Origin of the sequence: Streptomyces sp. NPDC050738, assembly GCF_040654175.1 — a bacterium.
Taxonomy (GTDB): Bacteria; Actinomycetota; Actinomycetes; order Streptomycetales; family Streptomycetaceae; genus Streptomyces.
Genome location: NZ_JBFAHN010000003.1, coordinates 566,172 through 621,370 on the forward strand (window position 1 = coordinate 566,172; position 55,199 = coordinate 621,370).

A 55,199-nucleotide genomic window follows, 5' to 3' on the forward strand; every position below is an offset into this window, starting at 1 on the left:
ATCTCGCCCTGGACACAGGGGTGTTCATCGAGACGGGCCCGCACAAGCACGCCATCCAGCAGACGTTCTTCCTGTACGTCTACGAGCCCGGCGGCAACCGCGTCGAGCTCTGCAACCCGCTCACCCGCCTCGTCCTGGCGCCCGACTGGCCGCTGATCACCTGGACCGAGAACGAGCGGAAGAAGGGCCAGGCCTGGGGCCTGAAGACCATCGAGTCCTTCCATACGCACGGGACCCCTCCGCTCGAAACACCTCCGCTCGAAACCCCGCCGCTCGAAAACTGAGCCCGGCAGAAGGCATCAGCGCACCACAAAGGGGTTGGGACACGGCCGTTTCTAGGATTGTTGACAAAACCGTTGACGATTACTGGCCATGGTCCTTAACGTCATCCGCACACTCCCACCCCCTTCTCACGAAGCCCCCTCCAGGGACACCGCTGTCCCGAACGAGAGGAAGTCCCCGATGTCTTCCACGTCCACCGACGCGACCGGCTCCCCCGCCCCCGCCGCCACCACCGGCGACGGCTCCGCACGCGGCAACCGCCTCGCCCTGCTGGTCATCGGCCTGTGCTGGCTGCTCGTCCTCTTCGACGGCCTCGACATGTTCGTCTACGGCTCCGTGCTGCCGCACATGTTCGAGACCAAGGCGCTGGGCATCAACCCGGACAAGGCCGGGAACGTCGGCTCGTACGCCACCTTCGGCATGCTCATCGGCGCCCTGTCCTCCGGCACGATCAGCGACTGGATCGGCCGCAAGAAGACGATCCTCGCCTCCACGGCGGTCTTCTCGCTGGCCTCCGCGCTCACCGCGATGGCGGGCAGCCTCGGCACCTTCAGCGCCGCGCGCTTCCTGACCGGGCTCGGGCTCGGCGGGCTGCTGCCGAGCGCGATCACGATGGTCAGCGAGTACGCACCGCGCGGCAAGCGCGCCCTGATCGTCGGCTCCCTGATGACCGCCCACCAGGCGGGCGGCATCCTCGCCGGCTACGTGGCGCTGTGGACGGACAGCGACTGGCGCACCTGCTTCTGGATCTGCGTCGTCCCGCTCTTCATCGGTGTCCCGCTGGCCGCCAAGTACCTGCCGGAATCACTGAAGTTCCTGCAGGCCAAGGGGCGCGACGAGGAGGCCGGAGCCCTCGCGGCCCGATACGGCGTCGAGCTGACCGCCCCCGCCGGGAAGCCGCAGGCGGGCGACCGCTGGGGTGCGCTCGCCACCCTCTTCCGCGGCAACCTGTGGGTGCAGACGCTCTTCTACTGGCTCGCGTCCTTCGGCGGCCTGCTCCTGGTCTACGGCTTCTCCCAGTGGCTGCCGACGATGATGCGCAACGCCGGTTACGACCTCGGCTCGTCGATCGGCTTCACCATCGTGATCAACCTGGGCGGCATCTTCGGCATGCTGGTCGGCGGCCGGCTCACCGACCGGTTCGGCGGTGCGCGGATCTGCGCCGTGTGGTTCGCCTTCACCGCTGTCGGGATCTACGCGCTCAGCTTCCACATGGCGCTGGCTCTCACGTACACCGTGGTCTTCTTCACCGGCTTCTTCCTCTTCAGCGGCCAGGCGATGATCTACGCCACGGTGGCCGACCGCTCCACGGACGAGAGCCGCGGCACCGCGGTGGGCTGGGTCTCCGGAATGGGCCGCTTCGGCGCGGTCTTCGGCCCCTGGCTCGGCGGGCAGCTCCTGGACACGGGATCGAACACGGCGGGCTTCACGGCATTCGCACTCGCGGGCGTCTTCGCGCTGGTCTTCGTCAGCCTGACGGGTCTGCGGATGTTCGATCCGGCGGCCCGGGTCCCCTCGGGCGTCCCCTCCCCCCGCTGAGTATTTCCTTAGCATTCGCCAGATCGTCAACATAATTGTTGACGATCCAGAGCTGACCGCTTTACGTTCGCCAGCAGGCCCGAGATCGACCGGGGCGCAGCGCAGGGACCGCAGAGGAGACAACGGTGAAGCACAGGGCAACAGTGAACCGAAGGAGCGTCGTCATGGGGATAGGTGCGGCGGCGGGCACCGCGGCCGTCGGCGGTCTCGCGCTCAACGCGCAGGCGGCGGACACCACTTCGTCCTCGGCACCCGGGGCGGCGGCTTCGCTGGGGTCCCTGGCGTTCGACAAGGACGCGTACACCACCATCACGACGACGATCACCACGGACGACGGCGACGTGGAGGTGGAGTACCACTTCTACAAGGCCATCACCTACGTCACCGCTCCGGTCGACGAGCAGTACCAGTGCCTCAACGTCAGCGTCCCGGTCAAGATCGCGGGCAAGGCGGTCGACGCGAGCCACGCCCCGATCATCTTCGCCAACTCCGTTGGCGGTTACATGCCTTCGGACGTCTCGACGGCCGACGGCGTGGGCGGCGGCGGCATGACGGGCGGCGGTCCGCCCGGCGGGGGTACGGGCGGCGGAACGGGCGGTGGCGGCGCGGGAGGCGGAACGGGAGGCGGAACGGGCGGCGGCATGGTCAGCCTGGGCAAGCTCGGGATCGCGGCGGGTTACGTCGTCGTCGAGCCGGGCGCCCGCGGCCGTACGCTCACGAACTCGGCCGGGGAGTACTACGGCACGGCACCCGCCGCGATCGTCGACCTGAAGGCGGCGGTCCGCTACGTCCGCGCCAACAAGGGCCGCATCCCCGGCAACACGGACCGCATCGTCTCCACCGGTACGAGCGCGGGCGGCGCGCTCTCCTCCCTCCTCGGCGCGTCCGGCGACAGCAGGATCTACGCCAAGTACCTCAAGGAGCTCGGCGCCGCCGACGCCGGCGACGCGATCTTCGCGACGGGCGCCTGGTGCCCGATCACCGACCTCGAACACGCCGACGGCGCCTACGAGTTCAACTGGGGCAGCAACAAGCTCTCGTCCGGCTCCGAGGTCGACCGGACCGTCTCGGCCGCCTTCCAGTCGCAGTTCGCCGAGTACCAGGCGGGCCTCAAGCTGCGCGGCCTGCAGAACTTCGGCAGGCTCACGGCCCGCAACTACGACGACTACCTGGTGAAGGTCTACCTGGAGCCGTCGGCGACGAAGTACCTCGCCGCGCTCTCGGACGCCGACCGGACGACGTACCTGGCCGCCAACACCTTCATCACCTGGAAGAACGACAAGGCGACGTTCACCTGGGCGGACTTCCTCACCCACGTCGGCGCACGCAAGAAGGACACCCCGGCCTTCGACCCCTTCGACCTGTCGTCGGGCGAGAACAACGAGTTCGGCAAGGGCACGACGCAGGCGCGTCACTTCACGGCATACGGCCAGGAGCACGACACCACCGGCCTCGGCACCAAGCGCCTCGACAGCGACATCCCCGAGATGCTCGACCTGATGAACCCCATGTACCACCTCGGGAAGAAGAACCCCGCCCGCTCCAAGCAGTGGTGGATCCGCCTCGGCACGAAGGACTCCGACACCTCGCTGACGGTCTCCGCCAACCTCGCGGCCGCCGCGGAGAACCTGGGCGACCACGTCGACCACGCCTACTACTGGGACGAGGGCCACGGCGCGAACACGGATGCCGCGGACTTCATCAAGTGGGTGGCCAAGGTGGCGGGTTACAAGAGGTAGACCCCGCGCCCGCGCCCACGCCCTCGGTCGGCGTGGGTGCGGTGATGCGGGCGACGGGGGGTTCCCGTCTCTCCCTCAGTAATCTGCACACATGACGGAGCCCCTTGAGTTCGGCACGATGCTGGCATGGCTGCTCGACCACAGAGCGCTCGATGCGCGGGAGTTGGCCGAGCGCGCAGAGTCCACCGCGGACGACATCCGCGCCGTCTGCGCGGGGTCGATCCCCGGCCCGGAGCTGCTTCGGCAGCTTGCGCCCGCGCTCGGTTTCCACGCTGCCGATCTCTTCATTCTCGCGGGGCTCCAGGTCCCGGATGATCTGGCGCCGCTGGATGCCGCCGCAGGCCGGTGGGGGGCGCGCATCGTGATGGACGCCGTCCATCTCCCATCGGCAGGGCGGCAGGAGGTGCTCCGGCTCATCCGTTCATTGCCGCGGGAGAAGCGCAGTTCACCCTTCTCCCCGCACCAGTACGGGAATCTCTCCGACCGCCCGGGCGGCCGGCTCATCCGCATGGCCTCGTACCGGAACCTCGGCAGATCGGACCTGGCCCACGTCCTTGCCGTCCTGACGCCTTCGTATCTGTCGGCGTCCACCTACACCGTGATCGGCGCGGATCGGAAGGAGTTGACCCCTCGCCTGGTCGCCGACTTCGCCAGCCTGCTGGGGGTCGACGCCCGCGAACTGGCCGGGCTGACCGGCGTCGCTCTGTCCGAGTCGCCGGCGCCTGCGGCCCAGGAGGCCGTGGACGCCGCTGCGCTCCTCTGGGCGGCCCGAGGCTTGTCCACGACCCAGGCGGAGAGCGTCGCCGAGCTGGCACATTCCCTGCGCGACGAGCCCCGCAACGAGTACCGCCTCAACGTGACCGCATGGTGAACCCCGTGCCTCAGCCGAAGTAGCCCGACACCAGGAGAACAGCAGGCACCGACCAGGCCAGGCACCCCAGGAGGACCAGTCGCGCTTCCGGGGAGAGTCTGCGGACTCCGGGTGCGAACGCCACCGCCAGCAGCACTGCCGCGCCGCCCACGACGATCGTGACGAACTGGAGCGCCATGGCTCCGGCAGGGTCACCGGTCTCCGAGGCGGTGAGCAGGTTGAGGGCCACCACCAAGGCGAACCAGGCAACGGCCGTCATGGTCATCATCCACAGCACGGCTGCCAGCACCGTCAGGGCGGTTCGCCCGCTGCGCGGGGGCTGCGGGGGCTGCCACGGTGCGTGGTTCGGGGCCGGCGGGGTGGTTGGGTTCATGCGTCCATCGTTCCCGCAGGCCGCCCCGCGCGCTTGGGTACGCGGGCTCATCTCTGCCGCACGCGCTACTCACCCACCCCCTGGTGCCCTATGGCCGCGGCCCGCTGTCCTCGGCAACGGCCTCCGCCGCCCGCACCAGATCCGCCGTCGCCGTCGAGCGCGACTGCTGCGGCCAGGCGATCGCGAGGGATACGCGCGGTGCGTCCTTGAGGGGCCGGAAGACGACGCCCGGGCGCGGATAACGGGCGGCAACGGACGCGGGCAGCAGCGGTGTGGGGCCGCCCAGGCCCACCAGGGTGAGGAGTTGGGCCAGGTCGCGGCCCTCCTTGCGGGTCTCCTCGATGAAGCGCATCACCGTGTCGGACGTCAGGCCGAGGTCGGCGAGCGTCACGCGGTCCTGGGCGGCGAGCGGGTGGTCGGCGGCGAGGGCCACCACGCGCGCTTCGCTGATCAGCGGTTCGGCGTCGAGGCCGGTGTGGTCGAACGGCTCGTGGACCAGAGCCACATCGGCTTCGCCGCGCCGCAGGAGACGGGGCTGTTCCTGCCAGCTGCACAGGCGTACGGCGACCGGGACGGCGGCGGGCCCGGACGCGTACCGCGCCAGGATCGGTTCGAGGAGGCCCGCGTCCCCGTCGGCCTTGACCGCCAGCACCAGCTTCGGCTCCGTGGCCGCCGCACGCTGGGCACGGCGGCCGGCCGCCTGCAGCGCGTCCAGGGCGATGCGCGCCTCCGCGAGGAGTACCGCGCCGGCCGGGGTCAGTGTCACGCTGTGAGTGGTCCGCTCGAAGAGGACGGTGCCCAGCTCCGTCTCCAGCTGCTTGATCGCGCGGGACAGCGGCGGCGACGAGATGCCGAGGCGCTCGGCGGCGCGGGCGAAGTTGAGCTCTTCGGCGACGGCGACGAAGTAGCGCAGCGGACGGGATTCCATCCCTTGCCTCCTTCGGCTCCCACGATTCGGTATTGCCCTCAGGGTAACAAGCGCGAGCGGATCGGTCCTTCAGTTCGGAGGTACCAGGCAGCAGGCTCGGAGGTATCCACCCCCTTGCCTCTTCTCTGGAGTCCGTCATGATCGTCGTCACCACTCCGACCGGCCAGATCGGCCGCGAGGTCGTCGACCACCTGCTCGCCTCCGCGGCATCGATCCGGGTCATCGCCCGCGACCCCGACCGTCTGCCGCCCCACGTACGCGAGAACGCCGAGGTCGTACGGGGTTCGCACGCCGACCCCGCCCTCCTGGCCGAGGCCTGCGCAGGCGCCGACCGCGTGTTCTGGCTTGCGCCGCCCGACCCCCGTACCGACAGCGTCGAGGCCCACTTCCGCGCCTTCACCGACCCCCTGCGCAAGGTGATCGCGGACGGCGGTGTCGAGCGGGTCGTCAGCGTCTCCACCCTGGGCCGGGGCATCGCGAAGAACGCCGGGATGATCTCGGCATCCCTCGCCATGGACGAAGGGATCATGGCCACGGGCGTGCACTACCGCGCACTGTGCCCGCCCTTCCTGATGGAGAACCTGCTGGGCCAGGCCGAGTCCATCCGTACCGCAGGCGCCTTCAACCTGGCGGCGGACGGGGACCACGTCCTGCGCACCTGCACCACTCGCGACCTGGGCGCCGAAGCCGCCAGGCTGCTGCTCGACGACTCCTGGACCGGTCAGGCCGACGTCCCGATGGTGGGACCCGACGACCTGACCCCCGAAGGCATGGCGGAGACCGTCTCGGAGGTGCTCGGCCGTACGGTGCGCGTGCGGCGGTCCACCAGCGGGGAGTACCGGGCGACGATGCTGCGCTTCGGCGCGAGCGAGGCCTGGGCGCAGGGGCTGGCCGAGATGACGGACGCCCTGGAGGAGCAGGGCTTCTACGGAGCCATGTCACCGACGACCCCCGACCGTGCGCCCACCAGCTTCCGCCAGTGGTGCGAGGAGGTGCTGCGGCCGGCCGTCCTGGGCTAGGCGCCAGGGGTTAGTCTCGGGCCCCATGATCGTATGGCTGAACGGAACCCACGGCGCAGGCAAGACGACGACGAGTGCACTGGTGCAGGAACTGCTCCCGGATTCACGGGTGTTCGACGCCGAGAAGGTCGGCGAGACGCTCATGGACATCAAGCCGGGCCTGCCCTGGACGGGCAACTTCCAGCACTGGCCGCCGTGGCGCCCGCTGGTGGTCGAGACCGCCCGCCGCGTGCTCGACTACACCGGCGGCACCCTGGTGATGCCCATGACGGTCCTGGTCGAGGAGTACTGGCGCGAGATCAGCGCGGGTCTCGCCCAATACGACATCCCTGTAAGGCACTTCGTGCTGCACGCCGATCAAGACACCCTGCGCGGGCGCATCGACGGGGATCTTGACCTGGGTCCCTCCGACTTCCGTATGCAATACCTGGAGCCCTACGCCGAGGCGGCCCGCACCTGGCTGCACAAGGAGGCCGAGGTCGTCGACACCACGCACATCACGCCGGCCCAGGCGGCGCAGCAGATCGCGGAGGCTGTCAAGAATGGAGGGCCGCGCGCACCATTCTCTGACTAAAGTCAGAGAATGGATGCGATGAAGCCCCAACAGGTCGAGCAGGTACGGCAGTTCAACCGCACCGTCACCGAGCGCGTGGGCGTGCTCCACGACCACTACCTGGGCCTCTCGCGCCCCATCGGCGAGGCGCGGCTGATCTGGGAGATCGGTGCGGACGGGCAGGACGTGCGATGGCTGCGCGAGCGGCTCGGGCTCGATTCCGGGTACGTCAGCCGGCTGCTGCGCGCCCTGGAGGCCGACGGTCTGGTGACCGTGGAGCCGGGGGCCGCCGACCGGCGGGTACGTACCGTACGACTCACCCGGGCCGGACGCGCCGAGCGCGCCCTGCTCGACAACCGCAGCGACGCACTGGCCGGTGCGCTGCTGGCGCCGCTCAACGCGGCCCAGCGCGCCCGGCTCGTCGGCGCGATGGCGGAGGTCGACCGGCTGCTGACCGCCTCGACGGTCACGATGGACGTCGTCGACCCGGACCACCCCGATGCGCGGTACTGCCTCCGCGCCTACTTCACCGAGCTGCAGGAACGCTTCGACACCGGCTTCGACCCGGCCAGGAGCCTGCTGCCCGACGCCGGTCAACTCCGCCCGCCGCACGGGCTGTTCCTGGTGGCACGGCTGCACGGCGAGCCCGTCGGATGTGCGGGCCTGAAGCTGCCGGACGGGGCGCCGGCCGAGATCAAGCGCATGTGGGTGGACCCCGGCACCCGGGGCCTCGGGCTCGGCCGCCGCTTCCTGGCCGAGCTGGAGGAGCGCGCCGCCCGACGCGGCTTCGGCGTACTGCGCCTGGACACCAACAGGGCGCTCACCGCGGCGATCGGGCTCTACCACTCCTGCGGCTTCCAGGAGGTGCCCGCTTTCAACGACGAGCCGTACGCCCATCACTGGTTCGAGAAGCGGATCGGCCGCGCCACGACCGGCTGAGGCCGCCTAGGGATGCATCGGCATGGGCGCCAGGTGCTGTACGTCGCGCGCCGTCCCCGTGACCCCCGACAGGAAACCCTGCGCCCGCGGGGAGGCCGTCTCCGTCAGCCAGGAGGGGTCGATGGTGCAGACCGCGATCTTCACGGGGGTTCCCGCGAGGGCCAGCGGCAGCGTGTGCACCACCGTCGAGGGGAAGCTCAGGACCGTGTGACCGATCGGGCCGCGGCGGGCGATCAGCTCCAGGGGGAGGTCGGGGCGGACGATCTCCAGGCCGGTCTCGGCGTGCAGGCGGTGCAGTTTGTCGGTGGCCTCGCGGCGGTGTGCGAAGTAGCGCGTGGCGTTGTGGGTGCGGGCCAGGGTGCGGACCGCGGCGAGATAGCTGTCCGCGTCGACCACGCCCGTCTCGACCAGCGACGTGCCGACCAGGTCAGCCGTACGCGTGATGCGCGGCGGTCCGAAACGGGACCGGGTCCAGGCGAAGTCGTTGTGGGTGGTGCGGAGTTCGGGCGGTGCACCCTCCAGCGGCATCGAGCTGAAGACCTCGACGCTGCGGCGCGACGACGGGGTCAGGCGGCGGCGTGCCGCCGATGCCGTAGGGGCGAAGAGGAGGTCGCGGGGGCCTCTGCGGCCCTTGCGGTGCCAGCGTGTGAGGGGCTGGCCGGCGGCGAGTTGGGCGAGGAACTCCATGGTCGCCGTGCCGTCGTCGACCACGACCAGGTCGCGGGAGCTGGTGATGGACAGGAGCAGTTGTACGTAGCGCGAGAACGGGTCGCCGATGACGATACGGCGGGTCCTGCGCAGGAGCGGGGCGAGGGAGGCGATCGTCTTGAACGGTGCTGCCGCCCCACCACGCGCCTCCTCCCAGCGCACCGACAGGCCCTCGCCGCGCGCCAGTTCGGCCATACGGCGGAGCTGGCCACGTGACATGGGGTCGAGCGGGGAGAGGACGATCACGGTCAGGTCACCGGCCGTGGCCGCGGTGTTCGCGTGGGCCCACTCCAGAAGGTTGAGCAGCTGGACTGGGCTCTCTACGAAGGCGAGCGTGGTGGGGGCGGCAGCTCGGCTCACTGGGATACACCTCGCGGGAACGTTCCGGGCAACTCCCCCGGCCTGGACATTCGGCCGGGGGTCCGGGGGCTGCCCCCGGGAAAATGCGGCATGCGGTGGATCAGACCCCTGCGGGTTCGCGGTCGTTGCCCTCGGCGACGACGCCTGCGACACGGCGGAGCTTCTTCATGGGGGCGAGCTCCGAGTCGTACACCTTCTTGATGCCGTCGCCGAGCGCGTCCTCGATGGTGCGGATGTCGCGGACCAGGCGCTGCAGGCCCTGCGGCTCGACGGAGGCGGCCTGGTCGGAGCCCCACATGGCGCGGTCGAGGGTGATGTGGCGCTCGACGAAGGCGGCACCGAGGGCGACGGCGGCGAGGGTGGTCTGCAGGCCGGTCTCGTGGCCGCTGTAGCCGATCGGGACGTTCGGGTACTCCTGCTGGAGGGTGTTGATGACGCGCAGGTTGAGCTCTTCGGCCTTCGCCGGGTACGTCGAAGTGGCGTGGCAGAGAAGGATGTTGTCGCTGCCCAGGACCTCGACCGCGTGACGGATCTGGCGCGGGGTCGACATGCCGGTGGAGAGGATGATCGTGCGGCCGGTCTCGCGCAGCGAGCGCAGCAGCTCGTCGTCGGTGAGCGACGCGGAGGCGACCTTGTGGGCGGGGACGTCGAACTTCTCCAGGAACGCGACGGCCTCGGTGTCCCACGGGGACGCGAACCAGTCGATGCCGCGCTTGGCGCAGTGCTCGCTGATGGCGCGGTAGTCGGCCTCGTCGAACTCCACGCGGTGGCGGTAGTCGATGTACGTCATCCGGCCCCAGGGGGTGTCGCGCTCGATGTCCCACTGGTCGCGCGGGGTGCAGATCTCGGGCGTGCGCTTCTGGAACTTGACCGCGTCGCAGCCCGCGTCGGCGGCCACGTCGATGAGGGCGAGGGCGTTGTTCAGGTCACCGTTGTGGTTGATGCCGATCTCGCCGGTGATGTACACGGGCTGACCCGGGCCTGCGGTCTTGGTGCCGAGGGTGCGGAGGCGGGTGGAGCTCATGTCTCTGTTTCCTTACTGAGTGGGGGTGTTGAGGGTGTGTGACATGTGGGGCGTGTTGAGCGTCGGGCCGAGCAGCCAGGCGGCGATCTCGCGGATCGCCCCCTCGCCGCCCGGGGTGGTGGTCACCGCGCGGGCGGCGCCGCGTACGACGTCGTGCGCGTCGGCGACCGCGACCGGCCAGCCGGCAAGGGCGAAGCAGGGGAGATCGTTGACGTCGTTGCCGACGTAGAGCACGCGCTCGGGGCTGATCGACTGCTCGTCGCACCACTGCTTGAGCGCGATGTCCTTGCGGTCGATGCCGTGCAGGACGGGGATACGGAGCTTGCGGGCGCGGGCCGCCACCACCGGGTTCTGCTCGGTGGAGAGGATCAGCAGGCGCAGGTCGGTGCGGTCGCGGAGGGCGGCGACACCGAGCCCGTCGCCGCGGTGTACGGCGACCAGTTCGCGGCCCTCGGAGTCGATGAGGACGCGGTCGTCGGTCTGGGTGCCGTCGAAGTCGAGGACGACGGCGTCGATGTCGTCGAGGGTGGGGAGGGCGCCGGCGACGCTGTCGAGGAGCGGGGCGAGGGCGCGGGCGCGGGCCAGGTCGTGCGGGTCGTCGATCTCCAACACCCTTGCGGGATCGGTGCGTACGAGATCGGTGCGCCCGAAGAAGCGGTGTCCTGCGGCGCGGAAGCCTTCGACGTCCATGGCGTACGCGGCGCCGGTCTCCAGATAGTCCTGGGGCCGGTCCTGGCGGCGGGGGCGGAAGGCCTTGTCGTGATTGACGCCGCGGCTGTCCTCGCCTTCCCCCTCCGCCTTTTCTCCCACCGGCCCTTCGCGCCAGAGGAAGCCGTGGGATGCGGCGACGGTCAGCGCGCTGTCGGCGCCGTCCTCGGCGACCGCGGCCGCCACCCCGTCGATGTCGGCGGTGGTGATGAAGGGGCTGGTCGCCTGGACGAGGAGGACGACGTCGGTGCCGGCGTACGACTCCAGCGCGTGCAGTACGGCTGCCTCACTGGTGGCGGTGTCGCCCGACAACTCGGCGGGCCGGGCGACGACTTCGGCCCCTGCGGCCCGTGCGACCTCGGCGATCGCCGGGTCATCCGTGGAGACGACGACATCGGTGACCAGGCGCGCGTCCCGGCAGGCGCGCACCGCGCGGGCGACCAGCGGCACGCCGCCCACCGGGGCGAGGTTCTTGGCGGGTACGCCCTTGGAGCCTCCCCGGGCGGGGATCACGGCCAGGACTTTCTTCGCGGGCATCACAGTTCTCCCATGCGGCGGATGACGGGGGCCACGCGCTGGACGCCGTGGCGGTACGCACCGCGCGCCGCGTTCCGCATCGCCTCGCGCACGACGCGGCGCAGGCCGGTGGCCTCGGGGGCCGGGGCGGCGTCCAGGCGGTAGCGGGCGAGGATGCCGGGGAGGTATCCGGGCGCGGTGGTGGGGGTGTAGTAGGGGGCCAGCGGCGGGAGTTGAGGCTCGGCGAGGAGGTGCGCGACCCGTTTGCGTACGGCGTCGAAGGCCGTCTCGTACGACCCGTCCGCCGCGACACCCTGCGCCGCGAGCCACTGCTCGTCGGCCTGCGGCCGCTCGCCCGCATCCAGCTGCGCCCAGGAGGCGAGGCAGCCCGAGCCGAGGAAGTGGTGGTTGCCGAGGGGCTCGCGGACGCCGAGGTCGGTGAGCACGGCGGTGGGGATGCGGCGGTGCAGGGATTCGAGGGCGGCCGTCGACGACACGGTGACCAGGAGGTCGGTGCGATCGAGGACGTCGCCCATGTGTCCGTACACGAGGCGGAAGTTGGGCGGCAGATCCATCGCATCGGCGAGCTTCTGGTACGGCAGCTCTTCCAGGTGCGTGGTGTGCTCGCCCGGCTGGGAACGGAGCTTGAGGAGCACCTCGCGGTCCGGATGCAGCCTGGCGTGCTCGACGAGTCGGCGCAGGAGGTAGGTGCGGTCGGCGCGGGACTCGGGGACGGAGGGCTGGGCGGCGAAAACGACGGTTTTCGCGGACTCCCCCTCGTACGGCGTCCCGCCCAGGAAGGGCAGCGCGGCCTCGGTCACGGCGGACGCGTCGGCGCCCACCCCCTCGTACACCGCGCGGAAACGGTCCGCGTCGTGGCGGGAGTTGGCGAGGACGACGTCCGCTCCGTGGCGCAGGAGGAGTCCGTCGGCGAGCTTCTCGTAGACGACACCGACATAGCCGGTGACGACGACGGGCCGACGGGCGGGCTCGCCCATCCCCGCGAGCCCGTGCAGCATGGCCTGCACCGCGCCACCGACAAGCGCGAGGACGACGACGTCGTACGCCTTCCGCTCGACCTCGCGCAGGAACGCGGCCCCGGTCAACTCCTGGACGTCCACGGCTCCGATGCCGACCTCCGCCAGCTGGCGGGCGGTGGGCGTGGCGCGTCCGCGCAGCAGGAACCCGCTGAGTTCGACCGGGACGGCCGGATCCGCGGAGAGGCGGCGGGCGGTGAGCGCACCCCACTTCCAGCGGGTGTCGGAGTCAGCGATCACAGCTACCCGGAGGGGAGTTGCGCGGAGGGTGGAGAGGGGCTCGTTCTTGCTTACTGGCACGAGGAAGAAACTAGAAAGGCATTCCGTTTGGCGGCCCAACGCGACAGCAACAGCGGGTTAACAGCATGTCTACGAATGGCGAATCGACTCCGGGTGGAGGCGGATTAACCGTTCCGATGTGCGTCGTTCATCTGACATCTACCTGCAGGTCGAGATGCGGATCGTGCCAACTCATAGCGTCACGCGGGTGCCTAAGCTCTCCGTCATTGTGCCGTTCTACAACGTCCAGCAATTCGCACCAGACACCCTCAAGAGTCTGCACGCGAATGCGCGAGACGATTTCGAATTCATTCTCGTCGACGACCGTTCGACCGATGGGACATATGCCCTGTTGGAGCGGGCGGCGGACGAGCTGCCCGGAGCCCGGCTGCTCAGACACGAGAAGAACGGCGGCCTGGCGACGGCGCGCAACACCGGCATCGACGCGGCACACGGTGAGTATCTGACCTTCCTGGACGGCGACGACTGGCTCGCCCCCGGCTACTACCCGCAACTTCTTGCCCATATCGAGCGGTTGGGCTGCGACTTCCTGCGCACCGACCATGTCCAGTGCACCGAGCGCGCACGCACCGTCAGCCGCGTTCCGGTCGGCCGGCGCGACATCGTCCTCTCCCCACGCGAAGCGATCCTCCCCGCCACCCGCTCGACCTCGGTCGACTACGCCTACGCCTGGGCCGGGATCTACCACCGGCGCCTGGTCGACGCAGGGCTGCTGCACTTCACCGACGGACTGCGCACGGCGGAGGACCGGCCCTGGATCTGGCGACTGCACCGGGAGGCGGAGTCCTTCGCGGCGGTCTCCCTGCTCGGCGTCTTCTACCGACGCGGGGTCACGTCCTCGCTCACGCAGATCGGCGACGTACGGCAACTCGACTTCATCCGCGCATTCGACCAGGTGATCCGCGAGACAGCCCAGGACCGGGACGCGGAGACGATGCTGCCCAAGGCGGTCCGTACGTACTGCGCGATCATCGCCCACCACCTGAGCAACGCCGACCGCTTCGAACCGGCTGTACTGCGCAGGCTCAAGAGCATGGCGGCAGCCGCGCTGAAACAGATGCCGCAGCAAGTGCTCGACGAGGCGCTCGACTCGATGGACGTCCAGCGCTCCACCCGGCTGCGTCGGCTGCGCCGCCGCGCGCTCGCGACCTCGGCGGTGGCTGCCTGATGAGCACGACCCAGATCTTCTGCGCCTCCACCCTGTACGGAGCCGCGACGCTGGCCGCAGCCCTCGATGCGGGCGCCTTCCCCGAGGCCGGCCGGCGGATCCTGCTGGTCTCCAACAACGCGGCGATTCCTGAGATCACGCCGTCGGTGGACGAGATGCCGGGCTTCGAGAAGCTCCGCGGCCGATTCGACTCCGTCCTCTCCTGGAACGAAACCATCTCGCCTTTCCACCCCGGCGGTTGGTCTCCGCGCCCCGACGACTGCCATCTCTGGGAGCGTCACCTGCGGCTGCTCTGGGACCTCGGCGACGACGACATCGAACTGGCTCTGGAATCCATCCAGGTCAATCCGGCACTCGCGATCGCGCAGATCTTCACGGGCGTGCCCGTCGACATCTACGCGGACGGGCTGATGAGTTACGGCCCCACCCGCAACAAGATCGATCCCTTGGTCGGATCAAGGATTCGCCGACTGCTGCATCTGGACCTGGTGCCAGGTCTCGTGCCGCTCCTGCTCACCGAGTTCGGCGTGGAACCCGAGATCGTCGAGACGGAGTTCTTCCTCAAGGTCCTGGCCGAGATCGGCACGGCCACACCGAAATTGCCCGAACTCCCTGCCGGTGGGGCAATGTTGCTGGGTCAGTACCTGTCAGCGCTCTCCATCCTCACTCCGGACGAGGAAGAGCAGCTTCACGTAAGGATGCTGCGAGGCGCGGTCCGCGAGGGCCACCGCAGGGTGGTCTTCAAACCGCACCCCACCGCCCCGGCCCGCTACAGCCGCGCGCTGGAGGAGGAGGCGGCACGGCTCGATGCCGAACTGACCGTCCTGGACACTCCGTTGCTCGCCGAGGTGCTGTACGAGCGGCTCCGCCCCGCGCTCATCGTCGGCTGCTTCTCCACCGCGCTGTTCACGGCCAAGGAGTTCTACGGACTGCGGGCGGCCCGCACGGGCACCGATCTGCTTCTGGAGCGCCTCTCCCCGTACCAGAACAGCAACCGCGTCCCTGTCACGCTCGCCGACGCGCTTCTGCCCGACCTGGAGACAGGGCGAACACCTGAGTTGAACGACGTCTCCAGCCTGGCCACCACCATCGGCTTCATGATGCAGCCGCAGATCTACCCCGAGCGCCGCCGGAATGCCGAGCAGTACCTCACCAGCCACCTCTCACCGCACACCCAGCGCTACTTCAAGCGGCGCAGGCTCACCTCGCTCGGGCTGCCCGGCGGGCTCCCCGCCCAACTCGCCTTCCTGCCGCGCAATGCGACGGCACGGCGCGTGGTACGCCAGGTCCGTGCGCTGCGCCGCACCACCCAGGGAAAATGATGACCATAGCGCCGCCACGCCTTGAGACCCGGCCTGCCGAGACGCGGAGGTCGGCCCCCGCCACCCGCCTCCGAGCCCTGGACGGGCTGCGCCTGCTCGCCGCCCTGATGGTCGCCGCGTACCACTACGGCGGCCGGGGCGGCGACATCACCAAGGCCTGGGGCACCTCACCGCGCCACCTCTTCCCCACGCTCTCCGAGTGGTTCGCGTACGGCTGCCTGGGCGTGCAGATCTTCTTCGTGATCAGCGGCTTCGTGATCTGCATGAGCGGCTGGGGCCGCCCGCTGCGCTCCTTCTTCGCCTCACGCGTCGCGCGCCTCTACCCGGCGTACTGGGCGGCGATCATCCTGGTCACGCTGGTCTTCGCGCTGCCGTGGGTGGCGTACAAGACGGTCGCCCCGAGCGAGCTCGTCGTGAACTTCACGATGCTCCAGCAGCCGATCGGCGTGCACCGCGTCCTCGGAGTCTGCTGGACGCTCTGGGCGGAGCTGCGCTTCTACGTCCTGTTCGCGATCTGCGTCGTCCTGCCCGGCGCGACCCGCCGCCGCGTGGTGATGTTCTGCGCGGGCTGGACCCTGGCGGCGGCGATCACCGCAGCGGTGAAGCAGCCGCTCCTCACCACCGTCTTCATGCCGGAGTACGCGTCCTTCTTCATCGGCGGAGTCGGCCTCTATCTCCTGCACCGCGACCGCCGCGACGTCACGGCCTGGGGCATCGTGGCGGTGAGCTGGGCGATCGGCCAGCACTACGCGGTCCTCTCCACCTGGCACAAGCCGAACCCGGCGTTCTTCTCCTTCCGCCACACCTCGGTGATCATCGCGATCGTCACGTTCGGCTTCGTCATGGTCGGCGCGATCGCGCTGGGCCACTTCCACTGGGCGAACTGGCGCTGGCTGACGGTCGCCGGCGCGCTGACGTACCCCTTCTACCTGGTCCACGAACACCTGGGCTGGGTGGCGGTCCATACGCTGCACCACACCTTCGGCATCCCGGCCCCCGCGACGTTCGGACTGACGATCGCGTCGATGCTCGTACTGGCCTGGCTGCTGAACCGCTACGTGGAGAACCTGCTCACCCCACGCCTGCGCAAGGCCCTCCTGCGGGTGCGGTGAGGGGCTTCAGCGGTACGTTGCCTCGATCCCCGCGACGATCACCCTCAGCCCCTCCCCGAACCGACGGTCGAAGTCGGTGAAGATCTCCCGCCCGGCCGCCGCCGTCAGCGGATAGTCCGCGAGCCGCCGCGCCCGTTCCTCGACGTCGTATCCCTCGCGCTGCTCGTCCGGCATCGGGCGGACGCCCTGCTCCTCGGTGACGTAGCCGATCGTGTACGAGTACGACGTCGTGCCCGCCAGCACCGCCTGGCGCAGCTCGAAGCCGGCGCCGGTCATCATCCGCAGGTGCTGTTCCATCGAGACCGCGTGGTCGGTGCCGGTGAAGCGGGCCCCGCTGTAGACCTTGGCGCCGTCGCGGTAGCGCAGGAGGGTCGCGCGCAGGCCCTCGTTGTACGCGATCAGGCCGTCCTGCCAGCGGCTGTACGCGCCCAGGTCGAAGTCCGCCGCGATCTGCCGGTAGATGAGCGTCGCCATCTCGTCCAGCAGCTCCTGCTTGTCCTTGAAGTGCCAGTACAGAGCAGGGGCCTTGACGTCCAGCTCCTTGGCGATGGCGCGGAGCGAGAGACCGTCGAGGCCCACCTCGTTCAGCAGGCGCAGGGCGGCCTCGGCGACGGCGGCGCGGTCGATCTTCTGTGTACCCACCTTGACAACTTAACAGCGTTAAGCGCATGCTCCCAATCATGGAACTTAACAGCGTTAAGGAAACCGAAGTCCTCATTGTCGGCGCCGGGCCCACCGGCCTGGCCCTCGCCGTCGACCTGGCCCGCCGCGGCGTACGCAACCTGGTGGTGGAGAAGGCCGACGGGCTCTTCCCCGGGTCCCGGGGCAAGGGCATCCAGCCCCGTACCCTCGAAGTCCTCGACGACCTCGGCGTCGTCGCCGAGATCCTGGCGGCGGGCGGGCCCGCGCCGCGTCAGATGTTCTGGCAGGACGGGCAGCGCGTCGGCGAGAAGGACATGTTCGGGGCGGTGGAGGCGACCGAGGCCGAGCCGTACGCCGGGCGACCGGTGATCATCCCGCAGTGGCGCACCCAGCAGATCCTGCTCGACCGGCTGCGGGAGCTGGGCGGCGACGTCGCGTTCGGCACCGCCCTCACGGGCTTCGCCCAGGACGCCGACGCCGTCACCGCCACCCTCTCCGACGGCACGACGGTCCGCGCCGCCCACCTGGTCGCCGCCGACGGCGGACGCTCCACCGTCCGCGCCGCGCTCTCCATCCCCATGACCGGCGAGAGCGTCGACCCGTCCTCGATGCTGGTCGCCGACGTCCGCGTCCCCGCCCTCGACCGCGACAACTGGCATGTCTTCCCCGCCGATGCGGGCTTCCTCGCCATCTGCCCGCTCCCCCACCTCGACGACTTCCAGCTGGTCGCCCAGTTCCCGGACGGCGCGCGCCCCGACCTCTCCCTCGCGGGCGTACGCCAACTGGTCGCCGAACGCTCCCACTTGAGCGCCGACGACGTGACCGAGCTCCTCTGGTCCTCCGACTTCCGCCCCCGCACCGGCCTCGCCGACCGCTTCCGCGAAGGCCGGGTCTTCCTGGCGGGCGACGCCGCGCATGTGCACTCCCCGGCCGGCGGCCAAGGGCTCAACACCAGCATCCAGGACGCCTACAACCTGGGCTGGAAGCTGGCCCGGGTCCTCAAGGACGGCGCGCCCGCCGCGCTCCTCGACACGTACGAAGCCGAACGCCGCCCCAACGCCGTCGAGATGCTCGGCCTCTCGACCCGCGTCCACCGCGGCGAGCAGAAGCGCGGCGCGGCCACCCAGCAACTGGGCATCGGCTACCGCGAGGGGCCGCTCTCCCAGGGCGGCGCGGGCGCGCTGCAGGCGGGCGACCGGGCCCCCGACGGGCCGCTGGGCGAGGGGCGTATCTTCGACGCCCTGCGCGGCCCCCACTTCACGCTGCTCGCAGTCGCGACGGACGCCGAACTACCGCCGCTGGAACCGGAGTTCATCCACGTCCACCGCACCCCCGAGCCCTACGAGCCGTACGGAAAGGGCCTCTTCCTCGTCCGGCCCGACGGCTACATCGGCTGGGCAGGCGAGGACCCCACGGGTCTCGGCGCCTACCTGGATCGACTCGGCCTCACACGCTGCTGAGCGACAGCTTCACCGCGAAGCCCAGGAACAGCGCCCCCGCCAGCGTCGTCGCCCCCGCCGAGAGCCGCTTGCGGCGGCGGAAGGCCGCGGACAGATGCGTGCCGCCGAATATCAGCAGCGTGAGGTAGAGGAAGCTCGCCACCTGCGCGAAGGCTCCGAGCACCACGAACGACAGCGCGGGATGGGCGTAGTGCGGGTCGACGAACTGCACGAAGAAGGAGATGAAGAAGAGGATCGCCTTCGGGTTGAGCAGACTGATCACCAGCGCCCGGCGGTACGGCCGCTCGACGGCCGGCTCGGACTCCCGCCCCGCGGCCTCGGCGATCCGCTCCTTGCGCGTCTTCCACAGCGACCAGGCGGCCCGCATCATTCCGACCGCCAGCCAGGTCAGATACCCGGCGCCCGCGTACTTCACGATCCCGAAGAGCAGGGCGTTGGCCTGCAGCAGGGAGGCGACCCCGGCGGCGGACAGCGTCATCAGGACGGTGTCCCCGCAGAAGACGCCGGCCGCGGCTTTGTACCCCGTACGGACACCGTTGCGGGCCGCGACGGAGATCACGTACAGGGAGTTGGGGCCGGGCAGCAGCACGATCAGTACGAGGCCGGCGAGGTAGGTCGGAAGGTCGATGACGCCAAACATGAGCCGAGTGTCGCACGGGGGTACGACACTCGGCTCCGCGTATCAGCCGGTGGTCAAAAGGCCCTGGTCAGCAGGTGCGGCCGGTGTACCAGGCATTGCGCACCCGGTCCCGCGAGTCGAGCCAGGTGGTGCCGGGCGCCACGCACTGGTCGTAGTCCAGGCCCCACACCGCGTCCACCTTGATGACGACGTTCGAACCGTCGCCGGTGCAGTGGTTGTAGAAGGAGTCCTTGGACGTGGCGTAGTACCCACAGGGCTTGTCGGCCGCCGCGGAACCCCCCGCGGATCCCGGGGCGGCGGCAGCCGCCGCGGACATCCCGAGGACGAGGGTGGCGGCTCCGACGAGCGCGGACAGTGAGCGACGGGTGCGCATAAAGCAACTCCTTGTCGAGAATGTGCTGTTCACGCACGATTCTGCACACACGGAGCGTGTTCAAACGGTTACACGCCTCAGAAGGCGTCCGTCGGTACGTAAGTCCCCCAGATCTCCCGCAGTGCGTTGCACACCTCGCCCACCGTCGCCCGCGCCCGCAGCGCGTCCTTCATCGGGTAGAGGACGTTCGCCTCGCCCCTGGCCGCCTCCCGCAGAGCGTCGAGCGCCGCGTCCACCGCGGGCTGGTCGCGGTCGGCTCGCAGCTTCGCCAGACGGTCCGCCTGCTGGGCCTCGATCGCGGGGTCGACGCGCAGCGGCTCGTACGGCTCCTCCGCGTCCAGCTGGAAGCGGTTGACGCCGACCACGACCCGCTCGCCGGAGTCCGTCTCCTGCGCGATGCGGTACGCGGACCGCTCGATCTCCGACTTCTGGAAGCCGCGCTCGATCGCGTTGACCGCACCGCCCATGTCCTCGACCCTGACCATCAGGTCCAGAGCCGCGGCCTCGACCTCGTCGGTCATCTTCTCGACGACGTACGAACCCGCGAAGGGGTCCACGGTCGCCGTCACATCGGTCTCGTACGCGAGGACCTGCTGCGTCCGCAGCGCGAGGCGGGCGCTCTTGTCCGTCGGCAGCGCGATCGCCTCGTCGAAGGAGTTGGTGTGCAGCGACTGGGTGCCGCCGAGAACGGCCGCCAGGCCCTGCACCGCGACGCGCACCAGGTTCACCTCCGGCTGCTGGGCGGTCAGCTGGACCCCGGCCGTCTGGGTGTGGAAGCGCAGCATCAGCGACTTGGGGTTCTTCGCGCCGAACTCCTCGCGCATGACCTTCGCCCAGATCCGGCGCGCGGCACGGAACTTGGCGACCTCCTCCAGGATCGTCGTACGCGAGACGAAGAAGAAGGAGAGACGAGGGGCGAAGTCGTCGACGTCCATGCCGGCGGCGACCGCCGTGCGCACGTACTCGATGCCGTCCGCGAGCGTGAAGGCGATCTCCTGCGCGGGCGAGGCGCCTGCCTCGGCCATGTGGTAGCCGGAGATCGAGATGGTGTTCCACTTGGGGATCTCGGCCCTGCAGTACTTGAAGATGTCCGCGATCAGCCGCAGCGAGGGCTTGGGCGGGAAGATGTACGTGCCGCGCGCGATGTACTCCTTCAGCACGTCGTTCTGGATCGTGCCGGTCAACTGGTCGGCGGGGACGCCCTGTTCCTCGCCCACCAGCTGGTACATCAGGAGCAGAAGGGCTGCGGGCGCGTTGATCGTCATCGACGTGGAGACCTTGTCGAGCGGGATCCCGCCGAAGAGCACCCGCATGTCGTCGACCGAGTCGATGGCGACCCCGACCTTGCCGACCTCGCCGCTCGCGATCACCGCGTCGCTGTCGTGGCCCATCTGGGTCGGCAGGTCGAAGGCGACGGAGAGGCCCATGGTGCCGTTGGCGATGAGCTGCTTGTAGCGGGCGTTGGACTCGGTGGCCGTCCCGAATCCGGCGTACTGGCGCATGGTCCACGGGCGGCCCGTGTACATCGAGGGATAGACGCCCCGGGTGAAGGGGTACGCGCCGGGCTCGCCCAGCTTCTCTTCCGCGTCCCAGCCGTCCAGGGACTCCGGTCCGTACACCGGCTCGATCGGCAGTCCCGACTCTGTCTCGCGCGCCATTGCTGTGCCTCTCGCCTTGCAGCTACTCACTGGTAAGTCCCGGCCCCCGCGACGGACTGTAGCGGCGGGCGTGCGACGGGTGGAGAGCCGCACGCTGGGACCTTCCTCACAGGGATTCCTTACCCGAATCGTGTCCTGGCTTTCGCAACCGCGCGCAGCGGGAATCAGTCCAAAGGGACACCAAGAGCAGCAGGGGACAACAGGGGGCTCACATGCAGGGGATCCGGATACGCAGAGGACTGGCGGCGGCAGCGGTCGCCGCCCTGGCAGCGGGCTGTACGGCGCAGGCGGCGACGGGGACGCCTGACGCGAAGCCGTCGGTACGCCAGGACGAGAGCAGCACGCCGTCGGCCACCCCTACGAAGACGGCCACACCGAAATCCACACCGAAGTCCACCCCCACGCCCACCCCTTCCGCCACGGCACGTCACACGCCCGCCCCGAAGCCCAAGGTGCTGATGGCGAACGGCGCCAAGGGCGCCCAGGTCCGTGAACTGCAGGCCAGGCTGCGGCAGCTCGCCTGGTTCGACGGCGTCCCGACGGGGACGTACGGCGCCGTGACCACCGCCGCCGTCAAGGGCTTCCAGGGCAAGCGCGGCCTGGCCGCCACGGGCGCGACGGACACCGTGACCTGGCAGAAGCTGCTCGCGATGACGACGAAGCCGACCGCGGCCGAGCTGACCGGGACGCTGCCGGGCAACAAGGCGGGCAAGCTCGACTCGCGCTGTCTGCACGGCCGGGTGCTCTGCATCAGCAAGACCAGCCGCACCCTGTCCTGGGTGAACGACGGCAAGGTGATCTCGACGATGGACGTGCGCTTCGGCTCGCAGTACACGCCGACCCGCGAGGGGACGTTCAGCGTGGACTCCAAGAGCCGCAACCACGTCTCGACGATCTACCACACGGCCATGCCGTTCGCGATGTTCTTCAGCGGCGGCCAGGCGGTGCACTACTCGGCGGACTTCGCGGCCCGCGGCTACAACGGCGCCTCGCACGGCTGCGTGAATGTCAGGGACCGGGCCAGGATCTCGGCCCTCTTCGACCAGGTGAAGGTCGGCGACAAGGTGGTCGTCTACTGGTGAGGTACGGCCGGCGACGCGCGGCCGGCGGCTTAAGGGGCGCGGGTGGGTTATCGGGGGAACGTAACCCACCCGCGCCAAGTGCGCGGAGCCGTAGGTACGGGGGGAACCCCGGCTCACGCGCGGCCGATGACCAATCGGCTCACTCAGTACTGCGTCACCGAGCCGAAAAGTGTCACACCTACTGGTCGGTCAGTCCCGACGCGTTCGGCGACGGCGCGCCGGAGGGGGAAGAACCGCTGGTCACAGCGGTGGGAGAGGGCGCGGGAACGAAGGAGACGCGTGGCGTGAGACCCCGCCCGTCGCCGTCCCCGTCATCACTGCCGCTGCCGCTGCCACTGCCATTGCCCTCGACGGCATCGCTCCCGGCGTCACTCCCGGCGTCGCTCTTGCCGCCGCCCTTGCCGCCCAGAATCCGCTCGCAGAACTTCGAGACGTTCTGCGCGCCTCCGGCCATCGAGGCGAGCCGGTGGCGCCGCGCGGAATCCATCCGCCCGGACCGGTAGTCGCGGCAGGCATCGACCGCCTTGCGGTACCAGGCGCCGCCCAAGCCGTCACCGGTGCCCCGGCCGGCTTCCCCGCTCTTGCCGGGTTCGCTGCCCTGCCCGGTGGACTCGGGCGTCGGCACCCGGGTCGGTCCTGGCGCGGCCCGGTCCTGCTTCGGGCCGTCCGGGGTGTCGGGGCTGTGCGTGTCCGAAGGGGCCGAGGGCGAGACGGGCGTACGACCGCCCGTGGGCGTCTCCGACGAGATGGGGCCAGGCGTCGCGGCAGCGGACACCGAGGTGGCGGGCACCGGGTCGCCGCCCCGGAAGGGCAGCGGCAGGGCGCCCGTACCCGCGGCAACGGCCACACCGCCGAGCGCACACCCGGCAACGGCGAGCGCGACCCCGAAACGCACGGGCCTGCCCCACCGCACGGAACGCACACCGGCACCGCCTGCCACGGCGCGCCCGATGCGCACGGGCCGGTCGCCGGCACTCTCCCTGAAGGCGGCCAACGCGGCTTCCTCGCCCGGCAGTCGGTCACCCCTGCGGCTTCCCGCGCAGTGCTGCGCCGACACATCGCCCAGCGCGGCGCGCAGCCGCGCGGCCTGTGCCCGAGCGTGATCGTCGACAGGCCCGACCGGCTCGCCGCGGAGCATCCGTTCCGCCGCGTCCTTGTCAAGCCACTCGTACCGCTCGTCGGCCATCACATGTCCTTCTGCGTCCAGGCACGCGAATGCGTCACACCGCCGGACGCCACCGCATCGCGGCGCGGTGTCCGCTGCGCCGGTACGGCATCGAGCTCACGGGGGTCGGGGCCCTCGGCCCCGAGCAGTTCGGCGAGCCTTTTCAGCCCCCGGTGCGCCGCGGTCCGTACCGCGCCAGGACGCTTCCCCAGCGTCTGCGCCGCACTCTTCGCATCGAGCCCGACGACGACCCGAAGCACCACGGCCTCGGCCTGGTCCTGCGGGAGCTGCGCTATGAGCTGCAGGGTCCGTCCGGTGCCGAGCGCTTCGAGCGCCTCGCTCGCGGTGTCCGAATCCCCCGCCTCGGAGGCGAGCTCGGATTCGTCGCCGCCTATGGCCGGGCGCCGCCCCCGCATGCGTATGTGATCGAGCGCGCGATTGCGGGCGATCCGCGCCGCCCATCCCCTGAACCGGTCGGCGTCACCGCTGAACCGCTGGAGGTCACGGGCGATCTGCAGCCAGGCCTCGGAGGTCACATCCTCCGCGTCCGCCTCACCGACCAGCGTCCGGACGTACCCGAGCAGCCGCGGGTGCACAGTGCGGTACACAGTCCGGAAAGCGTCCTCGCCCCCGCCCTGCGCCGCGAGCACCGCGGCGGTCAGCTCCGCGTCGTCCCCCAGCACTACCTCAACCTGTCCTGCGCGCATCAAATCCGAACAGTCACGCTACGACGCCAGAGCACCACAAGTCCACGACTTGTACAACTTGCAACAATCTGCGACAAGCCACTGACAGAGCGCGGTGTGACAGAAAACGCACTCTTGACGCTGTACGGGTTGAGACGACCGGGGCCTCTCCTGTGGGGGGTGGCGGCCCCGGTCGCCTCATGACGATGCGATGAGCGTGCTGTCCAACGCCCGGAGCATGGCTCCGATGCGGCGTGAGACCTCGGCCTTGAACTCGTCCGTGTCATCGAGGAAGGCCGCTGTCCTTACGAAACCGGGCCCGGTCAATGAGACGTATGCGGGCCTCGGCACACCCTGGAAGTACTTCTCGAATTCCGAGACAACGCTGTTGAGGTAGCCCTCGATGTTCTCGTAGTGCCCGGCAAGAGACGCCGTCACGGTCCCGCGCGCCTTGGTCCCCCACCTGCTCCCGGCCTCCTCCACTGTGATCGCCCGGCCGCCGTCCACGTACTTCTCGATCAGCAGGGCGCTGCGGGCCAGCGTCTCGAAAACGAGTTGGTGCTCGGACAGTTCCTGCAGCAGCCGGTAGTACGCATCGACCGGGACGGTCCGCGCCGCAGCGGTGACCGTCTCGGCTCTGAGGACGCGACGTACCTGTTTGACACCGTGATAGGCGGCCAGCATCTCGGTGCGCGAGGCCCTGATGCGGTCGACCCGGCGCTGCCGCTCCAGGCGGGCCTGCTGCAGGTTGAAGGTCGCCACGCCCACGACGAATCCCACGACCGAGACGCCGAGCACCTGCACGCACACCCGCCCGGCTTCGTAGGGCACCGTGTCCGGCCGGGGCCGGACGACCCACACCAGCACCATCAGGAGGATGAGCGCGATGCCTGCGGCACCGGCGACGAGGGCCAGCGCGACCAGCTCGGCGTGACCGCGCCGCCACCGCTGGAACCCGGTGATCACAGGGCCCTCACACCGGCGCTCCGGCCACCGCCTTGCGCACGTGACGGGACCGCAGGTACCCGCAGGACGCGTGGTGGTTCGGCGCGGGGTTGTCGACCGTCATGTCGGCGATCGGTTTCGACCCGGCCCTGAAGTCGTCGGCCAGGGTGGTGTCCAGGGTGACGAGGTCGAACGGGTCGGCGAAGTTGGCCCACAGCCTCACGGGAGCAGGGGTCTTCAGGGGCCGGGTGACGACGTCCTGGATCTCGGTGTAACCCAGCGGCGAACCCAACGTGATGAACAGAGGGACCTCACGCCGGGCGAAGGCGGTCTCGCTGAGCACGTCGTAGGCGACGATCGTGCCCAGGCTGTGGCTGACCACCACGACGGGTCCGTTCGCGGCGCGGAGGGCGCTGCGCAGACGTTCCTTGATCCTGTCCTTGGCACTGGTGAAGAAGTACCCGTTGGCGTCCGGGATGAGGTGCCGTAACAGCTGCCGCAGCAGGAAGCGGCGCAACGGGGCGGGCAGCGGCAGCAGTTCGGCGACACCCTCGGCTGCCGGGCGGGCGCCCTCGGCGGGGGCGGGTCCGGTCGTGCTCGCGGCACGGGCCGCCACGCCGATGGCCAGGGCGAGGGCGAACTCCTGTCCCTCCGGGGCCATCTTGCCGAACGTCTCGCGCGCCTCGGCGTCTTCGAGAGACGCGGTCTCGGCGAAGGCGTCCGACACGAGCACCCCCAGCGCACCGCCCGCGCTGCACTCGTCGGCCGCGATCGCCGCCGGGTGGTCGTGCAGCAGGTCGGCGTAGTAGACCATCCGCGTACGCTCGCCCATGTCGCGCCCGAACAGGTCCGCGTCCCAGGCCCGCTTGAGGTCGGACTCCGGCGGCTTGTTCCCGGCGCCGTGCACATAGATGAATGTGGCCGAGGCCGCATTGACTTCCATAGCGGAAATCCCCCTTCCGGTGCCCCGCCCCAGCGCGTGGTACCGGTGAGCGTCCCGCCGCGCCGACCGCCGGTCAACCCGCCACAAAGCGTAGAGAAGGCGCCGCAACGGCCGCGTCACATCCCCTTCTTCAGCTCCACCGCGTCCCGTTCCACCGGCGCACCCGCCACCCGTACCGCCGTCGCAGGCCCGTTCACCACGACGGCCGCGATCGCCGCACCGATCAGCAGGGCGAGCGCCGCCCAGTAGCCCGCGACATTGAAGCCGTGCACGGAGGCCGAGTCGACCAGAGCCTTGGACGGTGGTCCCGGTGGCACCAGGTGGTGGCTCACATAGCGGGCGGACACGCTCGCCGCGATCGTGTTCAGCAGCGCCGTACCGATCGAACCGCCCACCTGCTGGGCGGTGTTGAGCGATGCGGACGCCGCCCCCGCGTCCTGCGGCGCGACGCCCAGCGTCGCGGTCGAGATCGACGTCATGAAGACGACGCCCATCCCGAGGCCGAGCAGGACGATCCCCGGCAGCACATGGCTGAGGTACTGCGGCCGGGTGTCGAGCCGCGCCATCCACAGCAGCCCGCACGCGGCGACCAGCATCCCCGGCACCAGCAGGGTCCGCGCGCTGATCCGCCCGAGCAGCCGGGCCGCGATCTGCGTCGAGCCGGTGATCATGGCGGCGGTGAGCGGGAGGTAGGAGACACCGGTGCGCACCGGCGAATAGCCCTGCACCCGCTGGAGGTAGTAGGTCAGGAAAAGGAACATCCCGAACATGCCGATGGTGGCCATCATCATCGTCAGCATCGACCCGGCCCGCTGCCGGTTGCGTACGACGGCCAGCGGCAGCAGCGGCACCTTCGCCTTTCCCTGCCAGTACGCGAAGACCACCAGCAGCACAACTCCCGCGGCCAGCAAGGCGATGACCCGCGTATCGCCCCACCCCCTGGACTCCGCCTCGCTGAATCCGTACACGATGGCGAGCAGCCCGCCCGTGCCCAGGATCGCGCCCGGCACATCGAGGCGCGCGCCGGGGAGCCGCGACTGGTCGCGCAGCAGGACGACGGCCCCGGCGACCGCGAGGGCGGCGATCGGGATGTTCACGTACAGACACCACCGCCAGTTCAGATACGAGGTGAGCACCCCGCCCAGGATCAGCCCGATCGCAGCACCGCCGCCCGCGATCGCCCCGAACACCCCGAAGGCCTTTCCGCGTTCCCTGGGATCGGAGAAGGTCGTGGTCAGCAGCGACAGCGCGGACGGCGCGAGCAGTGCGGCGAAGACGCCCTGCAGGGCGCGCGCGGCGAAGAGCAGCCCCGGGCCCGAGGCGGCGCCGCCGAGCCCGGACACGGCCGCGAAGCCGACGAGCCCGATGATGAAGGTGCGTTTGCGGCCCACCAGGTCGGCGATCCGCCCGCCGAGCAGCAGCAGTCCGCCGAAGGCGAGCGTGTACGCGGTGATGACCCACTGCCTGCTGCCGTCGGACATGCCCAAGTCGGCCTGGGCGGACGGCAGTGCGATGTTCACGATGGTCATGTCGAGGACGACCATCAGCTGCGCGACACCGATGACGACAAGCCCCCACCAGCGGCGCGGGTCGGGCGGCGATGCATCCATGAGGACCCCCTGGTCCTGCGCCATGCTCCCCGCTCGCCCCCGAGATGGCGAGGGTCCGTACGGTCAAAGCCTGGCAAGCCCCAGCCGGTCCAGGAACCGGTCGAGCAACTCCTCGGCCGGCGGCCCCTCCCGCAGGTGGAGTACGTCCAGGAGCGCCCGCTCCTGCGCGGCGAGCCCGGCCTCGCCGGCCCACTCCACAGCCCGCACAGCGGCCTCCCGCGCCCCGAGGAACAGGTCCTCCAGCACCAGCCCGTCGGCCCCCAGATACCGGGCCATCGCCTCGCGCCCCAGACACCCGAACCACGACCCGCCGACCGGCGCGGCCGCCTCGACGACCACGCACTCCCCGCCCATCACGAAGGCGAAGAGCGCAGGCAGTCCGGTCTCCTTGGCGACCCCGCGCGCGAGCGCCCCCATGTCCCCGGCGTCCCCGTCCGGGTCACTGGGCCGCCGCCACACCTGCCAGCCGTCCCGGCGCTCCTCGTGCAGCACGAGCCCGGCGCGCACATCGGCCAGCGCGCCGAGCTCGTCGAGTGGCCGGTCGCTGCGGCCCACGATGTAGTACCCCCAGAACCCCATGGTTCATTCTGCGCACCAAGTCGCATTGGGGGCACCCCTGTTGAGGCGTCAAACGGTCGCGTACGGACCCTCGGTGGCCTTGATGTGCTGCATCCGCGTCAGCTTCCGTACGAAAAGGACGGCGAGGACGGCCGCCGCGATGTCCGCCGCATCGGCGGCCATCAGCAGCTCCACAGTGGACCGGGAGACGCTCCCCACCTCGGACCTTCCGGCCCCCTGCCCCACCCAGGAGAGCGCCATCGACAGCACCCAGGCCGACCACCATGCCGTCACCGGGACCTGCGAGACCTTGCGCCAGGAACCGTCGGGCGCGGCCTGAGTGCTGGCGTTCCACACGTCGGAGGCGATCTGGCGCGGGATCCAGAGAGCCCCGAAGGGGATGAACCAGCCGCCGATCGCCCAGCCCGCGCCCTTGCTCTGGCTGTCCTGGGCGAAGATCCCCGCGTTCACCCGCACCCGGTGGAACCAGATGATGAAGACGACGGCCGTCGCGGCCAGTGCCAACACCTGCACCAGCCCCACGGCCCCGAGCAGCATGTCGGCGCGGTCGGCTTCGTCCCCGCTGATGGAGCCGCCCAACATGTCGTGGATATGGAATTCGGTGCCGATCGAGAGGAGATCGGCCGCGAGACACACCGCCAGCAACACGGTGACGGCGACGGACAGCCCCCTGGGCGACCGCAGCTGAGGACCGGCGTACAGGTTCGGCGGCGCCGATGGAACAGGTATGTGCGACATGCGAAGAGGACCCCCCACGGGTACGTGAAATCCGGCCGCCGAACCACGACCGGTCGCGCAGCGTATGCCGCGCCCGGCCCCCAGGCCAAGCAGTTGCCACTCAGGCCGCCGCGGCGACCGGCCCCGTCCGCGCCAACTCGTCCTGCTTGCGCGTCAGTTGCCGTACGAACAGCGCCGCAGTCACCGCGGCAGCAACATCGATCAGCCCCTCCACGGCCGTCGTCGCGACCGCCTCCCCGCCGATGTCGGAGTACAGGCCCAGGTTGGAGAGCAGCCAGCAGACCCACCACACATTGATGAGCCGATACGAGGCCGACTGCGGCCCGGAGCTCGCCACCCAGGTGTCGATCGCGATGCGCCGCGGATACCAGAGGTTGACGACCGGGACGATCCAGCCCCAGTACGCCCAGGTCCGGGTCTTGCTGTGTCCGCGGGGCGAGAAGACCTCGGCGTTCACCCTGACCCGGTTGAACCACACCATGAAGGTGATCGCGCAGGCGAAGAAGACCGGCCCCTGGAGGCGGACCACGCCGTCATAGAGGCCCACCGATCCCCAGCGGTCCGCCGCGAGCGCCGAAAGGTCCCCCACGGTCCACACCGCCAGGAGCGCCAGCACGGCGTACGACAGCCCGACCGGCGACCGCAGCTCCGTCGCAGGTGTGGCAGTGGCGGGCGGAGCGATCCGTACGACCGGACCGTCCGCCTGCGCGGCGCACAGCTCGCACACGTCCTTGCCGCCGGCAGCCGCCCACACCCCGCACCGCGTGCACATCATGACCAGGAACCCCCCACGGATTCGCGGCCTCCGCTCGGCGACCGCCAGCGGAAGATACCCGACTCACCCCAGTCGCTTCGCCAGCGCCCCGAACTGCGCCCAGTTCAGAGCCGGTCTGCGCGGATCCCACAGCTTCTGGGCGGTCGCCCGCAGCGGCATCCGGATCCCCGCGGCCACCTGGTCCTGGGTCTGCGCGTCCGCGAGGTCGCACCAGACCGCGAACCGCCCGCCCAGGATCTGGTCCGAGTAGCGCGCCGGAACGGCGGTCGTGCCGCGCAGCACGCGCGGGGTCCACTGCTCGTAGATGCGCTGCCCGGTCGGATAGCGGAAGTCGTTCGGCTGCCCGAGCACGTAGTACAGGTACTCGTCGTTGAGGTTCACCACCCGGCGCCCCTCCCGCAGATACTCGCCCGGCGGCCGCGCCCCGTACTCCTTGCCCGTCCAGTACTCGACCTCGCGCCGCGGGTCGGGGGCCACGCTCCCGCCCCTGAAGTAGCCGTCGTTCCAGGCCTTGAGCGTCTTGCCGTACGGACGGAGCACCGCGCCCCGCGCGTTGAGCCAGTCCGTCGCCAGGTCCTGGACCGTGCCCTTGGCCCCGTACTTCTCATGCGCGAGCGCGGCCAGCTGCGGGTACGAGGCCTGCGGATCGTCGGCCATCAGCGCCTGGTACTCGTCGCCGCCCAGATGCCAGTACGTACCGGGGAAGAGCCCCGCGTACTCCTTCAGCAGATCGTCCACGATCTGCGCCGCCCGCGGCTTCGAGATGTCCACCGCACCGCGCGCGGCGACCCCGCGCACATTGCGCAGTTCGAGCTCCGGATGCGTACGCAGCACCGCGCCCAGATGCCCGGGCGAGTCGATCTCCGGAACCACCTGGATGTGCAGCCGCTCGGCCAGCGCGACGATCGCCCGCACCTGCGCCTTGGTCAGATGCTGTCGCGAGACGACCTCGGGATGGGAGTCCGAGGCGATGCGGAAACCCTGGTCGTCGGAGAAGTGCAGCCCCAGCTGGTTGAGCTTGAGGTCGGCCATGTCACGCAGCCGGTCCTCGATCCACCCCGCGCTGAAGTTCTTGCGCGCGATGTCGAGATTGAGCCCGCGCTGCGGCCGGTCGGGACGGTCGCGCACGACACCTTCCGGCACCGTGTGGTCCGCGCGCAGCGACTGTTTCAGCGTGCGCGTGCCGTAGAAGACCCCGGCCTCGTCGGGCCCGGTGATCTTCACCTGCTGGTTCTGTGCGCTGAGGGTGTACGACTCGGGGGCCGCCCCCTTCGCCGGCGCGAGGGCCAGCTCCACATCGCCGGGCCCGGCCTGCGCCCCGTAGGCGTAGGGAAGCTTCAACTCGCCCGCGAGGAGCTGCCCTTCGTCCGCGAGCCCCTTGCTGCCGCTCGCGACGAGCACCCGGCTCCCCGCCCCCGGCTGCCAGCCGGGACCGCGGGCCGCGTCGTGTTCGCGTACGGAAGGAATCGTGCGCGGCGCCCGGGAGAGCGGATAGGACCGGGTGGGAGAGGGGGACGGCGAGGGCGAGTACGTCGCGGAGGCCGGCGCCCGGTCGTCGCGGCCGGCCGGGCCGTGCCCGCCCCAGGTGTCGTCCTCGGGCCACACCAGGACGGCGGCCGTCACCGCCGCACCGGCCACCAGGACTGCCGCCGCGGTCAGAGCACCGTGAACGTGCCTCATCGGTAAGAAACCTCCCATTCACGGTGAAGGTAGGACGAAAGACCAGAGAAAACGTCCATCACGCGCGCCGAAACTCTCCCTTCCGGGTGAAATTTCGCGCATCCGTCGGACGCTTCCCGCCCCACATCGATAGCGTTGCGGAACACCCGCCACTTCCCACTCTGCGCTCACTTTGCCGCCATCCTGTCGTGTCCGAGGAGTCCACGCTGTCCAGCGAGTCCCCCGCCGGCCCCACGATGCGGCCGTCGACACTTCACCACACGCACGCAGCCGTCCCGACGCAGCGTCACCCCTCACCGGGTCTCGACCGCTTCAACGCCGCGCCCGAAGGCTCCGCCGAAGCAGCCCTGTTCGCCTGTTGCGGCAGCCGGCTGTGGGCCCGGCGTGTCGCCGCACACCGCCCCTACCCCGATCTGGACGCCTTGCTCGCAGCAGCCGACGAGGCGAGTTACGACCTCTCCCCCGCCGACCTCTCCGAGGCCCTGGCCGACGAGTCGTCCCCCGGCCTCCACCACGACGCGCCCGCCGCCGCCCACCTGGCGCTGGGGGCCGCACATGCCGCGTACGAGAGCCGGTTCGGCCACGCCTTCGTGATCTGCCTCGACCACGTCCGACCCGCCGAGCACCTCGACCACTTCCTCGCGGGGATCCGCTCCCGCCTCGCGCACGAGCCCGACGAGGAGCGCGCGGTCGCCGCCGACGAGCTGCGCCGCCTCGCCCGCGGCCGAATCGCCCATCTCGTCGCGGATGCGGGTCATAGCGACGCCGAGGGGCATAGCGAAGGGCACAGCGAAGGCCATACGGATAGCCCATCCGTGCCTGTTTGATCACACCGGAGGACCCCGGGCGAAGGAACCGACAAAGCGTCGCTACGATGGCCGGGGCCGGTGGACCGTACCCGGCCGGGCCAGACCGACAACCCGCCGGCAGGCTCCAATCCCCGCTCCCGGAGGGTTCTTCCGTGCCGGCTGGAACGCTGTACCGCGGCCGGGAAGGAATGTGGTCATGGGTGGCTCATCGAGTCACCGGCGTCCTCATCTTCTTCTTCCTGTTCGTACACGTCCTGGACACCGCTCTCGTGCGTGTCTCCCCCGAGGACTACGACAAGGTCGTGGCCACGTACAAGACGCCCATCGTGGCGCTCCTTGAGTACGGCCTCGTCGCCGCAATTCTTTTCCACGCCCTCAACGGCCTGCGCATCATCGCCGTGGACTTCTGGTCCAAGGGCCCGCGCTACCAGAAGCAGATGCTCTGGTCCGTCGTGGGCATCTGGCTCGTGCTGATGGTCGGGGCGCTCTACCCCGTGCTCGGTCACGCCGTACGCGAACTGTTCGGGAGCTGAGGTACGAGATGTCGACTGACACTTCCGCGGCGATCGGCCCGGTCGAGGGTGGATCTCTCTACGACGCCGACAACCCGGCGCCGCTGATCGAGGCCCCCCGCGCGCGCACCAAGAAGACCCCGAAGTCCACCCGTGGCAACTTCGAGATGTACGCATGGCTCTTCATGCGCCTCTCGGGCGTCGTCCTGGTCGTCCTCGTCCTGGGCCACCTGCTGATCCAGCTGGTCCTCGACGGCGGCGTCTCCAAGATCGGCTTCGCCTTCGTGGCCGGCCGCTGGGCCTCGCCGTTCTGGCAGGTCTGGGACCTGCTGATGCTGTGGCTCGCCATGCTCCACGGCGCCAACGGCCTCCGTACGGTCATCAACGACTACGCGGAGCGCGCCAACACGCGCCTGTGGCTCAAGGGCCTGCTGTACACCGCCACGGTGTTCACCATCCTTCTCGGCACGCTGGTGATCTTCACCTTCGACCCGAACATCCGCTAGAGCCCGGGGCAAAGAGACTTATGAAGATCCACAAGTACGACACCGTCATCGTCGGCGCCGGCGGCGCCGGCATGCGCGCGGCAATCGAGTCGACCAAGCGCAGCCGCACCGCCGTGCTGACGAAGCTCTACCCGACCCGCTCCCACACCGGCGCGGCGCAGGGCGGCATGGCTGCCGCCCTCGCCAACGTCGAGGAGGACAACTGGGAGTGGCACACCTTCGACACGATCAAGGGCGGCGACTACCTGGTCGACCAGGACGCCGCCGAGATCCTGGCGAAGGAGGCCATCGACGCGGTCCTCGACCTCGAGAAGATGGGCCTGCCGTTCAACCGCACGCCCGCCGGCGAGATCGACCAGCGCCGCTTCGGCGGTCACAGCCGTAACCACGGCGAGGCCCCGGTCCGCCGTGCGTGCTACGCCGCGGACCGCACCGGCCACATGATCCTCCAGACCCTCTACCAGAACTGCGTCAAGGAGGGTGTGGAGTTCTTCAACGAGTTCTACGTCCTCGACCAGCTCCTGGTCGAGGAGGACGGCGTCAAGAAGTCCGCAGGCGTAGTCGCCTACGAACTGGCGACCGGCGAGATCCACATCTTCCAGTCGAAGTCCGTGATCTACGCGTCCGGCGGCACCGGCAAGTTCTTCAAGGTGACGTCGAACGCCCACACCCTCACGGGCGACGGCCAGGCGGCCTGCTACCGCCGCGGACTGCCCCTTGAGGACATGGAGTTCTTCCAGTTCCACCCGACGGGCATCTGGCGCATGGGCATCCTGCTGACGGAGGGCGCCCGCGGTGAGGGCGGCATCCTCCGCAACAAGGACGGCGAGCGCTTCATGGAGAAGTACGCGCCGGTCATGAAGGACCTCGCGTCCCGTGACGTCGTGTCCCGCTCCATCTACACGGAGATCCGTGAGGGCCGCGGCTGCGGTCCCGAGGGCGACCACGTCTACCTCGACCTCACGCACCTCCCGCCGGAGCAGCTCGACGCGAAGCTCCCGGACATCACGGAGTTCGCGCGTACGTACCTCGGTATCGAGCCCTACACGGACCCGATCCCGATCCAGCCGACCGCGCACTACGCCATGGGCGGCATCCCGACGAACGTCCAGGGTGAGGTCCTCTCGGACAACACCACGGTCGTCCCGGGCCTGTACGCGGCGGGCGAGGTGGCCTGCGTCTCGGTCCACGGCGCCAACCGTCTGGGCACCAACTCGCTGCTGGACATCAACGTGTTCGGCAAGCGCTCGGGCATCGCGGCGGCCGAGTACTCCGCGAAGACGGAGTACCTCGAACTCCCCGAGAACCCGGCCGCGCTGGTCGAGGCCCAGGTCGAGCGCCTGCGCAACTCCACGGGCACGGAGCGGGTCGCGACCCTGCGCCTGGAGCTCCAGGAGTGCATGGACGCCAACGTGATGGTCTTCCGTACGGAACAGACCATCAAGACGGCCGTCGAGAAGATCGCCGAACTGCGCGAGCGCTACCTCGACGTCTCGATCCAGGACAAGGGCCGGCGCTTCAACACCGACCTCCTCGAGGCGATCGAGCTGGGCAATCTGCTCGACCTCGCCGAGGTCATGGCGACCTCCGCCCTGGCGCGCAAGGAGTCCCGCGGCGGTCACTACCGCGAGGACTACCCGAACCGCGACGACGTCAACTTCATGCGCCACACCATGGCGTATCGCGAGGTCGCCGACGACGGCACGGAGTCGATCCGTCTCGACTACAAGCCGGTCGTCCAGACCCGCTACCAGCCGATGGAGCGTAAGTACTGATGGCTACCCCGATCATGGACAAGGCCGAAGCGGCCGGCCACGCCGAGCCCGGCTTCGCCGACACCCCGTACATCACGGCCACCTTCCGGATCCGCCGGTTCAACCCGGAGATCTCGGACCAGTCCGAGTGGCAGGACTTCGAGGTCCTCATCGACCCGAAGGAGCGTGTGCTCGACGCTCTCCACAAGATCAAGTGGGAGATCGACGGCACGCTCACCTTCCGCCGCTCGTGCGCCCACGGCGTCTGCGGCTCGGACGCGATGCGGATCAACGGCAAGAACCGCCTCGCGTGCAAGACGCTGATCAAGGACCTGAACCCGGACAAGCCGATCACGATCGAGGCCATCAAGGGCCTCACGGTCCTCAAGGACCTCGTGGTCGACATGGACCCGTTCTTCCAGGCGTACCGCGATGTCATGCCCTTCCTCATCACCAAGGGCAACGAGCCGACGCGCGAGCGTCTGCAGTCGGCGGAGGACCGCGAGCGGTTCGACGACACCACCAAGTGCATCCTGTGCGCCGCGTGCACGTCCTCGTGCCCGGTGTTCTGGAACGACGGCCAGTACTTCGGCCCGGCGGCGATCGTCAACGCGCACCGCTTCATCTTCGACAGCCGTGACGAGGGTGGCGAGCAGCGCCTCGAAATCCTCAACGACAAGGACGGCGTGTGGCGCTGCCGCACGACGTTCAACTGCACGGACGCGTGCCCGCGAGGCATCGAGGTCACGAAGGCGATCCAGGAAGTGAAGCGCGCACTGATCACGCGTCGCTTCTAGCTTTTTGACGCACCCCTCGCACTGCTCGGCCCCTGGGGGCCTCCCAGGCTTCGGGGTGCTGCGCCGGACTCCATCCGGCGGTGGTGGATGACGCGTACGTTGCAGGTGAGGGCCCTGTTTCCGCTGATGAGCGGAGGCGGGGCCCTCAGCGCTTGTGGCCTGTTTCTGCGGCTACCGAGCGGAACATTCCGGGGGCACACTCCATGAGGACGGACCTGACGGGGCACGGTCACTCTCGGGGGTGGTCATGGCGAAGGCACGACCGGATCCACCGCCGCGTATCGGATACGCCGAAGCCATGCACTCGGCGCACTTCGTCGCAGCACCCCTGCTGACGGCCGCCGCACTCTCGCTGGCAGGAGTCGTCGCCGGTGCCGACAAGCAATTTCTCCTGCCGGGGCCGGCCCTGCTCCTGCTGGTCATCACATCCATGGTGCTGATCGCCAGCATGCAGTTGAGCTACGACGCCCGCCAGTGGCTGTTCACCCGTCAGGCCATGTACGACCACTTGTCCGGCTCCTACTGGCGCGACAACCCACAGGAGAGGGATTCCAAAGCCGACGAGGAATTCCATGCCGCCCAGGTGCTGTGGGTTGCGGGAAACACCAACGCGGTCAGGTGCTACAACGCGGGAACAGTGCTCCTGGGGCTGGGAGTTGCCGTCGCACTGGCTCCACCGGACTGCGGCAAACAACTCGCGGCGCGCTGGATCGCGACCGGGATCGTGGCCTTGGGGACTCTTTTGGATGCTCGCTGGATGGTGCGCATGTGGCGCCAGCCGTCATGAACCGCGATCGGAGAGATCATGCTGCACGATGTCGTACTTCCAGGCGCACGCCCTCCCAACCTGTACTGCGAGCTGTGCAACCACGAACTCCCGCGCGCGCCCAAGGGATGGATCCGCGCTTACACCGAACAGGAACTCCAGCGCAGGTACGAGGCCGCCGAGGCCGGCAATCGTGAACCGCTGGACGAATACCTCACCACCGGAACCGCTCACTTCAGCCCCACCTGCACTAACGCCCGCGTGCCAGCATGCCTCCTGGTTCTCTTCGCCTTCGAGCCCGTCAAGCTGAATGAATGGATGGAGAAATTGCGCAACTACCTTTGACACTCGCCAAGTTGCCCTCCCGCTGATCCACTCTTTCCCGCCCCCGGTTAGCATGGCGCCGCGCCCGCATCCGCGGCGCGCAGGACCGGGAGACGGCGGGCGATGGTGGACGGCGAGGGCTCTGGCCGCGCATCGCGTCCCCGGATATGGGCCGGCGCGATCGCCCTCGCGATGGGCTGTTACGTCGTCGGGGACACCGTCCACCGGGCCCGGACCGTTCTGGATCTCGCCGCGCGCTGGTGGCCCTGGGCGCTGCTCGCCCTCTCCCTGCTCAATCTCCTGAGGTCGGCCGTGCCCCCCGGCTCCCTCATAGCACCCTTGCTGCTGGCCGCAGTTGGCCTGACCGGGCTGGCCGTGTCCGGCGGCATCGACCGCGACACCATGATCAATCTGATCGCGCCCGGGGTTCTCGCCCTGAGCGGCGCATCATTGCTGTTCACGCTCAGGCCCTTCGGCCGCACCGACCGCTGGAGCCGGTTTCTCGCCACGGGCCGCGTCGTGGTTCCCCCGGGGTCCGGGCCCCTGCTCTCCGTGCGGGCTGTCCTCGGCGAGTTGCGCACGGACCTGACGGCGGCAGACTCCGACTCCTCGGTGGCCGTACACGTCACGGCAGTGGCAGGGCACGTACGCATTGCCGTACCGCAGAGCAGCCCCGTGCGGATCCACACCACCGGAGCCCTGCTCACGCGGGTCACAGGGCCGGGCCCGCAGACAGGTGAACACCCCGCCGGATCAGGCGGGTTCACCATCCACGTGCTGGGGGTCTGCGGAGCCGTCGCTGTGGTCCGGGCCTGACCGCAGCCCGTGCGCGTACGGCAGATCCGGCAAGCGGTACCCGGCGAACAGCCCCGACACCTGCTGGAACGTCTCGTGTTCGTCCTCCCTGGCCGGCAGCGGAAGGTGCAGCGCCTCCAGCAGATCGAAGCGGTGCAGGTCGTACACCACGTGCATCAGGCCCGAGTACGCCTGCCCCGCGATCACCGCACCCTTGTACGCGAGCGCGGACAGGACGAATGCCACGGCAGGCAGCCACAGCGACTTCGCCTCGTCCGCCAGGGCGACCACCGACACGAGGGCCGCCGCCAGGAAGCTCCAGCAGAGGTTCACTCCCGCATCCAGGGCATCGCGGGTGGACCGCAACGACGCGTCGAGCCGGTGCGAGGTCTGCATGTGAACACGCGGCCAAGAAGAGAGAGTTGTGAGGCCGTAACGCTCACCGGCGCTGAGTTCACCGGCGCGCAGCGCATTGCCGAGCGCGGTCGGCAAGAGCACATGCTCGGGCGGCGCCCCCGCCATCCGCCGCATCGCATCCGCACTCACGCGGCGAGGAACCGCACCCGGTCCGGCGGCCTCGGCCTTCATGCGCAGACCGTGCTGCTTACGGCGCTGGATCTCCTCCAGTACACCCGCCAGTCCCGCCGTGACCGGCCACCTGTCCCAGTACCCCTCCAGCACCCGTACGGCCCTCACCTGAAACGGATGCAACAGCAGTCCGAGCAGAGCCGCGCAGGCGCCGACCCCCACGACAACTCCAGCCGCTGCACCCGCACTTCGCGGCACAACCGCACCCCAGTCGCTCCGCCCGCCGAAGCTTCCGGCCCTCGCGAGCGCCCACACCCATGCAACGAAGAGCGCCCCGGGTACAAAGCTCACCGTCACCAGCCGCCGCACGAAGCCCGCCCTCCCCAGACGCCCCACCCACATCCGTCAGTATGGTCCGAGACCTCCGGAGGAGCACGGACTCGCAGGGATCGAACGCCGAGCGTCAGCTCTCGGGGAGGTCGATCGTGCGGATCCCGGTGCCCCGGTAGCGGTCCGGTGTCGGGGCCCTGACGCGCGCACGAAGGCGACCTAGACTGACATGGTCATGGAACGGGTTTAGGGGGGCGCCGAGTTGTCGACTCTGACCTCGCCCGAAGCCATCGCGGCCGGCATCGGGGCGATCGCCTCCATTGCCGCAGCGGCCCTGGTGTTCAAGCTGACCAGCAGCAGCACCCGCGACGGGCGGTCCCTCGACCAGCAGAATCTGAATCTGACCACCATGCGGTCCGCGGCCGATTCCGGCAGGTCGTTCAAGACCTTCGCGCTCTCCGAGCTGAGAGACCTCAACTACTACATCGACCTGGCGCGTTCGGGGAACCCGCTGTCCTCCAGCCGCGTGGCCCTCTCCTCGCGGGCGGAGAGCATGTACGGCACCCAGATGCGCAGCCTCCCCGGCCCGTTCCAGCACGTCCACATGGCGTACGAGAACTCGCTGGGGCACATGCGCAGGATCGACGCGATCCTGGACGACTACGCATCGTCCGGCACCCTGCCCACCGGGTCCGCACTCGCCGACTACCTCTACGCGCTGCGCTCCCAGATCGACGGCATGGAGGGGCTCATCGCCGCATCGGAGCACGAGTTCAGCACGCGGAACCAGCTGCCTCCGTCCTGGAACAACGTCAGGCGTCAGGGCGGTCTGAGTCACTGAGCGGAGCGACCGGTCGCTCGAAGAACGTCTCCAGCGAGACCGTCGCCTGTGTGCCGCTGACGCCCTCGATCGCGTACAACCTCCGCAGCACGTCCTGCAGTTGCTCCGTCGTCGCCGTGCGCACCTTCACCAGCACCGACGCACTGCCCGCGATCACATGCGCCTCCACGATCTCCTGGATCGCGGCGAACTCGGCCGCCGAATCCCCCATCCAGGACGACGACTCGACCATCACGAACGCCAGCACGCCTCGCCCCAGCGCGGTCGGGTCCACCTCCACCGTGGTGCGGCGGATGACGCCGCGTTCGCGCAGTTTCCGTACGCGCTCGTGCGCGGCGCCCGCCGAGAGGCCGACCGCCTTGCCGAGGGCGGCGTACGCCTGGGTGGCGTCCTGCTGGAGGTGCGCTACGAGCTCACGGTCAATGTCATCCATGGTTGCAACCATATCTGATTCTGCGATATTCATGTTTCAGCGAACAGAGTTCAGTTCGTTCGTCAGCTGAGTGAAGGAGATCGCCATGTCCCTGCCGCTGCCTCCCCGTCCCGCGATATACGAGATCCTGGACGACCGGTTCCGTACCGGAAAGTGCACCAACGGCGACCAGCAGCTGGAGAAGCTCTACGAGGGATGCCGCTGGGCCGAGGGGCCGGTCTACCTTCCCGCCTGGCGCCAGCTGATCTGGAGCGACATCCCCAACGACCGGATGCTCCGCTGGGACGAGCAGACCGGCGCGGTCTCCCTCTTCCGTTCGCCGGCCGGGCACAGCAACGGCAACACCCTTGATCTGCAAGGGCGGTTGATCAGCTGCGAGCAGGGAAATCGGCGCGTCACGCGCACCGAGCACGACGGGTCCGTCACCGTCCTCGCCGACCGTTTCGAGGGCAAGCGGCTCAACAGCCCGAACGACTCGACCGTGCGGTCGGACGGCTCGATCTGGTTCTCCGACCCGGACTTCGGGATCACCAGCGACTACGAGGGTCACCGCGCGGAGCCGGAGATCGGCGGCTGCAATGTGTACCGCGTCGACCCGGCGACCGGTGAGGTCCGTATCGTCGCGGACGGATTCGGCGGTCCCAACGGACTCGTCTTCTCCGCCGACGAGAGCCGGTTGTACGTCTCGGACACCCGCGCCGGCCACATCCGCGTCTTCGACGTCCGCGAGGACGGCACGACGCTCTCCGACGGCAAGGTCTTCACCGAATGCCGTCCGGAGAAGGGGCGCTTCGACAACATCCGGTTCGACGACGGCGGCCGGCTCTGGGTGGCCGCCCTCGGCGACGGCGTGCACTGCTACGACCCGGACGGGACGCTCCTCGGGCGGATCGTGATGCCGGAGACGGTCTCCAACATCGCCTTCGGCGGCCCGAAGAACAACCGGCTGTTCATCACCGCCAACACCTCGCTCTACTCGCTGGTGATGGCGGTGACGGGCGTACCGAGGATCCGCCGCTGAGCGAGCTGAGCGAGGGGCGTCACGCGCCGGCCGCCACCCCTGTGTTCTGGTTGGCGGCCAGCATCCACCGCCCGGCTTCCTCGGTCATGACGTAGAGCGGGCTGCCCTCGCCCGCGTTCTCGCCCTCGACCGGTTCGCCGTCGAGGGTCAGATAGCGCTGGCGCACCTTGACGGCGGCGACGTCGGGGCGGAGGAAGAGCACGTGCACGACCTCGTACGAGACGCTCAACTCGCGCATCGCACCCGGCAGCACCTTCCGCGTGAAGGCGGCGATCTCCTCGCGCCCGATCAGGACCTTGCCGCTCGCGGTCGTCCAGATCGCGTCGGGGCGGAAGAGCGCGATGAACTCGTCGACCAGTTCGTTGCGCTGCGTGTGCTGGACGGTGGCGACGACTTCCCTGATGGCTTCGATCTTCGCGTGGCTCATGGGAGCAGCCTCTTACCTCAATGGCACTTGAGGTCAAGGGAGGTGGCACGCCCCCTCTCTGACGCCACGACTAATGCCAGGACGTGCCGCCGTCCGCCTCCGCGGTCAGCATGATGCGCCGGAGCATGCCATTGAGCTGCGTGCGTTCGGTGGCGGAGAGGGTGCCGAGGAGGCGGTACTCCTCGTGGCCCACCACGTCCATCGCGCCGAGCCAGGTCTCGCGGCCGGAGTCGGTCAGTTCCACGTCGACCCTGCGGCGGTCCTTCGTCGAGGGCGTACGGCGGACGAAGCCGCGGCGCTCCAGGGAGTCCAGGCGGCCGGTGACCGAGGCCGGGGCGAGATCGAGGTCGGCGGCCAGGTCGGAGGGGGCCGCCTTGCCGCCGCGGCCTGCCAGCTTGTGGAGCGTGTCGAACTCCGGGCGGTCCAGGGCGAGGTCGAGCAGGGACTGCTCGCGGACGCGGCGCAGATGGACCGAGAGCTTCTTCATCCGGGTGACCGCGCCCTCGATCTCGGGGTCGAGGTCGGGGAGGACGGGCAGCCAGCGCGCCACGTGTTCGTCGGTCCAGTCCCGACCCTGGGGCTCCGCGTCCTTCTCCGCGTCCTTCTCCGTGTCCATGCCCCGATGGTAGGCGGGATTCATTCGGGAGGAGATATTTCGTTGACGAATAGTTCGGTGACGAAATACTTTAACGGCCATGCCTCCGTCTTCGCCGCACCCCTTGCGCATGCGCTCCTTCCGGCTGCTCTTCATCGGCCGGACCCTCTCCATGGCCGGGGACGCCGTCATCCCCGTCGCGCTCGGTCTCGCGATCGCGATGGCCACCCGCTCCTCCGGGGCTCTCGCCCTCGTGCTGGCGTGCGCGATGATCCCCAAGCTGCTACTCCTGCCCCTCGGCGGGGTCGTCGGCGACCGCTTCAACGCACGCACCGTCGCACTCACCACCGACCTCGTACGGTGTGCGACCCAGCTCTTCGTGGGAGCTCAACTTCTCAGCGGCGAACCCCACTTGGCCCTGCTCGCCACCGCCGAGGCCATCGGCGGTGCGGCCGGCGCCTTCGCCATGCCGACCGTCTCGCCCCTGGTCCGCGGCACCGTCGAAGGCGAGGGCCTGCTCCGCGCCAACGCCCTCATGGGCGTCGTCTCCAGCGCGACCCGCCTCGGCGGACCCGCGCTCGCCGGGCTGCTCATCGCCACCGCGGGCCCGGGCTGGGCCTTCGTACTGGACGGGATCAGTTTCGCGGTGAGCGCCGCCCTGCTGGCCGCCATCCGCGTCAAGCGCGTGCCGATCGAGCGGCGCTCCGTCCTCGCCGACCTCAAGGAGGGCTGGCACGAGGTCCGTTCCCGCGACTGGTACTGGACCAGTCTCATCGGCCACTCCTGCTGGAACGGCGCCGCCGCCGTCCTGATGACCCTGGGCCCGGGCCTCGCCCTGCATGAGCTCGGCGGCAAGTGGGTGTGGGTATGGATGCTGCAGACCGGCGCCGTCGGCCTGCTCCTCGGCTCGCTCCTGGCCGGCCGCGCCAAGCCCCGGCGCCCCATCCTGGTCGCCAATGCGGGCCTCGCGCTGTACGCCGCCCCGCTCGGACTGCTGGCCGTGTACGCCCCCGTACCGCTGATCATCGCCGCGTACGGAATCGCCCAGGCCGGACTCGGCTTCCTCAGCCCCGTCTGGGAGACCGCCGTCCAGTCGGAGATCCCGCCCCACACCCTGGCCCGCGTCACGTCCTACGACTGGCTGCTCTCGCTCGCCGCGATGCCGCTCGGCTACGCACTCGCACCACTGGCCGCCGACGCCTGGGGCCCCGAAGTGCCGCTCGCCGTCGCCGGACTGACGGTCGCGGTCGCGTGCCTGGGCACGGCGGTCGTGCCCGGGGTCCGTCAGGTCGCCCGGACCGAGCCGCTTGAACATGTTCAAAAGAAGGTCTACAGTCACTGACGACAGAGTTTTGAACACGTTCAGGGGGCTTGGGGCATGGACCTCACAGTGGTTTCATACGTCGTCTATCTCGTCATCAGCGTCGCGCTCACGGTCTGGGTCGCCCGCACGCTCAGCCGCAACGGCCGGGTCTTCCTCGCCGACGTACTGCACGGAAACGAAAAGCTCGCCGACGCCGTCAACCACCTCCTGGTGGTCGGCTTCTACCTGGTCAATCTGGGCTTCGTCGCCCTCTACCTCCAGGACGACACCACCATCACCGACGCCCGCGGCGTCTTCGAGGCCCTCTCCAAGAAGCTCGGCGTCGTCCTCCTCGTCCTCGGCGTGATGCACCTCGGCAATGTCTACGCACTCAACAAGTTCCGCCGCCGCGGAATGATGGAGCGCGAGCAGACCCCGCCGGTCGGCCCGCAGGGCTGGGTCGCACCGACCGCCGGGATGTGATCCGCGGCCATGGGCATCCCGGTCAAGGGCCTCACGGTGCTGTACGACTCCCAGTGCCCCCTGTGCGTACATCTGCGGCAGTGGCTGATCAAGCAGCACCAGCTGGTGCCGCTCGAACTGGTCCCCGCCGGATCGGAAGCGGCGCGCAGCCGCTTCCCGGGGCTCGACCACCGCGCCACCCTCGACGAGATCACGGTGATCGGGGACAAGGGCCAGATCTACCGCGGTCCCGCCGCCTGGATCGTCTGCCTGTGGGCGCTCGCCGACCACCGGGCCAAGTCGCACTGGCTGTCCACCCCGGCCGGAGCCCCCTTCGTACGGGCGGCGATGCTCTCCGCAGCCAAGTTCCGCGACGTCACAGCGCAACCCTGCGGCGAACGCTGCGAGATCCCCGGTTAGGCTCGGTTCCCGTGACAGACGCAAAGGCCCCCAAGAGCGAGCAGACCCGCACGCTCATCCTCGAGACCGCGCTCCGGCTCTTCCAGGAGCGCGGTTACGACAAGACGACCATGCGGGCCATCGCCCAGGAGGCCGGAGTCTCCACCGGCAACGCGTACTACTACTTCTCCTCCAAGGAACACCTGGTCCAGGGGTTCTACGACCGGATCGCCGCCGAGCACCAGGCGGCGGTCCGCCCCGTACTGGACAAGGAGACCGACCTCCAGGCGCGGCTGGCCGGCGTACTGAACGCCTGGCTGGAGATCGCCGCGCCGTACCACGAGTTCGCCGCGCAGTTCTTCAAGAACGCCGCCGACCCCGAGAGCCCGCTCAGCCCCTTCTCCCCGGAGTCGGAACACGCCCGCGAGGCGGCGATCGACGTCCACCGCGAGGTCCTGTCGGGCTCGAAGTCGAAGGTCGCCCCCGAACTGGTCGACATACTCCCCGAGTTGATGTGGCTCTCCCAGATGGGCCTCGTTCTCTACTGGGTCTTCGACCGCTCCGAGGGCCGCGAACGCAGCCACCGCCTCGCCGAACGCGGCGCCCGCCTCACCACCCGCGGAGTGGCACTCGCCCGCTTCCGGGTGCTGCGTCCGCTCGTTCTCGAAGTGCACGAGCTCTTCACGGACTTCCTGCCGGGGATGGCCCAGACGGTCAGCGCCCGCAAGCGGTGACTCTCCCAAGTCTCTCCAGCCTCCCTAGAGCTGACTGAGGATGGTCGGGTCCGTGATCTCCCTGTCCCTGGCGAGCATCATCGCCTTGCTGAGGATGACAGCGAGAGTGCGGTCGCCCTCGAAGGGGAGATGACCGGGGTCGACGCCGGGGCCCGCCTTCGGGACGATGCACAGGTACTGGTCGTACGGGGTCATCAGGATGTTCCCCGAGCCCAGATGGATCTTGTACGTGTGCAGATCGCCCTCGACCAGCAGGAACCGGCCCTCCAGCGTGCAGCGGTCGGCGATCGCCAGCCGGGGTATCAGCCGGGCGAGCAGTTCGCGCCGGGTCTCGGCGCTCTGGCCCAGCTCGCCGAAGCCGTAGTCCTGCCAGTACGTGCGGAATCGGCCACCGGGGCCGCCGTCCTGCCAGGTGGGGTCGGCGCCGACGCTCGCCACCCCCACGAACAGGTCGACGTCGCGCAGGATCTCGCTGAGCACCAGCGGCGGGATCTCGTCGAGCGGCGTCGCGTCGACCGGAGTCTGGTTCCAGCCCCGCCGGTACTCTCCGCTGCCCGCGTGGGCCGAGTTGGCAGGCGCGTCGGCCGGATAGAAGCGGACCTGGTCGGTCGAGAGCCAGAGATAGCTGCCGGATTCGGTGAGCGCCGGATGGCCGCCCTCCTCCTCGATCCCCTCGATCCAGAATTCAGCACGCAGACCCCAGGCCTCCAGGGCACGCGTGGCGGGCGGGAACGAGTCGTCCACGCAGAGTCGCAGCGTGTTGCGCCAACCACGCACTGCGGCAAGTGAGTTGACCTGGTGCTGGCGCAGGACGTGCGCGGCGAAGCGGTTGGAGTAGCTCTGTGTGGTGCGCTCGGCATCGGTGAGGAGATAGACCTCCCGGTGGGCCTGCTTGAACGGCTGGGTGATCCGGTGCCTCTCCAGCCACTCCCGCCAGGCGACGATCTCGGCGGGCTCATGCCCGATGGGGTGCCACAACTCGACCGTGCCGCCCGCGGTCACCGGTACGTCGTCCACCGTCCGCAGCTCGCCTTCGGCGAACCCGGCCGCGGTCCCGTCGACGCTCCACAGCAGCCGCCGGGCGAGCGTACCGACGAGCGGATGGTCCAGATAACGCTCGCGCCAGGCTTCGTACGCCCAGCTGCGGCGGGCCAGGAACTGCCGGTCCAGCCGCTCGCTCTGCGCGGAGAGCATCTTCTCGATGTCCTTGACCGCCGCCTTGAGCTCCTTCAGCTCCTCGGGATGCCCGGCGCGCACAGCGCCGGGTGCGGCCTTCACCTGCTTGCCGGCCCCATTGCGCCAGGTCACCCCGGCCTTCGTCCCGATCACCCGCAAGGTGGCGGTGCACTCCCCCAGCTGATGCACGACCGCGCCGACCTCCGTGAGCCCGTACGCGGGAACGGCCAGCTCCTCGACCTCTTCCCTGCTCAACCCGAGCGCTGCGGCCCGCGCGTCGAGCGCCGCGCCGATGTGCTTGAGCGTGCCCTTGAACGTCACCCGGGAGGCGAGCCGCGCCAGTTCGGCGAGCGCCGCTTCTCCGTCCATACGGGACAGCGCGCCCACTCCCGCGTTGGCCACCTTCGGATTGCGCGGCCCGATGCCCGGGACCTTGCGGAGGGAGGTGTCGACGAGCAGCCCCAGCACCCTGGCCGCATCCGGATGCGGCGGCAGCATGGCCAGCATCCAGACCAGCCCGCGCATGGCGTCGGTATTGCACGGGTCGTACATCTCGTTGGGCGCCATCACACGGACGCTCTCGCCGAGCGGCAGGGTGCGGGGCCGGCCCACCAGACCGAGCCATCCCACGAGAGCCGTGCGCAGTTCCTCGGCGTCCACCGCGTCGGATGCGATCAGGTCACGGGCGGTCCGCTCCCATGCGGCGCTGGGCCTGGCCGACTTGGCGGTACCCGCATGCCGCAGGACGGCGCGCCAACTCTCCCCGAGGGCGGCCACCTCCGCAAGCGCCCGATCGGACCACGCCTCGCCGGGATTGATCACGGGAGAATCCGGCAACTCATCGAGCAGCACGGCGATGCGGGGCAGAGGCATGAAAGAGACCAGCACGGAGCGACGCATCATGGCGATGACCGCCCCCGACACCTTCCGCCCCACCGCCAGTTCGGCCTCGACCAGGGTCTCCAGCTCGGTCGCCGACCAGGTGTGGTGCGTCTGTCCGTACCCCTCCAGCCGCCGAAGCCGCTCCTCGGAGAGTGGATCGCCGGGCAGCGTCGTGGCGGCGACGCCCACCAGGGTCAGCGCGTGGATCCGGGTGGGGGAATCCCGGTGGTACGGATCGCTCAGCTTCAGCAGCGCTTCGGCCAGTCGCGTCCGCGCCTCCAGGGGAAGCGCGCGCACGCAGTCGAGGACCGCAACACCGTCTCCCACCCAGGAGTTGCCGTTGCCGATCGCCGTCTCCAGCAACTCCTCGGCGAGCAGGCCCATGTTCAGCTCGGCCGCCAATGCGGCGACGCGCTGGACCCGGTCCGGGTACTGGTAGTACGTGTTCATCAGCCACCCACCAGAGGTACGAGCTTGAGGAACGTGACCTCGGTGCCGTACGGCAGATCGATCTCGGCGTCCAGGTCCTCCACCTGCCGCTCCCCCACCAGCACCAGGAATCCGTTCCGGCCGAAAGCCGTCACGGCCTGCGCGAACTGCCGCTCCGCGTCCACCCGTCGGGAATCCCCCGCCGGCCGGACCAGCCCCTGGAACACCCCCTGCGAGCGCGCGTTGTGCTCGGCGACCTCCTGGAAGATCCGGCGCCTGATCACCTCGCGCAGCGTCAGGCGCTCCTCCGCTATCTCCAGTGCCCAGGCACTCGATGCGTCCCCTGATGTCGTCTCGTCGACGAACGTCACCATTCCCATGTCACGGAGAGTAGGGCGCACCACTGACAACGCGGTCTGCCAGGGCCGTTGTCAGTGACGCCTCGTACATTTCCGTTATGACGACTGTGGGTGGGGACCTGGATGCGGCACTGGACGCGGCGTGGGCGAAGGGGCGTGTGCGCGGGACCGAGAGACCGCTGCACACGCTCATCGAATCGCTGGACGCCGGAGGGCGACGGCGGGCGGGGCTGTGGCTGCACCGGAATCTGCGGGCTCACGAGGGGGACGGCGTCACCTCCGGCGCGCTGGCGTGGCTCGCGCGGCAACGACTCGACTGGACTCCGCCCGAAGCCGCCGAGTTGCTGCGCCGGGCCGCGGATTACGACGACTCCAGCTCGCTTCCGTTCCTGTTCCGGCATTTCCTCGCCCAGGTGGAGCTGCCGCTGGCCGCCGTCGAGCAGTCCGGGGTGCCGGGGGACGCCGGACTGCTGCGGATGTTGCGGGAGGCGTCGCTGAAAGCCTGGGGGCCCGAGTCGCGGCTGTCGGTGGTACGGAGCCGCCTGGACGCCCTGCTCACCGCCGCACGCACCACCGCCCACGCCACGGCCGACGGTACGGGCCTGCCGCTCACGATCCTCGACGAACTCGACGCGTACGGGCCCGCCATGCGGTCCGCCCACCGTGACCTGCTCGCCTCCGAGGGGATCGCCGACTTCCTCGTGCACTGCGCGACACAGGACAAGGTGAGGGCCACGCAGCGGTGGCGGAAGAAGGCACGTCCGCTGCTCGCCGGCGCCGCACGCGGGACGGAAGCCCTGCGCACCCTGCTGGAAGGGGTGGCGGCACAGGAAGAGCATTCCGTCAGCGGACTGTCCGGCTTCTGGGGGACGAGCTGGTGGAGCATCACCAGTGACGCCAACGCCCAGTTGGTGCGCGGACTGTTGTGGGCAGCCGCGGACCTGAAGGGCGACTGGGTCGTGCCTCTCCTCGGTGACGTGGCTCTCAACGCCGGTACGGGGCTCGGTGGTCAGGGCGGGCAGAGTCGCAGCGGGAAGATCGCGACCACCGCCGTTGCGGTCCTCGGCACCTTCGACGGGGTGCAGGGCGAGCAGGCCGCGCAGCGGCTCGGCACGCTGAGGGACAAGCTGCGCAATCGGACCGTACTGAAGGGGATCAGCGCGTCGTTGGAGTCCGTGGCCGAGCGGAGCGGAGTCACCCCGGGCATGCTGCGCGAGCGCGCTGTGCCGGACTGCGACATCGATGCGCGCGGCGTACGGGAGGTGCCGTTCGGTGCCTACACGGGTGTGCTGTCGGTGCACGCACCGGGGATGGCGACGCTCGGCTTCCACGGGCCCGAAGGACGAGTGCTGAAGTCCGCCCCCAAGGCGGTGAAAGAGGAGCACGGGCCTCAACTCACCGCGCTGAAGCGCGAGCTGAAGCAGGTGCGGGCGCTGCTCACCGGCGAGCGCACCCGGCTGGAGGAGCAACTGACCGCGGACACCCGCTGGAGCGCCCACGACTGGCAGTCGTACTCCATGGATCATCCCGTTACCGGCACCCTGGCCCGCGGACTGATCTGGGAGGTACGGCGCACGGACGGCGGCACCTGGAGCGCCGGGCTCCCCGAACGTGCGGACGGCGGCTGGGGGCTGGTCGCGACGGACGGCGCATCCGTCCCCGTGACCGATGGAGACCGGCTGCGCCTCTGGCATCCGATGCGCGCCGACGCCGAGGACGTACGCGCCTGGCGCGAGGAGATCACCCGGCGCGAGCTGCGCCAGCCCTTCAAGCAGGCTTTCCGCGAGATCTATCCGCTCACCCCCGCCGAAGTCGGGACCCTGGAGTACTCCAACCGCTTCGCAGGCCACATCCTGCGCTACGGCCAGGCAAGGGCGCTGATGGCCGAGCGGGGCTGGAGCGGAGGCCACCTCGGGTACTACAGCGACGGCGGAAGCGCGGAGATGGTCCGCGAGCTCCCCGAACCGGGTCATCTGCCGTCCAAGGAGAGCGAGTTCTGGCGGGCGAGCTTCTTCATCGAACTGGCCGGCGGACGAGAGGACGGGCTCGCCACTCTCTGCGCCACGGACCAGGTCCGCTTCGAACGCCGCCACGGCCCCCGTGGTCCCTGGGAACCCGCCGAGCTGACCGGCGTACCCCCGCTGCTGCTCTCCGAGGCGATGCGGGATGTGGATCTCTTCGTTGGGGTCACGTCCATCGGCGCCGACCCCGAGTGGCAGGACCGGGGCACGGGGCGGGGGTACGGCCGGTACTGGGAGAGCTGGTCCTTCGGTGAGCTGACGGAGTCGGCGCGGATCCGCAAGGAGACCCTGGCACGGCTGCTCCCCCGCACGCGCATAGCCGACCGCGTCGAGCTGACCGACCGCTTTCTGCGCGTACGGGGTGAGCTGCGTACCTACCGGATCCATCTCGGATCCGGGAACATCCTGATGGAGCCGGACGACGCGTATCTGTGCATCGTGACCCATCGCGGGCCCGCCGCCGGGGACAGGCTGTTCCTGCCCTTCGAGGAGGACGGCGGACTGCTGTCGGTGATCCTCTCGAAGGCGTTCCTGCTGGCCGGCGACGACCGGATCACCGACCGCACGATCACTGCACAGCTGCGCCGCTGAGCACCATGTCGTGGACCAACGGCTGTTCCCCTACGTGGACATGGCGGGCCAGCGGTTCGTACAGGCCCGTCGTCGCGGCCAGCAGATAGGGGCCGGGTGAGGGGACGGCCAGGATGTACGAGCCGTCCGCGAGCGAGGTGACCCGGTCCAGTTGGCGGCCGCCCACCGAGAGCAGGGTGAGCACCGCATCGGCGACCGGTTCGCCCTCGGGGGTGCGTACGAAACCGTGTATGACCTGCACAGGGGTCTCCTCTGTCGGTTCGGTCGCCGGACGGTCCTCGTGCGGCTCCACCGCAAGGTGCGGCAGGCGCTTCTCCAGGCCTGCCGGGAGCCACCAGTTGGCGCGGCCCAGCAGGTGCATCGCCGCGGGCACCAGTGCCGTACGGAGGATGAAGGCGTCCAGGGCCACCGCCGCCGCCAGGCCGATTCCCGCCATCGCGCCCTCCACGTCGCCGCTCAGGACGAACGCGCTGAAGACACAGATCATGATCAGGGCCGCGCAGTTGATGACCCGGCTCGTCTCGGCGAGGCCGATGCGGACCGCTCGGGCGTTGTCGCGGGTGTGCACCCACTCCTCGTGCATCCGGCTGACCAGGAAGACCTGGTAGTCCATCGAGAGGCCGAAGAGGAGGGAGAGCATGATGACGGGGAGGAAGGCCGTGATCGGGCCCGCCTTCGCGTCGAGAAGGCTTGCTCCCCAGCCCCATTGGAAGATCGCCACCAGCACTCCGAAGGATGCCGCCGCCGCGACCAGGTTCATGATCGCCGCCATCAGCGGGACCACCAGGGAGCGGAAGGCGACGAGGAGGAGCAGGAAGCCCAGGCCGATGATCGTGGCCACGAAGTAGGGCAGGCGGGAGCCCGTCACCGCCGCGAAGTCCTTGAAGGTCGCCGTCACCCCGCCGACATTCGCGGGGATGTGCGACGCCGGAATGACCTCGTCCCTGAGGCGGTCGATGAGTTCGGCCGTCTCCTCCGACTGCGGCGACGTCGTCGGGACCACCTGGATCACCGAGATGCCGTGCGACGGCGGGGCCGCCACCACCTGGGCCACGCCCTCCGTCGCCTTGATCCGCTGGACCAGGTCGCCGGTGTCGGAACGCTGGGTGACCACCTGGAGCGGGCCGTTGAAGCCGGGGCCGAAGCCTTCGGCGAGCATGTCGTACGCCTGGCGGGTCGTCGTCGACTTGGGCTGGTTGCCCTGGTCGGACGCGCCCAGGCGCAGGGAGAAGACCGGGATCGCGAGGACGCCCATCACCACCAGGGCCACGAGGGACACCCAGCGCGGGCGCTTCTGTACGTAAGCCGACCAGCGCGCCGCCGCACCCTGCGCATCACCCGTCAGCGGGCCCTCCGCCGCCAGCTTCCTGCGCTGCCTGCGGCTCAGGACGCGCGGGCCGAGCAGGCCGAACAGGGCGGGGAGCAGGGTCGTCGCGGCGAGGACGGAGAGGACGACCGTGAGGGACGTCGCGATGACGACCCCGTTGAGGAAGGCCAGGCGCATCACCAGCATCCCGGCCAGCGCGATGCACACCGTGCCGCCCGCGAACAGCACCGCGCGGCCCGAGGTGTTCTGCGCGGTGACCGCCGACTCCTCGGGGTCGAGACCGCGCAGGATGCCCTTGCGGTGACGGGTGACGATGAACAGCGCGTAGTCGATGCCCACCCCCAGCCCGATCAACGAGCCGAGCAGCGGGGCGAATTCGGGGATGTCGGTGACGTGGCTGAGGAGCGTCGTCCCCATCGCGCCCATGCCCACGCCGAAGATCGCGATGGTGATCGGCAGCAGCATCGAGAAGAACGCGCCGAAGGCCAGGAAGAGGACGACCGCCGCCGCCAGGATCCCGACGCCCTCGGACAGGCCTTGCGGCGACTGCTGGATGCGGGTGATCGCCTGGCCGCCCAGCTCCACCTTCAGTCCGTCGCCGGCCGCGTCGTGCGCCCGGTCGACGACGTCCTGGACGAGTTCCTTGGGTACGGAGTCGGCCCGCTCGGCGAAGGTGACCTGCGCGTACGCGGTACGGCCGTCCGCGCTCGGCCGCGCCGCGCTCACCTCGCCCACGCCCGGCATGGCCGCGATGGCCTTGAGCGCGGGATCGATCCTGCTCCGTACGGCCGCGTCGGACACCTTCCCCGACGACGTACGCCACACGACGGTGTCCGTGTCGCCCGACGCCTCCGGGAAGGCCTTGTTCATCAGGGAGTACGCCCGCGTGGAGTCGGTGTCCGGCAGGCTGAAGACGTTCGAGTAATTGGTGCCGACGGCCGCGCCGCCCGCTCCCAGGCCGACCAGCGCCCCCACCCACAGCAACAGGACCACCAGCCGGTGCCGGTAGCACCACCTTGCCAATGCCGCCACGATTCATGCCCTTCTCGTCGACTTGTGTGGGTCCCCCGAGCCGCTCCCAGCATCGGGCCCGGTCCGCTCCCAGCACGGTCCGCGGCCATGACTCTCAAGGAACTCCAAGACAGCGGCCGCTGTTCAGTACAACGGCCGGACGGATACTGGGGACATGAGCCAATCTCCGGCGACCGTCCTCATCGTTGAAGACGAGCCGAGCATCGCGGACGTCCTGTCCATCGCTCTGCGCTACCACCGCTTCGAGGTGGTGACCGCGGGTTCCGTACGGGAAGCCGCCGCCCTGCTCCGCGAGCTGCGCCCCGACGCGGCACTGCTCGACGTGATGCTCCCTGACGGTGACGGGCGGCTGCTCGGACGGGAGTTGAGGGAGCTGCACCCGGAGACGGCGATCGTCTTCCTCACCGCGCGCGACGCCCCCGCCGACATCGTCGGCGGCCTCGCGCTGGGCGACGACTACATCACCAAGCCGTTCAACATCGACGAGGTGATCGCCCGCATCCGGGCGGTCCTGCGCCGCACGAAGCCCGAGGACGTCCTGCCCGCCCGCCCTCCGCTGCGCCATGGCGACCTGGAGCTGGACGAGTCGACGTACACCGTGCGCAGGGCAGGGGGCGCGGTGGACCTCACCCCGACCGAGTACGCGCTGCTGCGCTTCCTCGTGCGCAACGCGGGCACCGTCGTCACCAAGGAGCAGCTCCTGCGGCACGTCTGGCGCTACGAGCACGCCGCGGAGTCCACGGTCGTCGAGACCTACATCAGCTATCTGCGCCGCAAGCTCGACCCGCTCGGACCGCCGCTGATCACCACGCGGCGCGGCGTCGGATACGGGCTGGCCTGACGCACATGACCCGGATACGCCCGCGCCGGCACCATCTGCGCTCCCTGCGCGGCAAGTTGACCATGGCCACGGTGCTGCTGCTCGCCATAGGTATCGTCGCCGCGACCGCGATCAGCCTCATGGGCATGCGCCACTACCTCATCGACTCCACCGACTCCGGGCTGAAGAACTCCCGTACCGCAGTGCGCAACATGGGTCTCACCCTGGACCAGATCGAGACGCTGACGTCGCTCGCATCCGTACGGGACCAGCTCACCGGAGTCGGCGGCCAGGGCGGCATCCTGCCGCGCCCGGAGTCGCTTTTCGTCCCCCTGGACCAGCACGGCAAAGCCCTCGCCTTCGGCTCCATCGCCCCGACCGCACGCCAGCAGGCCCTGGCCCGCGCGGTGCACGACCCCGCGGCCGTCGCCGCGTCCGACGCGATCAGCGACATCACGCTGGACGGCGATCCCTACCGTATGACGGCCGTACGCCTGAAGGACGGCACGGTGATCGTGATGGCGGCCTCCACCAAGGCCGTGCACGACAGCATCAAGAAGGCCCTCAAGCTCGATCTGTCCGTCGGGACCGGGCTGTTGGTGATGCTCGCCTTCTTCACGATGTGGGGCGCGCGACAGCGGCTGCGGCCGCTGGAGGACATGGTCGAGACGGCGTCCGCCATCGCGGACGGCGATCTGACCAGACGCGTACCGCCGCGCGCGGGGATGGTCCTGGAGGTCGACCAGCTGCGGGTCGCGCTCAACACCATGCTCCAGCAGGTGGAGTCGGCGTACGGCACCCGGGAGCGCTCCGCCGCCCAGCTGCGCCGCTTCGTCGCGGACGCCTCGCACGAGCTGCGCACCCCGCTCTCGGCGATCCGCGGCTATCTGCAGCTGTACGACAAGGGGATGCTCCGCGAGCCCGCGGACCGGACGCGCGCCCTGCGGCGGATGAACGCCGAAGCGGACCGGATGGGGCACCTCGTCGACGAGCTCCTCACCCTGGCCCGCCTCGACCAGACGCCCGAACTACGGCTGCGCGAGGTCGACTTGAGCCTGCTGGTACGCGACGCCGCCGAGGATCTGCGGGCCCAGCAGCCGGAGCGTCCGGTGGAAGTGGCCGCGGACGGGGCGATGTTCGTGCACGCGGACGAGTCGGGGCTGCGCCAGCTGGTCGGCAATCTCCTCGCCAACATCCGGGCGCACACGCCCCCGCAGGCCGCCGTACGCGTGGAACTGGAGCGCGCCGACGGGGTCGTACGGCTGCGCATCGCCGACCGGGGGCCCGGGATGTGCTCCGAGGACGCGGACCGGATATTCGACCGGTTCTTCCGGTCGGGGGGCGGCGCGGGCAGCGGCCTCGGCATGGCGATCGTGCTGGCCGTGGCGGACGCGCACAAGGGCGGCGTGACGGTGGAGACGGCGCCGGGGGCGGGGCTCGCGGTGACCGTGAGCCTGCCGTGCCGGCGCCCCGCCGGGGCGGCGGTCGGTACCCCGTAGCCCTGCAGGCCTGGAGCCCTGCGGCCCTACAGCCAGCCCAGTTCCCAGATGCGCCACACGCCCGTGCCGTCCGAGAGGTACTGGCCGCCCGAGATGTCCTTGTTGGTCAGGACGTAGTCCGTGCGCTGCCAGAGCGGGATCACCGGCACCTGCTCGGCCACCATGTCCTGGATGTCGCGGAAGAGCTGGGTGGTGCGGCCGCGGTCGCTGAACTGCTGCGTCTCGTTGATCAGGCTGTCGATCCGCGCGTTGC

The 55,199-nt window shown here is 69.7% G+C and carries 56 protein-coding genes (2 of these 56 cut by a window edge); 29 read left to right on the forward strand and 27 right to left on the reverse strand.

The window, feature by feature from the left end; all coding sequences use genetic code 11:
- The 4 genes from AB0H78_RS10785 to AB0H78_RS10800 form a co-directional block, all read left to right on the forward strand.
- A protein-coding gene (locus tag AB0H78_RS10785; protein WP_363233922.1) for a catechol 2,3-dioxygenase crosses the window boundary here: on the forward strand, positions 1-284 show its final stretch. 700 nt of this gene lie to the left of the window's left edge; only the last 284 of its 984 coding nucleotides appear in the window; the start codon falls outside the window, past its left edge; it ends in the stop codon at positions 282-284.
- A gap of 178 nt (positions 285-462) precedes the next feature.
- Positions 463-1,821 carry an aromatic acid/H+ symport family MFS transporter gene (locus AB0H78_RS10790; RefSeq protein ID WP_363233923.1) on the forward strand — a complete coding sequence of 453 codons (1,359 nt, stop codon included), beginning with the start codon at positions 463-465 and terminating at the stop codon, positions 1,819-1,821.
- A 164-nt stretch (positions 1,822-1,985) separates the two neighbouring features.
- Entirely contained in the window at positions 1,986-3,560 is a 1,575-nt protein-coding gene (locus tag AB0H78_RS10795) for a subtype B tannase (RefSeq protein ID WP_363233924.1), read from the forward strand.
- 91 nt (positions 3,561-3,651) lie between these two features.
- Entirely contained in the window at positions 3,652-4,431 is a 780-nt protein-coding gene (locus tag AB0H78_RS10800; RefSeq protein ID WP_363233925.1) for a hypothetical protein, read from the forward strand.
- A gap of 10 nt (positions 4,432-4,441) precedes the next feature.
- Here the strand turns inward: AB0H78_RS10800 and AB0H78_RS10805 are convergent, their stop codons facing one another.
- Complete coding sequence (locus AB0H78_RS10805; protein WP_363233926.1) at positions 4,442-4,804, reverse strand: hypothetical protein; 363 nt, start codon at positions 4,802-4,804, stop codon at positions 4,442-4,444.
- An 88-nt stretch (positions 4,805-4,892) separates the two neighbouring features.
- On the reverse strand, positions 4,893-5,732 hold the full coding sequence (locus AB0H78_RS10810) for a LysR family transcriptional regulator (RefSeq protein WP_363233927.1): 840 nt from the start codon (positions 5,730-5,732) through the stop codon (positions 4,893-4,895).
- A gap of 137 nt (positions 5,733-5,869) precedes the next feature.
- Between AB0H78_RS10810 and AB0H78_RS10815 the strand changes: the two genes are divergently transcribed.
- The 3 genes from AB0H78_RS10815 to AB0H78_RS10825 are packed head-to-tail and all read left to right on the forward strand — an operon-like array spanning position 5,870 to position 8,243.
- Positions 5,870-6,751 carry an NAD(P)H-binding protein gene (locus AB0H78_RS10815; RefSeq protein ID WP_363233928.1) on the forward strand — a complete coding sequence of 294 codons (882 nt, stop codon included), beginning with the start codon at positions 5,870-5,872 and terminating at the stop codon, positions 6,749-6,751.
- Between the two features lie 25 nt (positions 6,752-6,776).
- Positions 6,777-7,325 (forward strand): ATP-binding protein, encoded by a 549-nt coding sequence (locus tag AB0H78_RS10820; protein WP_363233929.1) that lies wholly within the window; start codon positions 6,777-6,779, stop codon positions 7,323-7,325.
- An 18-nt stretch (positions 7,326-7,343) separates the two neighbouring features.
- A complete protein-coding gene (locus AB0H78_RS10825) occupies positions 7,344-8,243 on the forward strand; it encodes a bifunctional helix-turn-helix transcriptional regulator/GNAT family N-acetyltransferase (protein WP_363234114.1) in 900 nt (299 codons plus the stop codon).
- A 6-nt stretch (positions 8,244-8,249) separates the two neighbouring features.
- On the opposite strand, the gene AB0H78_RS10830 is transcribed toward AB0H78_RS10825, so the two are convergent.
- The 4 genes from AB0H78_RS10830 to AB0H78_RS10845 all read right to left on the reverse strand — a co-directional run bounded on the left by AB0H78_RS10830 (position 8,250) and on the right by AB0H78_RS10845 (position 12,896).
- Positions 8,250-9,317, reverse strand: coding sequence for a hypothetical protein (locus AB0H78_RS10830; protein ID WP_363234115.1), 1,068 nt, complete (start codon positions 9,315-9,317; stop codon positions 8,250-8,252).
- A 94-nt stretch (positions 9,318-9,411) separates the two neighbouring features.
- Positions 9,412-10,335: an N-acetylneuraminate synthase family protein gene (locus tag AB0H78_RS10835; RefSeq protein WP_363233930.1), complete on the reverse strand. Its 924-nt coding sequence runs from the start codon at positions 10,333-10,335 to the stop codon at positions 9,412-9,414.
- A 12-nt stretch (positions 10,336-10,347) separates the two neighbouring features.
- Positions 10,348-11,580 (reverse strand): acylneuraminate cytidylyltransferase, encoded by a 1,233-nt coding sequence (locus AB0H78_RS10840; protein WP_363233931.1) that lies wholly within the window; start codon positions 11,578-11,580, stop codon positions 10,348-10,350.
- A complete protein-coding gene (locus AB0H78_RS10845; RefSeq protein ID WP_363233932.1) occupies positions 11,580-12,896 on the reverse strand; it encodes a DUF6716 putative glycosyltransferase in 1,317 nt (438 codons plus the stop codon). Before AB0H78_RS10845 ends, AB0H78_RS10840 begins: the two co-directional genes overlap by 1 nt.
- A 187-nt stretch (positions 12,897-13,083) precedes the next feature.
- On the opposite strand from AB0H78_RS10845, the gene AB0H78_RS10850 reads away from it, so the two are divergent.
- Genes AB0H78_RS10850 through AB0H78_RS10860 form a run of 3 tightly spaced genes read left to right on the forward strand, consistent with a single transcriptional unit; the run spans position 13,084 to position 16,498 of the window.
- On the forward strand, positions 13,084-14,064 hold the full coding sequence (locus AB0H78_RS10850) for a glycosyltransferase family 2 protein (protein ID WP_363233933.1): 981 nt from the start codon (positions 13,084-13,086) through the stop codon (positions 14,062-14,064).
- Positions 14,064-15,386, forward strand: a complete 1,323-nt coding sequence (locus AB0H78_RS10855; protein WP_363233934.1) for a polysialyltransferase family glycosyltransferase — start codon at positions 14,064-14,066, stop codon at positions 15,384-15,386. The genes AB0H78_RS10850 and AB0H78_RS10855 overlap by 1 nt, the downstream gene beginning before the upstream one ends.
- The gene (locus AB0H78_RS10860) at positions 15,386-16,498 is read left to right on the forward strand and encodes an acyltransferase (RefSeq protein ID WP_363234116.1); all 1,113 of its coding nucleotides are present in this window, start codon (positions 15,386-15,388) and stop codon (positions 16,496-16,498) included. Before AB0H78_RS10855 ends, AB0H78_RS10860 begins: the two co-directional genes overlap by 1 nt.
- A 6-nt stretch (positions 16,499-16,504) precedes the next feature.
- Here AB0H78_RS10860 and AB0H78_RS10865 read toward each other — a convergent pair whose 3' ends face one another.
- A complete protein-coding gene (locus tag AB0H78_RS10865) occupies positions 16,505-17,140 on the reverse strand; it encodes a TetR/AcrR family transcriptional regulator C-terminal domain-containing protein (protein ID WP_363233935.1) in 636 nt (211 codons plus the stop codon).
- Between the two features lie 38 nt (positions 17,141-17,178).
- Here AB0H78_RS10865 and AB0H78_RS10870 point away from each other — a divergent pair, with 38 nt between their 5' ends.
- Positions 17,179-18,600 carry an FAD-dependent monooxygenase gene (locus AB0H78_RS10870; RefSeq protein WP_363233936.1) on the forward strand — a complete coding sequence of 474 codons (1,422 nt, stop codon included), beginning with the start codon at positions 17,179-17,181 and terminating at the stop codon, positions 18,598-18,600.
- Here the strand turns inward: AB0H78_RS10870 and leuE are convergent.
- The 3 genes from leuE to AB0H78_RS10885 form a co-directional block, all read right to left on the reverse strand.
- Entirely contained in the window at positions 18,587-19,240 is a 654-nt protein-coding gene (gene leuE / locus AB0H78_RS10875) for a leucine efflux protein LeuE (RefSeq protein ID WP_363233937.1), read from the reverse strand. The two genes, AB0H78_RS10870 and leuE, sit on opposite strands and share 14 nt — an antisense overlap.
- A gap of 67 nt (positions 19,241-19,307) precedes the next feature.
- Entirely contained in the window at positions 19,308-19,613 is a 306-nt protein-coding gene (locus AB0H78_RS10880; protein WP_363233938.1) for a DUF6355 family natural product biosynthesis protein, read from the reverse strand.
- A 77-nt stretch (positions 19,614-19,690) separates the two neighbouring features.
- Positions 19,691-21,271, reverse strand: a complete 1,581-nt coding sequence (locus AB0H78_RS10885) for a methylmalonyl-CoA mutase family protein (RefSeq protein ID WP_363233939.1) — start codon at positions 21,269-21,271, stop codon at positions 19,691-19,693.
- A 212-nt stretch (positions 21,272-21,483) separates the two neighbouring features.
- Between AB0H78_RS10885 and AB0H78_RS10890 the strand changes: the two genes are divergently transcribed.
- The gene (locus AB0H78_RS10890; protein ID WP_363233940.1) at positions 21,484-22,353 is read left to right on the forward strand and encodes a L,D-transpeptidase family protein; all 870 of its coding nucleotides are present in this window, start codon (positions 21,484-21,486) and stop codon (positions 22,351-22,353) included.
- 178 nt (positions 22,354-22,531) lie between these two features.
- On the opposite strand, the gene AB0H78_RS10895 is transcribed toward AB0H78_RS10890, so the two are convergent.
- The 9 genes from AB0H78_RS10895 to AB0H78_RS10935 form a co-directional block, all read right to left on the reverse strand.
- Positions 22,532-23,539 carry a hypothetical protein gene (locus AB0H78_RS10895; protein WP_363233941.1) on the reverse strand — a complete coding sequence of 336 codons (1,008 nt, stop codon included), beginning with the start codon at positions 23,537-23,539 and terminating at the stop codon, positions 22,532-22,534.
- A complete protein-coding gene (locus AB0H78_RS10900) occupies positions 23,539-24,201 on the reverse strand; it encodes an RNA polymerase sigma factor (RefSeq protein ID WP_363233942.1) in 663 nt (220 codons plus the stop codon). The genes AB0H78_RS10895 and AB0H78_RS10900 overlap by 1 nt, the downstream gene beginning before the upstream one ends.
- Positions 24,202-24,402: 201 nt before the next feature.
- Positions 24,403-25,170 carry a hypothetical protein gene (locus tag AB0H78_RS10905; RefSeq protein ID WP_363233943.1) on the reverse strand — a complete coding sequence of 256 codons (768 nt, stop codon included), beginning with the start codon at positions 25,168-25,170 and terminating at the stop codon, positions 24,403-24,405.
- 7 nt (positions 25,171-25,177) lie between these two features.
- Entirely contained in the window at positions 25,178-26,092 is a 915-nt protein-coding gene (locus AB0H78_RS10910) for a hypothetical protein (RefSeq protein ID WP_363233944.1), read from the reverse strand.
- Between the two features lie 116 nt (positions 26,093-26,208).
- A complete protein-coding gene (locus AB0H78_RS10915; protein WP_363233945.1) occupies positions 26,209-27,702 on the reverse strand; it encodes an MFS transporter in 1,494 nt (497 codons plus the stop codon).
- 63 nt (positions 27,703-27,765) lie between these two features.
- A complete protein-coding gene (locus tag AB0H78_RS10920) occupies positions 27,766-28,281 on the reverse strand; it encodes a hypothetical protein (RefSeq protein ID WP_363233946.1) in 516 nt (171 codons plus the stop codon).
- Between the two features lie 48 nt (positions 28,282-28,329).
- On the reverse strand, positions 28,330-29,019 hold the full coding sequence (locus tag AB0H78_RS10925; RefSeq protein ID WP_363233947.1) for a DUF4328 domain-containing protein: 690 nt from the start codon (positions 29,017-29,019) through the stop codon (positions 28,330-28,332).
- 100 nt (positions 29,020-29,119) lie between these two features.
- On the reverse strand, positions 29,120-29,794 hold the full coding sequence (locus AB0H78_RS10930) for a DUF4328 domain-containing protein (protein WP_363233948.1): 675 nt from the start codon (positions 29,792-29,794) through the stop codon (positions 29,120-29,122).
- 63 nt (positions 29,795-29,857) lie between these two features.
- Complete coding sequence (locus AB0H78_RS10935) at positions 29,858-31,474, reverse strand: family 20 glycosylhydrolase (RefSeq protein ID WP_363233949.1); 1,617 nt, start codon at positions 31,472-31,474, stop codon at positions 29,858-29,860.
- 236 nt (positions 31,475-31,710) lie between these two features.
- Between AB0H78_RS10935 and AB0H78_RS10940 the strand changes: the two genes are divergently transcribed.
- The 8 genes from AB0H78_RS10940 to AB0H78_RS10975 all read left to right on the forward strand — a co-directional run bounded on the left by AB0H78_RS10940 (position 31,711) and on the right by AB0H78_RS10975 (position 37,758).
- Positions 31,711-32,301 carry a 2-oxo-4-hydroxy-4-carboxy-5-ureidoimidazoline decarboxylase gene (locus AB0H78_RS10940; RefSeq protein ID WP_363234118.1) on the forward strand — a complete coding sequence of 197 codons (591 nt, stop codon included), beginning with the start codon at positions 31,711-31,713 and terminating at the stop codon, positions 32,299-32,301.
- A 134-nt stretch (positions 32,302-32,435) separates the two neighbouring features.
- The gene (gene sdhC / locus AB0H78_RS10945) at positions 32,436-32,816 is read left to right on the forward strand and encodes a succinate dehydrogenase, cytochrome b556 subunit (protein ID WP_363233950.1); all 381 of its coding nucleotides are present in this window, start codon (positions 32,436-32,438) and stop codon (positions 32,814-32,816) included.
- 8 nt (positions 32,817-32,824) lie between these two features.
- A complete protein-coding gene (locus AB0H78_RS10950; protein ID WP_363233951.1) occupies positions 32,825-33,301 on the forward strand; it encodes a succinate dehydrogenase hydrophobic membrane anchor subunit in 477 nt (158 codons plus the stop codon).
- Positions 33,302-33,321: 20 nt separating this feature from the next.
- Positions 33,322-35,076: a succinate dehydrogenase flavoprotein subunit gene (gene sdhA / locus AB0H78_RS10955; protein ID WP_363233953.1), complete on the forward strand. Its 1,755-nt coding sequence runs from the start codon at positions 33,322-33,324 to the stop codon at positions 35,074-35,076.
- On the forward strand, positions 35,076-35,852 hold the full coding sequence (locus tag AB0H78_RS10960; protein WP_363233954.1) for a succinate dehydrogenase iron-sulfur subunit: 777 nt from the start codon (positions 35,076-35,078) through the stop codon (positions 35,850-35,852). Before sdhA ends, AB0H78_RS10960 begins: the two co-directional genes overlap by 1 nt.
- Positions 35,853-36,099: 247 nt before the next feature.
- The gene (locus AB0H78_RS10965; protein ID WP_363233955.1) at positions 36,100-36,639 is read left to right on the forward strand and encodes a hypothetical protein; all 540 of its coding nucleotides are present in this window, start codon (positions 36,100-36,102) and stop codon (positions 36,637-36,639) included.
- 18 nt (positions 36,640-36,657) lie between these two features.
- Positions 36,658-36,963: a hypothetical protein gene (locus AB0H78_RS10970; protein ID WP_363233956.1), complete on the forward strand. Its 306-nt coding sequence runs from the start codon at positions 36,658-36,660 to the stop codon at positions 36,961-36,963.
- Between the two features lie 102 nt (positions 36,964-37,065).
- Complete coding sequence (locus AB0H78_RS10975; RefSeq protein WP_363233957.1) at positions 37,066-37,758, forward strand: hypothetical protein; 693 nt, start codon at positions 37,066-37,068, stop codon at positions 37,756-37,758.
- Here AB0H78_RS10975 and AB0H78_RS10980 read toward each other — a convergent pair.
- Positions 37,696-38,487 carry a hypothetical protein gene (locus AB0H78_RS10980; RefSeq protein ID WP_363233958.1) on the reverse strand — a complete coding sequence of 264 codons (792 nt, stop codon included), beginning with the start codon at positions 38,485-38,487 and terminating at the stop codon, positions 37,696-37,698. The two genes, AB0H78_RS10975 and AB0H78_RS10980, sit on opposite strands and share 63 nt — an antisense overlap.
- Before the next feature lie 370 nt (positions 38,488-38,857).
- Here AB0H78_RS10980 and AB0H78_RS10985 point away from each other — a divergent pair, with 370 nt between their 5' ends.
- Entirely contained in the window at positions 38,858-39,436 is a 579-nt protein-coding gene (locus AB0H78_RS10985; protein WP_363233959.1) for a hypothetical protein, read from the forward strand.
- On the opposite strand, the gene AB0H78_RS10990 is transcribed toward AB0H78_RS10985, so the two are convergent.
- Positions 39,408-39,869, reverse strand: a complete 462-nt coding sequence (locus AB0H78_RS10990; RefSeq protein ID WP_363233960.1) for an Lrp/AsnC family transcriptional regulator — start codon at positions 39,867-39,869, stop codon at positions 39,408-39,410. The genes AB0H78_RS10985 and AB0H78_RS10990 overlap by 29 nt on opposite strands.
- A gap of 85 nt (positions 39,870-39,954) precedes the next feature.
- Between AB0H78_RS10990 and AB0H78_RS10995 the strand changes: the two genes are divergently transcribed.
- A complete protein-coding gene (locus AB0H78_RS10995; RefSeq protein ID WP_363233961.1) occupies positions 39,955-40,890 on the forward strand; it encodes an SMP-30/gluconolactonase/LRE family protein in 936 nt (311 codons plus the stop codon).
- A gap of 19 nt (positions 40,891-40,909) precedes the next feature.
- Here AB0H78_RS10995 and AB0H78_RS11000 read toward each other — a convergent pair whose 3' ends face one another.
- Positions 40,910-41,317, reverse strand: coding sequence for an SgcJ/EcaC family oxidoreductase (locus AB0H78_RS11000; protein ID WP_363233962.1), 408 nt, complete (start codon positions 41,315-41,317; stop codon positions 40,910-40,912).
- A 70-nt stretch (positions 41,318-41,387) separates the two neighbouring features.
- Positions 41,388-41,933 carry a MarR family transcriptional regulator gene (locus AB0H78_RS11005; RefSeq protein ID WP_363233963.1) on the reverse strand — a complete coding sequence of 182 codons (546 nt, stop codon included), beginning with the start codon at positions 41,931-41,933 and terminating at the stop codon, positions 41,388-41,390.
- Between the two features lie 79 nt (positions 41,934-42,012).
- Between AB0H78_RS11005 and AB0H78_RS11010 the strand changes: the two genes are divergently transcribed.
- Genes AB0H78_RS11010 through AB0H78_RS11025 form a run of 4 tightly spaced genes read left to right on the forward strand, consistent with a single transcriptional unit; the run spans position 42,013 to position 44,810 of the window.
- Complete coding sequence (locus tag AB0H78_RS11010) at positions 42,013-43,254, forward strand: MFS transporter (protein ID WP_363233964.1); 1,242 nt, start codon at positions 42,013-42,015, stop codon at positions 43,252-43,254.
- A gap of 36 nt (positions 43,255-43,290) precedes the next feature.
- Complete coding sequence (locus tag AB0H78_RS11015; RefSeq protein ID WP_363233965.1) at positions 43,291-43,698, forward strand: hypothetical protein; 408 nt, start codon at positions 43,291-43,293, stop codon at positions 43,696-43,698.
- Positions 43,699-43,707: 9 nt separating this feature from the next.
- Positions 43,708-44,097, forward strand: a complete 390-nt coding sequence (locus tag AB0H78_RS11020) for a DCC1-like thiol-disulfide oxidoreductase family protein (protein WP_363233966.1) — start codon at positions 43,708-43,710, stop codon at positions 44,095-44,097.
- An 11-nt stretch (positions 44,098-44,108) separates the two neighbouring features.
- Entirely contained in the window at positions 44,109-44,810 is a 702-nt protein-coding gene (locus tag AB0H78_RS11025) for a TetR family transcriptional regulator (protein WP_363233967.1), read from the forward strand.
- A gap of 24 nt (positions 44,811-44,834) precedes the next feature.
- On the opposite strand, the gene AB0H78_RS11030 is transcribed toward AB0H78_RS11025, so the two are convergent.
- Positions 44,835-47,318: a DUF4132 domain-containing protein gene (locus AB0H78_RS11030; protein WP_363233968.1), complete on the reverse strand. Its 2,484-nt coding sequence runs from the start codon at positions 47,316-47,318 to the stop codon at positions 44,835-44,837.
- Positions 47,318-47,677, reverse strand: coding sequence for a hypothetical protein (locus tag AB0H78_RS11035; protein ID WP_363233969.1), 360 nt, complete (start codon positions 47,675-47,677; stop codon positions 47,318-47,320). The genes AB0H78_RS11030 and AB0H78_RS11035 overlap by 1 nt, the downstream gene beginning before the upstream one ends.
- A gap of 77 nt (positions 47,678-47,754) precedes the next feature.
- Here AB0H78_RS11035 and AB0H78_RS11040 point away from each other — a divergent pair, with 77 nt between their 5' ends.
- A complete protein-coding gene (locus AB0H78_RS11040; protein WP_363233970.1) occupies positions 47,755-50,268 on the forward strand; it encodes a DUF4132 domain-containing protein in 2,514 nt (837 codons plus the stop codon).
- Here the strand turns inward: AB0H78_RS11040 and AB0H78_RS11045 are convergent.
- Positions 50,246-52,627, reverse strand: coding sequence for an MMPL family transporter (locus tag AB0H78_RS11045; RefSeq protein ID WP_363233971.1), 2,382 nt, complete (start codon positions 52,625-52,627; stop codon positions 50,246-50,248). The two genes, AB0H78_RS11040 and AB0H78_RS11045, sit on opposite strands and share 23 nt — an antisense overlap.
- A 154-nt stretch (positions 52,628-52,781) precedes the next feature.
- On the opposite strand from AB0H78_RS11045, the gene AB0H78_RS11050 reads away from it, so the two are divergent.
- On the forward strand, positions 52,782-53,468 hold the full coding sequence (locus AB0H78_RS11050) for a response regulator transcription factor (RefSeq protein ID WP_363233972.1): 687 nt from the start codon (positions 52,782-52,784) through the stop codon (positions 53,466-53,468).
- A gap of 5 nt (positions 53,469-53,473) precedes the next feature.
- Entirely contained in the window at positions 53,474-54,946 is a 1,473-nt protein-coding gene (locus AB0H78_RS11055; protein ID WP_363233973.1) for a HAMP domain-containing sensor histidine kinase, read from the forward strand.
- 26 nt (positions 54,947-54,972) lie between these two features.
- On the opposite strand, the gene AB0H78_RS11060 is transcribed toward AB0H78_RS11055, so the two are convergent.
- Positions 54,973-55,199 carry the 3' portion of an ABC transporter substrate-binding protein gene (locus AB0H78_RS11060; protein ID WP_363233974.1) on the reverse strand. It continues 1,330 nt past the right edge of the window, so the window shows 227 of its 1,557 coding nt (coding positions 1,331-1,557); its start codon lies beyond the right edge, outside the window; its stop codon occupies positions 54,973-54,975.

Bases quoted from the DNA above. Each gene is read 5' to 3' on its own strand.
- AB0H78_RS10935 (WP_363233949.1), bottom strand. From the start codon at position 31,474: ATGAGGCACGTTCACGGTGCTCTGACCGCGGCGGCAGTCCTGGTGGCC.
- AB0H78_RS10915 (WP_363233945.1), bottom strand. From the start codon at position 27,702: ATGGATGCATCGCCGCCCGACCCGCGCCGCTGGTGGGGGCTTGTCGTC.
- AB0H78_RS10930 (WP_363233948.1), bottom strand. From the start codon at position 29,794: ATGATGTGCACGCGGTGCGGGGTGTGGGCGGCTGCCGGCGGCAAGGAC.
- AB0H78_RS10910 (WP_363233944.1), bottom strand. From the start codon at position 26,092: ATGGAAGTCAATGCGGCCTCGGCCACATTCATCTATGTGCACGGCGCC.
- AB0H78_RS11055 (WP_363233973.1), top strand. From the start codon at position 53,474: ATGACCCGGATACGCCCGCGCCGGCACCATCTGCGCTCCCTGCGCGGC.
- AB0H78_RS10965 (WP_363233955.1), top strand. From the start codon at position 36,100: ATGGCGAAGGCACGACCGGATCCACCGCCGCGTATCGGATACGCCGAA.
- AB0H78_RS10810 (WP_363233927.1), bottom strand. From the start codon at position 5,732: ATGGAATCCCGTCCGCTGCGCTACTTCGTCGCCGTCGCCGAAGAGCTC.
- AB0H78_RS11010 (WP_363233964.1), top strand. From the start codon at position 42,013: ATGCCTCCGTCTTCGCCGCACCCCTTGCGCATGCGCTCCTTCCGGCTG.
- AB0H78_RS11040 (WP_363233970.1), top strand. From the start codon at position 47,755: ATGACGACTGTGGGTGGGGACCTGGATGCGGCACTGGACGCGGCGTGG.
- AB0H78_RS10895 (WP_363233941.1), bottom strand. From the start codon at position 23,539: ATGGCCGACGAGCGGTACGAGTGGCTTGACAAGGACGCGGCGGAACGG.
- AB0H78_RS10960 (WP_363233954.1), top strand. From the start codon at position 35,076: ATGGCTACCCCGATCATGGACAAGGCCGAAGCGGCCGGCCACGCCGAG.
- AB0H78_RS10860 (WP_363234116.1), top strand. From the start codon at position 15,386: ATGACCATAGCGCCGCCACGCCTTGAGACCCGGCCTGCCGAGACGCGG.
- AB0H78_RS10885 (WP_363233939.1), bottom strand. From the start codon at position 21,271: ATGGCGCGCGAGACAGAGTCGGGACTGCCGATCGAGCCGGTGTACGGA.
- AB0H78_RS10890 (WP_363233940.1), top strand. From the start codon at position 21,484: ATGCAGGGGATCCGGATACGCAGAGGACTGGCGGCGGCAGCGGTCGCC.
- AB0H78_RS11015 (WP_363233965.1), top strand. From the start codon at position 43,291: ATGGACCTCACAGTGGTTTCATACGTCGTCTATCTCGTCATCAGCGTC.
- AB0H78_RS10835 (WP_363233930.1), bottom strand. From the start codon at position 10,335: ATGAGCTCCACCCGCCTCCGCACCCTCGGCACCAAGACCGCAGGCCCG.
- AB0H78_RS10805 (WP_363233926.1), bottom strand. From the start codon at position 4,804: ATGAACCCAACCACCCCGCCGGCCCCGAACCACGCACCGTGGCAGCCC.
- AB0H78_RS11000 (WP_363233962.1), bottom strand. From the start codon at position 41,317: ATGAGCCACGCGAAGATCGAAGCCATCAGGGAAGTCGTCGCCACCGTC.
- AB0H78_RS11050 (WP_363233972.1), top strand. From the start codon at position 52,782: ATGAGCCAATCTCCGGCGACCGTCCTCATCGTTGAAGACGAGCCGAGC.
- AB0H78_RS10800 (WP_363233925.1), top strand. From the start codon at position 3,652: ATGACGGAGCCCCTTGAGTTCGGCACGATGCTGGCATGGCTGCTCGAC.
- AB0H78_RS10820 (WP_363233929.1), top strand. From the start codon at position 6,777: ATGATCGTATGGCTGAACGGAACCCACGGCGCAGGCAAGACGACGACG.
- AB0H78_RS10825 (WP_363234114.1), top strand. From the start codon at position 7,344: ATGAAGCCCCAACAGGTCGAGCAGGTACGGCAGTTCAACCGCACCGTC.
- AB0H78_RS10920 (WP_363233946.1), bottom strand. From the start codon at position 28,281: ATGGGGTTCTGGGGGTACTACATCGTGGGCCGCAGCGACCGGCCACTC.
- AB0H78_RS10790 (WP_363233923.1), top strand. From the start codon at position 463: ATGTCTTCCACGTCCACCGACGCGACCGGCTCCCCCGCCCCCGCCGCC.
- AB0H78_RS10975 (WP_363233957.1), top strand. From the start codon at position 37,066: ATGGTGGACGGCGAGGGCTCTGGCCGCGCATCGCGTCCCCGGATATGG.
- sdhA (WP_363233953.1), top strand. From the start codon at position 33,322: ATGAAGATCCACAAGTACGACACCGTCATCGTCGGCGCCGGCGGCGCC.
- AB0H78_RS11020 (WP_363233966.1), top strand. From the start codon at position 43,708: ATGGGCATCCCGGTCAAGGGCCTCACGGTGCTGTACGACTCCCAGTGC.
- AB0H78_RS10990 (WP_363233960.1), bottom strand. From the start codon at position 39,869: ATGGATGACATTGACCGTGAGCTCGTAGCGCACCTCCAGCAGGACGCC.
- AB0H78_RS10940 (WP_363234118.1), top strand. From the start codon at position 31,711: ATGCGGCCGTCGACACTTCACCACACGCACGCAGCCGTCCCGACGCAG.
- AB0H78_RS10855 (WP_363233934.1), top strand. From the start codon at position 14,064: ATGAGCACGACCCAGATCTTCTGCGCCTCCACCCTGTACGGAGCCGCG.
- AB0H78_RS11030 (WP_363233968.1), bottom strand. From the start codon at position 47,318: ATGAACACGTACTACCAGTACCCGGACCGGGTCCAGCGCGTCGCCGCA.
- AB0H78_RS10995 (WP_363233961.1), top strand. From the start codon at position 39,955: ATGTCCCTGCCGCTGCCTCCCCGTCCCGCGATATACGAGATCCTGGAC.
- AB0H78_RS10795 (WP_363233924.1), top strand. From the start codon at position 1,986: ATGGGGATAGGTGCGGCGGCGGGCACCGCGGCCGTCGGCGGTCTCGCG.
- AB0H78_RS10880 (WP_363233938.1), bottom strand. From the start codon at position 19,613: ATGCGCACCCGTCGCTCACTGTCCGCGCTCGTCGGAGCCGCCACCCTC.
- AB0H78_RS10950 (WP_363233951.1), top strand. From the start codon at position 32,825: ATGTCGACTGACACTTCCGCGGCGATCGGCCCGGTCGAGGGTGGATCT.
- AB0H78_RS10925 (WP_363233947.1), bottom strand. From the start codon at position 29,019: ATGTCGCACATACCTGTTCCATCGGCGCCGCCGAACCTGTACGCCGGT.
- AB0H78_RS11035 (WP_363233969.1), bottom strand. From the start codon at position 47,677: ATGGGAATGGTGACGTTCGTCGACGAGACGACATCAGGGGACGCATCG.
- AB0H78_RS11005 (WP_363233963.1), bottom strand. From the start codon at position 41,933: ATGGACACGGAGAAGGACGCGGAGAAGGACGCGGAGCCCCAGGGTCGG.
- AB0H78_RS10870 (WP_363233936.1), top strand. From the start codon at position 17,179: ATGGAACTTAACAGCGTTAAGGAAACCGAAGTCCTCATTGTCGGCGCC.
- AB0H78_RS10970 (WP_363233956.1), top strand. From the start codon at position 36,658: ATGCTGCACGATGTCGTACTTCCAGGCGCACGCCCTCCCAACCTGTAC.
- leuE (WP_363233937.1), bottom strand. From the start codon at position 19,240: ATGTTTGGCGTCATCGACCTTCCGACCTACCTCGCCGGCCTCGTACTG.
- AB0H78_RS10840 (WP_363233931.1), bottom strand. From the start codon at position 11,580: ATGCCCGCGAAGAAAGTCCTGGCCGTGATCCCCGCCCGGGGAGGCTCC.
- AB0H78_RS10815 (WP_363233928.1), top strand. From the start codon at position 5,870: ATGATCGTCGTCACCACTCCGACCGGCCAGATCGGCCGCGAGGTCGTC.